General features: G+C 65.6%; 53 protein-coding genes (1 of these 53 running past the window's edge). 33 read left to right on the top strand and 20 right to left on the bottom strand.

The window, feature by feature from the left end:
* The 14 genes from DBY63_RS07800 to DBY63_RS24720 form a co-directional block, all read left to right on the top strand.
* A protein-coding gene (locus DBY63_RS07800) for a sigma 54-interacting transcriptional regulator (protein ID WP_256326391.1) crosses the window boundary here: on the top strand, window positions 1–763 show its 3' portion. Its footprint begins 707 nt before the window's first position; 763 of the gene's 1,470 nt are visible here — the last part of the coding sequence; the start codon falls outside the window, past its left edge; its stop codon occupies window positions 761–763.
* A gap of 11 nt (window positions 764–774) precedes the next feature.
* A complete protein-coding gene (locus DBY63_RS07805) occupies window positions 775–903 on the top strand; it encodes a type VI secretion protein (protein WP_108582749.1) in 129 nt (42 codons plus the stop codon).
* 14 nt (window positions 904–917) lie between these two features.
* Entirely contained in the window at window positions 918–2,108 is a 1,191-nt protein-coding gene (tagH, locus tag DBY63_RS07810; protein ID WP_108582748.1) for a type VI secretion system-associated FHA domain protein TagH, read from the top strand.
* 1 nt (window position 2,109) lies between these two features.
* Complete coding sequence (gene tssJ, locus DBY63_RS07815) at window positions 2,110–2,580, top strand: type VI secretion system lipoprotein TssJ (protein WP_108582747.1); 471 nt, start codon at window positions 2,110–2,112, stop codon at window positions 2,578–2,580.
* Between the two features lie 3 nt (window positions 2,581–2,583).
* Window positions 2,584–3,915, top strand: a complete 1,332-nt coding sequence (tssK, locus tag DBY63_RS07820; RefSeq protein WP_108582746.1) for a type VI secretion system baseplate subunit TssK — start codon at window positions 2,584–2,586, stop codon at window positions 3,913–3,915.
* A gap of 2 nt (window positions 3,916–3,917) precedes the next feature.
* Window positions 3,918–4,805, top strand: coding sequence for a type IVB secretion system protein IcmH/DotU (icmH, locus tag DBY63_RS07825; protein ID WP_108582745.1), 888 nt, complete (start codon window positions 3,918–3,920; stop codon window positions 4,803–4,805).
* Window positions 4,806–4,820: 15 nt separating this feature from the next.
* Window positions 4,821–8,252: a type VI secretion system membrane subunit TssM gene (gene tssM, locus DBY63_RS07830; protein WP_108582744.1), complete on the top strand. Its 3,432-nt coding sequence runs from the start codon at window positions 4,821–4,823 to the stop codon at window positions 8,250–8,252.
* Complete coding sequence (locus DBY63_RS07835; protein WP_108582743.1) at window positions 8,252–8,983, top strand: PP2C family serine/threonine-protein phosphatase; 732 nt, start codon at window positions 8,252–8,254, stop codon at window positions 8,981–8,983. The genes tssM and DBY63_RS07835 overlap by 1 nt, the downstream gene beginning before the upstream one ends.
* Window positions 8,980–9,945 carry a serine/threonine-protein kinase gene (locus DBY63_RS07840; RefSeq protein ID WP_108582742.1) on the top strand — a complete coding sequence of 322 codons (966 nt, stop codon included), beginning with the start codon at window positions 8,980–8,982 and terminating at the stop codon, window positions 9,943–9,945. Before DBY63_RS07835 ends, DBY63_RS07840 begins: the two co-directional genes overlap by 4 nt.
* Before the next feature lie 27 nt (window positions 9,946–9,972).
* Window positions 9,973–12,012 carry a type VI secretion system tip protein TssI/VgrG gene (gene tssI, locus DBY63_RS07845; RefSeq protein WP_108582741.1) on the top strand — a complete coding sequence of 680 codons (2,040 nt, stop codon included), beginning with the start codon at window positions 9,973–9,975 and terminating at the stop codon, window positions 12,010–12,012.
* Window positions 12,013–12,067: 55 nt separating this feature from the next.
* Window positions 12,068–14,278: an SH3 domain-containing protein gene (locus DBY63_RS07850; protein WP_108582740.1), complete on the top strand. Its 2,211-nt coding sequence runs from the start codon at window positions 12,068–12,070 to the stop codon at window positions 14,276–14,278.
* Complete coding sequence (locus DBY63_RS24710; protein ID WP_146750241.1) at window positions 14,275–14,730, top strand: hypothetical protein; 456 nt, start codon at window positions 14,275–14,277, stop codon at window positions 14,728–14,730. The genes DBY63_RS07850 and DBY63_RS24710 overlap by 4 nt, the downstream gene beginning before the upstream one ends.
* A 355-nt stretch (window positions 14,731–15,085) precedes the next feature.
* A complete protein-coding gene (locus DBY63_RS24715; protein WP_146750242.1) occupies window positions 15,086–15,391 on the top strand; it encodes a hypothetical protein in 306 nt (101 codons plus the stop codon).
* A 53-nt stretch (window positions 15,392–15,444) separates the two neighbouring features.
* On the top strand, window positions 15,445–15,801 hold the full coding sequence (locus DBY63_RS24720; protein ID WP_146750243.1) for a hypothetical protein: 357 nt from the start codon (window positions 15,445–15,447) through the stop codon (window positions 15,799–15,801).
* 2 nt (window positions 15,802–15,803) lie between these two features.
* On the opposite strand, the gene DBY63_RS07860 is transcribed toward DBY63_RS24720, so the two are convergent.
* Window positions 15,804–16,475: a uracil-DNA glycosylase family protein gene (locus DBY63_RS07860; protein ID WP_108582739.1), complete on the bottom strand. Its 672-nt coding sequence runs from the start codon at window positions 16,473–16,475 to the stop codon at window positions 15,804–15,806.
* 140 nt (window positions 16,476–16,615) lie between these two features.
* Between DBY63_RS07860 and DBY63_RS07865 the strand changes: the two genes are divergently transcribed.
* Complete coding sequence (locus DBY63_RS07865; protein ID WP_042134870.1) at window positions 16,616–16,993, top strand: glutathione S-transferase N-terminal domain-containing protein; 378 nt, start codon at window positions 16,616–16,618, stop codon at window positions 16,991–16,993.
* 167 nt (window positions 16,994–17,160) lie between these two features.
* On the opposite strand, the gene DBY63_RS07870 is transcribed toward DBY63_RS07865, so the two are convergent.
* Window positions 17,161–18,258: a hybrid-cluster NAD(P)-dependent oxidoreductase gene (locus DBY63_RS07870; protein WP_027598761.1), complete on the bottom strand. Its 1,098-nt coding sequence runs from the start codon at window positions 18,256–18,258 to the stop codon at window positions 17,161–17,163.
* A 327-nt stretch (window positions 18,259–18,585) separates the two neighbouring features.
* On the opposite strand from DBY63_RS07870, the gene gbcA reads away from it, so the two are divergent.
* The 5 genes from gbcA (at window position 18,586) to DBY63_RS07895 (ending at window position 24,598) form a co-directional block, all read left to right on the top strand.
* Window positions 18,586–19,878 (top strand): glycine-betaine demethylase subunit GbcA, encoded by a 1,293-nt coding sequence (gene gbcA / locus DBY63_RS07875; RefSeq protein WP_027598760.1) that lies wholly within the window; start codon window positions 18,586–18,588, stop codon window positions 19,876–19,878.
* Window positions 19,879–20,053: 175 nt separating this feature from the next.
* Window positions 20,054–21,679, top strand: coding sequence for a methyl-accepting chemotaxis protein (locus DBY63_RS07880; protein WP_108582738.1), 1,626 nt, complete (start codon window positions 20,054–20,056; stop codon window positions 21,677–21,679).
* Between the two features lie 142 nt (window positions 21,680–21,821).
* Window positions 21,822–23,447: a methyl-accepting chemotaxis protein gene (locus DBY63_RS07885; RefSeq protein WP_027598758.1), complete on the top strand. Its 1,626-nt coding sequence runs from the start codon at window positions 21,822–21,824 to the stop codon at window positions 23,445–23,447.
* 97 nt (window positions 23,448–23,544) lie between these two features.
* Window positions 23,545–24,177 (top strand): HAD hydrolase-like protein, encoded by a 633-nt coding sequence (locus tag DBY63_RS07890; RefSeq protein ID WP_027600528.1) that lies wholly within the window; start codon window positions 23,545–23,547, stop codon window positions 24,175–24,177.
* A 10-nt stretch (window positions 24,178–24,187) separates the two neighbouring features.
* Window positions 24,188–24,598 (top strand): DUF2141 domain-containing protein, encoded by a 411-nt coding sequence (locus DBY63_RS07895; protein WP_108582737.1) that lies wholly within the window; start codon window positions 24,188–24,190, stop codon window positions 24,596–24,598.
* A 732-nt stretch (window positions 24,599–25,330) separates the two neighbouring features.
* Here DBY63_RS07895 and trpA read toward each other — a convergent pair.
* Both trpA and trpB read right to left on the bottom strand, forming a co-directional pair.
* Window positions 25,331–26,137 (bottom strand): tryptophan synthase subunit alpha, encoded by an 807-nt coding sequence (gene trpA / locus DBY63_RS07900; RefSeq protein ID WP_007160173.1) that lies wholly within the window; start codon window positions 26,135–26,137, stop codon window positions 25,331–25,333.
* Complete coding sequence (gene trpB, locus DBY63_RS07905) at window positions 26,134–27,342, bottom strand: tryptophan synthase subunit beta (protein WP_027600526.1); 1,209 nt, start codon at window positions 27,340–27,342, stop codon at window positions 26,134–26,136. Before trpB ends, trpA begins: the two co-directional genes overlap by 4 nt.
* Before the next feature lie 92 nt (window positions 27,343–27,434).
* On the opposite strand from trpB, the gene DBY63_RS07910 reads away from it, so the two are divergent.
* Entirely contained in the window at window positions 27,435–28,331 is an 897-nt protein-coding gene (locus tag DBY63_RS07910) for a LysR family transcriptional regulator (protein ID WP_108582736.1), read from the top strand.
* Between the two features lie 40 nt (window positions 28,332–28,371).
* Here DBY63_RS07910 and DBY63_RS07915 read toward each other — a convergent pair whose 3' ends face one another.
* Window positions 28,372–28,695, bottom strand: a complete 324-nt coding sequence (locus DBY63_RS07915) for a DUF883 family protein (protein WP_007160170.1) — start codon at window positions 28,693–28,695, stop codon at window positions 28,372–28,374.
* A gap of 218 nt (window positions 28,696–28,913) precedes the next feature.
* Here DBY63_RS07915 and DBY63_RS07920 point away from each other — a divergent pair, with 218 nt between their 5' ends.
* The gene (locus tag DBY63_RS07920) at window positions 28,914–29,129 is read left to right on the top strand and encodes a dodecin (protein ID WP_007160169.1); all 216 of its coding nucleotides are present in this window, start codon (window positions 28,914–28,916) and stop codon (window positions 29,127–29,129) included.
* A gap of 43 nt (window positions 29,130–29,172) precedes the next feature.
* Window positions 29,173–29,400, top strand: coding sequence for a DUF1161 domain-containing protein (locus DBY63_RS07925; RefSeq protein ID WP_108582735.1), 228 nt, complete (start codon window positions 29,173–29,175; stop codon window positions 29,398–29,400).
* Between the two features lie 88 nt (window positions 29,401–29,488).
* Here the strand turns inward: DBY63_RS07925 and hmpA are convergent, their stop codons facing one another.
* Complete coding sequence (gene hmpA, locus DBY63_RS07930) at window positions 29,489–30,658, bottom strand: NO-inducible flavohemoprotein (protein ID WP_108582734.1); 1,170 nt, start codon at window positions 30,656–30,658, stop codon at window positions 29,489–29,491.
* Between the two features lie 131 nt (window positions 30,659–30,789).
* On the opposite strand from hmpA, the gene norR reads away from it, so the two are divergent.
* On the top strand, window positions 30,790–32,328 hold the full coding sequence (gene norR / locus DBY63_RS07935) for a nitric oxide reductase transcriptional regulator NorR (RefSeq protein WP_108582733.1): 1,539 nt from the start codon (window positions 30,790–30,792) through the stop codon (window positions 32,326–32,328).
* A gap of 17 nt (window positions 32,329–32,345) precedes the next feature.
* On the opposite strand, the gene DBY63_RS07940 is transcribed toward norR, so the two are convergent.
* The gene (locus tag DBY63_RS07940; protein WP_108582732.1) at window positions 32,346–33,263 is read right to left on the bottom strand and encodes a choline ABC transporter substrate-binding protein; all 918 of its coding nucleotides are present in this window, start codon (window positions 33,261–33,263) and stop codon (window positions 32,346–32,348) included.
* A gap of 21 nt (window positions 33,264–33,284) precedes the next feature.
* On the bottom strand, window positions 33,285–34,784 hold the full coding sequence (gene betC / locus DBY63_RS07945) for a choline-sulfatase (protein WP_108582773.1): 1,500 nt from the start codon (window positions 34,782–34,784) through the stop codon (window positions 33,285–33,287).
* 117 nt (window positions 34,785–34,901) lie between these two features.
* Between betC and DBY63_RS07950 the strand changes: the two genes are divergently transcribed.
* A complete protein-coding gene (locus tag DBY63_RS07950) occupies window positions 34,902–35,885 on the top strand; it encodes a LysR substrate-binding domain-containing protein (RefSeq protein ID WP_074583316.1) in 984 nt (327 codons plus the stop codon).
* Between the two features lie 8 nt (window positions 35,886–35,893).
* On the opposite strand, the gene DBY63_RS07955 is transcribed toward DBY63_RS07950, so the two are convergent.
* From DBY63_RS07955 to prlC, 5 genes are all read right to left on the bottom strand, one after another.
* Window positions 35,894–36,283, bottom strand: a complete 390-nt coding sequence (locus DBY63_RS07955) for a VOC family protein (protein ID WP_077171242.1) — start codon at window positions 36,281–36,283, stop codon at window positions 35,894–35,896.
* Entirely contained in the window at window positions 36,283–37,449 is a 1,167-nt protein-coding gene (locus DBY63_RS07960) for a lactonase family protein (RefSeq protein ID WP_027600520.1), read from the bottom strand. The genes DBY63_RS07955 and DBY63_RS07960 overlap by 1 nt, the downstream gene beginning before the upstream one ends.
* Window positions 37,450–37,710: 261 nt before the next feature.
* Window positions 37,711–38,169: an anti-virulence regulator CigR family protein gene (locus DBY63_RS07965; protein WP_108582731.1), complete on the bottom strand. Its 459-nt coding sequence runs from the start codon at window positions 38,167–38,169 to the stop codon at window positions 37,711–37,713.
* Window positions 38,170–38,536: 367 nt separating this feature from the next.
* Window positions 38,537–38,809, bottom strand: a complete 273-nt coding sequence (locus DBY63_RS07970; RefSeq protein WP_027598745.1) for a YheV family putative zinc ribbon protein — start codon at window positions 38,807–38,809, stop codon at window positions 38,537–38,539.
* The gene (prlC, locus tag DBY63_RS07975) at window positions 38,806–40,902 is read right to left on the bottom strand and encodes an oligopeptidase A (protein ID WP_108582730.1); all 2,097 of its coding nucleotides are present in this window, start codon (window positions 40,900–40,902) and stop codon (window positions 38,806–38,808) included. The genes DBY63_RS07970 and prlC overlap by 4 nt, the downstream gene beginning before the upstream one ends.
* A 44-nt stretch (window positions 40,903–40,946) precedes the next feature.
* Here prlC and DBY63_RS07980 point away from each other — a divergent pair, with 44 nt between their 5' ends.
* Window positions 40,947–41,498, top strand: a complete 552-nt coding sequence (locus tag DBY63_RS07980) for a gamma carbonic anhydrase family protein (RefSeq protein ID WP_027598743.1) — start codon at window positions 40,947–40,949, stop codon at window positions 41,496–41,498.
* Between the two features lie 567 nt (window positions 41,499–42,065).
* Here the strand turns inward: DBY63_RS07980 and DBY63_RS07985 are convergent.
* Window positions 42,066–42,416, bottom strand: a complete 351-nt coding sequence (locus DBY63_RS07985; protein ID WP_108582196.1) for a MerR family transcriptional regulator — start codon at window positions 42,414–42,416, stop codon at window positions 42,066–42,068.
* Window positions 42,417–42,487: 71 nt separating this feature from the next.
* On the opposite strand from DBY63_RS07985, the gene DBY63_RS07990 reads away from it, so the two are divergent.
* A complete protein-coding gene (locus DBY63_RS07990) occupies window positions 42,488–42,913 on the top strand; it encodes a hypothetical protein (RefSeq protein WP_108582197.1) in 426 nt (141 codons plus the stop codon).
* Between the two features lie 243 nt (window positions 42,914–43,156).
* Here DBY63_RS07990 and aroE read toward each other — a convergent pair whose 3' ends face one another.
* Window positions 43,157–43,972 carry a shikimate dehydrogenase gene (gene aroE, locus DBY63_RS07995; protein ID WP_108582198.1) on the bottom strand — a complete coding sequence of 272 codons (816 nt, stop codon included), beginning with the start codon at window positions 43,970–43,972 and terminating at the stop codon, window positions 43,157–43,159.
* A 4-nt stretch (window positions 43,973–43,976) separates the two neighbouring features.
* Window positions 43,977–44,906: an oxygen-dependent coproporphyrinogen oxidase gene (gene hemF, locus DBY63_RS08000; protein WP_108582199.1), complete on the bottom strand. Its 930-nt coding sequence runs from the start codon at window positions 44,904–44,906 to the stop codon at window positions 43,977–43,979.
* A 143-nt stretch (window positions 44,907–45,049) separates the two neighbouring features.
* Here hemF and DBY63_RS08005 point away from each other — a divergent pair, with 143 nt between their 5' ends.
* Together DBY63_RS08005 and DBY63_RS08010 are read left to right on the top strand one after the other, a co-directional pair.
* Window positions 45,050–46,027 carry an NADPH:quinone reductase gene (locus DBY63_RS08005; RefSeq protein WP_027598738.1) on the top strand — a complete coding sequence of 326 codons (978 nt, stop codon included), beginning with the start codon at window positions 45,050–45,052 and terminating at the stop codon, window positions 46,025–46,027.
* Window positions 46,028–46,184: 157 nt separating this feature from the next.
* Window positions 46,185–49,568 (top strand): PAS domain S-box protein, encoded by a 3,384-nt coding sequence (locus DBY63_RS08010; protein ID WP_108582200.1) that lies wholly within the window; start codon window positions 46,185–46,187, stop codon window positions 49,566–49,568.
* A 1-nt stretch (window position 49,569) separates the two neighbouring features.
* Here DBY63_RS08010 and DBY63_RS08015 read toward each other — a convergent pair whose 3' ends face one another.
* The 3 genes from DBY63_RS08015 to DBY63_RS08025 form a co-directional block, all read right to left on the bottom strand.
* Window positions 49,570–50,124: a Sua5/YciO/YrdC/YwlC family protein gene (locus tag DBY63_RS08015; protein ID WP_027600512.1), complete on the bottom strand. Its 555-nt coding sequence runs from the start codon at window positions 50,122–50,124 to the stop codon at window positions 49,570–49,572.
* 64 nt (window positions 50,125–50,188) lie between these two features.
* Complete coding sequence (gene dprA, locus DBY63_RS08020) at window positions 50,189–51,274, bottom strand: DNA-processing protein DprA (RefSeq protein WP_108582201.1); 1,086 nt, start codon at window positions 51,272–51,274, stop codon at window positions 50,189–50,191.
* 50 nt (window positions 51,275–51,324) lie between these two features.
* Window positions 51,325–52,356 carry a LysM peptidoglycan-binding domain-containing protein gene (locus tag DBY63_RS08025; protein ID WP_044341237.1) on the bottom strand — a complete coding sequence of 344 codons (1,032 nt, stop codon included), beginning with the start codon at window positions 52,354–52,356 and terminating at the stop codon, window positions 51,325–51,327.
* A 231-nt stretch (window positions 52,357–52,587) separates the two neighbouring features.
* On the opposite strand from DBY63_RS08025, the gene def reads away from it, so the two are divergent.
* The 4 genes from def to DBY63_RS08045 are packed head-to-tail and all read left to right on the top strand — an operon-like array spanning window position 52,588 to window position 55,724.
* Window positions 52,588–53,094: a peptide deformylase gene (gene def, locus DBY63_RS08030; protein ID WP_007160149.1), complete on the top strand. Its 507-nt coding sequence runs from the start codon at window positions 52,588–52,590 to the stop codon at window positions 53,092–53,094.
* A gap of 58 nt (window positions 53,095–53,152) precedes the next feature.
* Window positions 53,153–54,097, top strand: a complete 945-nt coding sequence (gene fmt, locus DBY63_RS08035; protein ID WP_108582202.1) for a methionyl-tRNA formyltransferase — start codon at window positions 53,153–53,155, stop codon at window positions 54,095–54,097.
* Window positions 54,094–55,395 carry a 16S rRNA (cytosine(967)-C(5))-methyltransferase RsmB gene (gene rsmB, locus DBY63_RS08040; RefSeq protein ID WP_108582203.1) on the top strand — a complete coding sequence of 434 codons (1,302 nt, stop codon included), beginning with the start codon at window positions 54,094–54,096 and terminating at the stop codon, window positions 55,393–55,395. The genes fmt and rsmB overlap by 4 nt, the downstream gene beginning before the upstream one ends.
* A gap of 11 nt (window positions 55,396–55,406) precedes the next feature.
* Window positions 55,407–55,724: a tetratricopeptide repeat protein gene (locus DBY63_RS08045; protein WP_027600509.1), complete on the top strand. Its 318-nt coding sequence runs from the start codon at window positions 55,407–55,409 to the stop codon at window positions 55,722–55,724.
* On the opposite strand, the gene DBY63_RS08050 is transcribed toward DBY63_RS08045, so the two are convergent.
* Window positions 55,715–55,987 (bottom strand): PilZ domain-containing protein, encoded by a 273-nt coding sequence (locus tag DBY63_RS08050; protein WP_007160145.1) that lies wholly within the window; start codon window positions 55,985–55,987, stop codon window positions 55,715–55,717. The genes DBY63_RS08045 and DBY63_RS08050 overlap by 10 nt on opposite strands.
* Window positions 55,988–56,078 lie beyond the last annotated feature (91 nt).

The raw sequence follows: 56,078 nt of genomic DNA on the forward strand, positions 1-56,078 counted from the left end.
GGCGCTGCCCGAGCACCTGCTGGAAAGCGAGCTCTTCGGCTATCGCAAGGGCGCCTTTACCGGTGCCGAGCGCGATCGCGCCGGTCTGTTCGATGCGGCCAATGGCGGCACCCTGTTTCTCGACGAGATCGGTGATATGCCGCTGACCTTACAGGCCAAGCTGCTGCGCGTGCTGCAGGAAGGCGAGGTCCGCCCGCTGGGTAGTGCCGAAACCCACAGGGTCGACGTACGCATCGTTGCGGCGACCCATCGTCAACTGGTGCGGCTGGTCGAGCAGGGCACCTTTCGTGAGGATCTCTACTATCGCCTCACTCACTTTCCCATTCAGCTGCCGCCCCTGCGCGAGCGCGGCGAGGACCTGCCGCTGCTGGCCCGGCACTTCGCCGACCAGGCCTGCGCATGCCTGCAGCGGTCACGTTGTCGCTGGTCCAGCGCCGCCCTGGACCTGCTGGCGGGCTATGCCTTTCCCGGCAATGTCCGCGAACTCAAGGGGCTGGTGGAGCGCGCCGTCCTGTTGTGCGACGGCAACGAGCTGTTGCCCGAACACTTTGCCATCCGCTCCGCCGCCCTGACCGGCAATGCCGGCAGCCTGACCTTGCGTGAGCGCCTGGATCAGCTCGAACGCGGCCTGCTGATGGACTGCCTGCGCAAGAACCGCGGCAACCAGACCCAAACTGCCCAGGAATTGGGACTGCCGCGCCGCACCCTGCTCTATCGCCTGCAGCGACTGAGCATCCGCAGCGCCGATCTGCAACTTTCCTAGAGGAACGCCCCATGCCTGCGCTACTTCGCTCCCTGTTGCTGCTGACGTTGCTCGCCATGGCCGCCTGCACCTCGTCGCCCGGGGATCTGCAGGACTATCGCCCCCTGGGCGAACCCCAGACACCCCACCGCCTCACCTAGGACAGGACAAGACCATGGAACTGGTATTCGATCTGGTCGGCAGTCGAGCGCACGCCCCCGGAATGCTCACCCAAAAGACCTTTCGCCACGTTGGCGGACTCATCGGCCGCAGCGAAGACTGCGACTGGTACCTGCCCGATCCGCAGCGGGTGCTGTCCAGTCAGCACGCCCGCATCAGCTACAGCGAAGGCGACTATTTTCTCACCGACCTGAGCAGCAATGGCGTCCAGCTTGCCGATGGTCAGCGTCTGACCAAGGGCGAGCCTTGGCGGATCCAGCATGGCCAGACCTTCGCCCTAGGCACCTTCGCCCTCGCTGCCCGCCTGGTCCGCGATCCGTCCGGGTTCGCCGACGATTTCCAGGTCCCAACCAGTGCCCCTGGACTGATCCCGGACGACGCCTTTCTCGAACTGGATCCGTTGCAGGCGCTGGAGCGTCGCGATCCTCACGGCATCGACGAGCTCGAGGGTCTGGATCCCTTCGCCACTGACATTACTCGCAGCGACTATGCCCGGGTCGATCTGGACAGCCTAGGCATTCCTGCTCTGGTAGAGCACAGCGCTCCGGCTCCGGTCGAGCGCCCGGCGGCGGCTCCGCAGCGCCAGACACCAACGTTCTGGAAGGCCTTCGGGGTGGCCCTGGGTCTGGAGCTTGCCGACCTCGACCAGGAGGCGCGTGAAACCCTGGCACTCGAGGTCGCGCGCCTGCTGCGCCTGGCGACCCAGGGCCTGCACGGCTGCCTGCGGACCCGCAACGAAACGCGCAATGAACTGCGGCTGCCGCTTACCACGGTACAGAGCAGCGGCAACAACCCCTTGGCCTTCGCGGCCGACGGCGACGCGGCCTTGAGTCAGTTGTTGCGCCCCAGCGCTTCCGGCCAGCTCACCGCGGACCAGGCTCTGCTTCGTGCCTGCCGCGAACTTCAGGCCCATCAGGTCGGCCTGGTCGCGGCCAGTCGCCAGGCGGTGCTGGCCACCCTTGAACAGCTGGCACCGGCCCAGTGCGAAGCCCGCCTTGAGCGTGACGGTCGACGCCCGCGCTGGGGGCGCGATGCCAGACTCTGGCGTGCCTGGCAGCGCCAGTATCGCGAACTGCACCAGGACGACGACTGGCGCGAACGGCTGTTCGCCAAGGACTTCGCCCAGGCCTACACCGAGCAGGTCCGCCTCATCGCCACCCTCAACCCCACCCAGCAAGGACGCTGATATGAACACCCTATTACGCCTCGGCGCGCTCGGCCTGGCCCTGCTGCTAGGTGCCTGCACCAGCCCCAGGGCACCTGATCCGACCCGCCTCGACCTGACCCTGAAGGGCGGTGAGGACCTCAATCCCGACCTCAACGGCCGGCCCTCGCCACTGGTGGTGCGCCTGATCGAACTGAAGAATCCGGTCGGCTTCGAAAATGCCGAATTCTTTTCCCTCTATGAAAACGCCAAGCAGACCCTGGCTCCCGACTGGGTCGCCGAGGAAGAAGTCGAGCTACGGCCCGGTGAGTCACGCGAACTCAAGCTGAGGGTGCAGGACGCCAGCCGCTACGTCGGCATCTATGGCGCCTACCGCAACCTGGGCGGCAGCCAGTGGCGGCAGGTCGTCCAGCTCAGGCCCGCGGCGCTGGCGCAGATCCGCCTGGATTTCACGGCGGATGGCATCCAGGCCGCTCCGCCGATCAAGGAGTAGGCCATGCAGCAACTCAAGGTGATCTGGCAGGAAGGCATGCTGCTGCGGCCGCAGCACTTCCAGCAGAACGACCGCTATCACGCCCAGCAGCTGCAGATTCGTACCCGTCGCCTGGGCGAGCCGGCATGGGGCTTTTTCGAGCTGACTCTCGATCGCCAATTCTTCGCCATGGGCAAGGTAGTGGTCAGCCAGGCCAGTGGCATCCTGCCCGATGGCACCCTCTTCGAACTGGGTGCCGACGGCGAGCCCCTGGCTCTCGATGTACCAACCAATACCCGCGACAGTGCGGTCTGGCTGGCGCTCCCCCTGACCAGCGGCCAGCGCCTGGAGAGCCGTCCAGTCGACCAGGACGACGTCATCGCCCGTTACCTGAGCGTCGACAGCGAGATCGCCGACTCCCATGCCGGTTTCGGCGAGCGGGGGGCGGTCACCTGCGGACGTCCCGATTTCCGGCTGCTGCTCGATAGCCATCCGCGACTGGACGCCTATGTCCGCCTGCAGGTCTGTCAGCTACTGGAAACGGCGCCAGACGGCAGCCTGGAGCTGGATACCGCCTTTACCCCCAGCGTCATCCAGGTGCGGGCGGCCGAGCCTCTGCTGGCGGGTCTCAAGGAGGTCGCCTCCCTGCTCGCCCATCGCGGCGAGGTACTTTCTCAACGCCTGCGCCAGGCTGGCAGCCTGGGCACCGCGGAGATCGGTGACTTCCTGCTGCTGCAACTGGTCAATCGCCATGAAGCGGTTCTGCGTCACTGCCTGGATTATGAACAACTGCATCCACGCAGCCTCTTTCGCGAACTGCTCGCCCTGCACGGGGAGCTAGCTACCTTCGCGGCTGCCGACCGGCGTCCTGCACTGGACCTTCACTATCGCCACGCCGATCAGTCCGGCAGCTTCGCACCGCTGTTCCAGGCCCTGCGCCAGGCATTGTCCATGGTGCTCGAACAGCATGCCCTGCCACTGCCCCTGCAACAGCGTCAGTACGGCATCCAGGTCGCGCCCCTGCAGGACCACGGTCTGCTAGCCAGCGCCAGCTTCGTGCTCATCGCCGGGGCCGAGTGCAGCACCGAGGAATTGCGTCAGCGCCTGCCGGCGCACCTCAAGGTGGGACCGGTGGAGCGCATCCGCCAGCTGGTGAATCTGCACCTGCCAGGGCTCACCCTCAAACCGCTGCCGGTCGCGCCGCGTCAGCTGCCCTTCCATACCGACAAGGCCTATTTCGCCCTCGAACTCAGCGCCACCGACATCGCCCAGCTCGAGCAATCCGGTGGCTTCGCCTTTCATGTCTCCGGCGCCTTTCCGGGCCTCGACCTCGCCTTCTGGGCGATCAGGAGCTAAGCATGCAGACCGCAACCGACGCAGGCCGGGACGACAGGACCGTGGTGCTGAGTCGCCACGCCCAGGGGCCGGACACACCCCGCAGCCCGCTCACCGACTTTGCCGAGCCACCACGCTACGCCCAGCTGGAGGAACGCATGGTCCAGGCGGCACGCCTGCGACCGGGCGAGACCCTGAATCTGAGCATCAATCCCATGATAGGCGCTGCCGCGCCACTGCTCTCCGAGGTGGTGCGCCTGCGCCAGAGTTACGCCGCGGAAGACCTGCATGTACTCAAGGAGCGCCTGGCCGCCGGCCTGCGGCTGTTCGAACAGCGCGCCCTGGCCAGCGGGCTGGACAGCGGTGAGGTCATGGCCGCTCGCTATGCCCTTTGCACCACGGTCGACGAGGCGGTGGTCACCACCCCCTGGGGCAATGCCGGTGACTGGTCGCAACTCAGCCTGCTGAGCAGCTTTCACAACGAGACCTTTGGCGGCGAAAAGTTCTTTCTGCTGCTCGAACGCCTCAGTCGCAATCCAGCCAAGCACCTGGCTCTGCTGGAGCTGCTCTACCTCTGCCTGGCGCTGGGCTTCGAAGGCAAGTATCGGGTGCTGCCGCGCGGCATGCTCGAACTCGAAGCCATCCGCGACAGCCTCTATCGGCAACTTCGCCAGCTGCGTGGGGATGTGCCGCGCGAGTTGTCGCCGCACTGGCAGGGACTGGATGCCCGGCCACGACGGCTGGTCCGCCTGGTGCCCTGGTGGCTCGTCGCGCTGTTCACCCTGATCTGCCTTGCCACCCTCTATGGCGGTTTCAGGCTGGCGCTGGAACAGCAGCGCGACGGCCTGCTGCAAGGCTATCCCGGTGGTCCTGCGGTCACCGCGCCAGTGGCCGCCCCGCCCCACGCCTGATACGGAAGCGCACCCATGAAAGGATTCATCATTGCACTCGGGCGCATGCTGCGCCGTCCCTGGACCTGGACGCTGCTCGTGACCCTGGGCCTGGGCGGCATGGTCTGGACCCTTGGTCCTCTGCTGGCCTTTGCCGGCCACAGCCCCTGGGCCTCGGTCACCCACCGCCTGGCCACCCTCTGCGGTCTGTTCCTGGCCTGGGGCCTGGTCATGGCGCTGCTGCAGGGCTGGCAGCAGCGCAAGCAACGGCAGCGTCTCGCCACCGAAGCGGGCCAGCACGATCAGCTGCGCGCCGAGCGCATCGACGACGAGGCCCACGAACTGGAGTCCCGCGCCCGGGACGCCTACCGCACCCTGCATGGCGCCGGCCTCTATCGGGGACGCAGCCAGCGTTGGCGGCGCGAACTGCCGCATTACCTGCTACTGGGACCGGAGGGTGCCGGCAAGACCTCGTTGCTGGATTTCTCCGGTCTGGAATTCCCGCTCAATACAGAGCGTTCCCGGTTGACCCGCGATGTCAGCGGCACCCGTCACTGCGACTGGTACTTCGCCGAACAGGGGGTGCTCCTGGACACCGCCGGCCGCTACCTGACCCAGGGCGACGCTCCGGTGGACAGCAGTGCCTGGCAGACCCTGCTGCAACTGCTACGGCGCCAGCGGCGAACGCGCCCGCTCAATGGCATTCTCATTGCTATCCCGGTAGTTCAGTTGGCCAGTGGCAACGAAGTCGCCCTGGAAACCCTGGCACGTCAGGTACGCGCCCGCCTGCACGAGGTGGCTCGCCAGCTCAAGGTCGAAGTCCCCGTCTATCTGGTGCTGACCCAGGCGGATCACCTGCCTGGCTTCGACGCCTTCTTCGACGGTCTTTCTCGCGAGGAAAATGAGCAGGTCCTGGGCACCACCTTTCGTGAAGCCCAGAACGGTACCGATCCCGGAGTGCTGCGCCAGGAATTCGAGGAACTGCTGCGCCGCCTCAACAGCCAGGTCATCCCGCGTATCCATCAGGAGCGCGACGGCCAGCGCCGCGGCCAGATCCTCGACTTCCCACATCAGCTCGATCGTCTGGGCGATGGCCTCGCCCTCTTCGTCGAATTGGCCTTCGCGGGCAATCGCTACCAGCGCGCGGCCCAGTTACGCGGGTTCTACCTGACCAGCACCCCGGCGCTGAGCCAGCCACTCGACGCCCAGACCCAGGGCATCGGCGATCAGCTCGGTCTGCCCAGCAGCCTGCTGCCCCAATACCGTAGCGGCCAGCCACGCTTCATCCGCCAGTTGTTCAGTCGCGTGATCTTTCCCGAGGCGGCTCTGGCTGGCCTGGACCAGCGCGAGCTGCGCCGCCTGAGCTGGGGGCAGCGGGGTCTCTATGCCGCAGCCCTGGCCGGCCTGGCCTTGGGTGCGGCGCTCTGGACCAGCAGCTTCGCCGGCAATCACGCGCGACTGGAGCGCCTGCGCGACCTGGTGCAGCACGGTGTGCAAGCGCGCAGTCAGCTCAAGGCCGACGCCGATGCCCGTGCCGTGCTGCCGATACTGGACAACGCCTATGCCGGCACCCAGGTCTTTCCAGCCGCAGACGCTACGCCGCTGCGCGAACGCACCGGGCTCTATCAAGGAGAGGCCGTACGCCCAGTCACCGAGGCCGCCTATCACCAGGCCCTCGACAACTATCTGCTGCCGCGGCTCAAGGCGCAGCTGGAAGAGCGCATCCGTGGCAGCCTCGGCGACCGGGAGCGGCTGATCGGTCACCTGCGGGCTTACCTGATGCTGCAACTGCCCGAACGCCGCGACGCCCGCACCCTGCGCGATTGGGCCGCCGCCGACTGGTCCCAGCGCTATCCGGGTGACGCCCTCACCCAGAACAGTCTGGATACCCATCTGGCGCGCTTGCTGGAGCAGGGCTTTGGCGCCTATCCGGTGGATACCCAGCTGGTGACCCAGGCGCGCCAGGTACTGCGCAGCGAATCCCTGGCCGCGGTGGTCTATCGCATCCTGCGCGACCAGGCCAGCGGCCTGCCGATCTATCGGCTGAGCCAGCAGCTGGGCGCCCAGGCGCTGGCCTTCGAAGGCGCCGACTACCCCATCCCCGGGTTCTATACCCGTCAGGGCTATGCGCAGACCTTTTCCACCCAGGGCCTGGCCGTGATCCAAGAGCTGGCCGCCGACAACTGGGTGCTGGGCGATGGCGACGGCATCACCGGCATGGACCTGCGCCACCTGCAAGGGGAACTCGAGCAACTCTATTTCCGCGACTACGCCAATCAGTGGAGCGATGCGCTCGCCCGGATCACGCTGCAACCCGTGGGCGACGCCAACCAGGGCGCCACCCTGCTGGCCGGACTCACCTCGGCCAACTCGCCGCTCTTGCAGCTCCTGACCGAAGTCCGCAACAACACCCGCCTCGCCGCGGCGGCCAGCCAGGGTGAAGCCCTGCCGGACACCGCGCGCCGCAGCCTGCAGAGCCGCTTCGAGAATCTGCATCGGCTGCTCGACGACCAGGGCGCTGCAGTGGCCGACCTTGCTCCGGCCATGGCGGCACTCAATGACCTCCAGCAACAACTGGCAGGCCTGGCCCACGCCAGCGCTCCGGAGCAGGCCGCCTTCGAACTGGCCAAGGCGCGCATGGCCGGCAACCGCGACGCACTCAACAGCCTGCGTAATGCCGCCGGCCGGCTGCCCACCCCGGTCAACGGCTGGCTCGGTCTGCTGGTCGACGACAGCTGGAATCTGATCCTGGCCGGCGCCTACGACTACATCAATGGGCGTTACCAGAGTGAACTGCTGGCGAGCTATCGCAACGGCCTGGACAGGCGTTACCCGTTCAAGGCCGACAGCGAAAGCGATGTCTCTCTGGTCGATTTCCGCGAATTCTTCAAGGCCCAGGGTATCGCCGACAGCTTCTTCGAGACCTATCTGAAGCCCTTCGTGGTTCGCGGCGAGAGCGACGCCTATCGCGCGCGCAGCATTGATGGCCACAGCCTGCCGCTGTCTCGGGACTTCCTCGCCCAGATGAGCCGCACCCAGCAGATCAGGCGCGGCTTCTTTGCCGAGAATCCGGCCGAGCCCGGCATCGTCTTCAAGCTCGAGCCCTATTCGCTGGATCCAAGCCTGACCCGCGCCGACCTCAATATCGGCAAGGAGCGTCTGGAATACCGCCATGGCCCCATCGTCGCCGCCACCTTTCGCTGGCCGCAGAACGATGCCTTGAGGACGACCCTGGTCCTGGAGGAGCTGGGTGGGCGCCGCGTGGGCCTGGAGCAGGACGGTAGCGCCTGGTCGCTGTTCCGCCTGCTGGATCGCATGAAGCTACAACAGCACAGCGCCCGCGACGTGCTGCTGGTGCAGGCCGACCTGGAGGGCCGCCATGCCGGCTATCTGCTGTCCAGTCAGCGTTCGCCCAACCCCTTCGACGTGGCCACCCTGCGCGGCTTCAGGCTGCCGGAGCGACTCTGATGGCGACGGCCCTGAGCATTGCCCGTACCCATCCGGGCAAGGTACGTGCCCATAACGAAGATGCGCTGCTAGAGCGCCCCAGCGACGGCCTTTGGGCGGTGGCCGACGGCATGGGCGGCCATCAGGACGGTGCGCGCGCCAGTCGCCTGGCTATCGAGCGCCTGGCCGAGACGCCCTTAAGCGGTGGGCTCGACCAGCGTCTGGAACAGGTGCGCCGAGTGCTTCACGACATCAATCGACGACTCACCCAGGATCTCACGGTACTGGCCGAAGGTACCGAGCGCCTGATCGGCACCACGGTCGTGGCGCTGGTGGTCAGTGGAGGCGAGGCGGCCTGCATCTGGGCGGGTGACAGTCGCGCCTATCTCTGGCGTGGCGAACGGCTCTACCAGCTGACCCGCGACCATCGCCTGCTGGAGCGCCTGATCGATGTCGAAGGCCTCAGTCCCCGCCAGGCAGCCCGCCATCCGGGCGCCCGCGCCCTGACCAAGGCGCTGGGTGCCCGGGAGGCCTTGGCCCTGGACATCGTCCGCTTCGAGTTGCAGCCCAGGGACCGCCTGCTGTTGAGCAGCGACGGCCTGCACGATGCCCTGGAAGAGCGCGCCCTGGGCGCCGCACTCTCGCTGCCCTCGCCCGCCCTGGCCCTGGAGCGCCTGCTCGATGGCGTGCTCAAAGGCCCCGCGCGCGACAACCTCACCGCCATCGTCATCCATCTTCGGGAGGCTGCATGAACCTTCAGGATCCAGCCGTCGATGACGGTCTCACCCACTTCGCCTTCGCTTCTCCCAGCACGACGGCTGCTACCCGCCAGCTGGCTCCACTGTCCGATGTGCTGGGCAGCCGCTATCGACTGGAAAGCCTGCTGGGCGTTGGCGGGATGGGCGCCGTCTACCGCGCCCGCGACCTGTTGCGCGAGCAGTATGGTGATCCCGCACCCCAGGTCGCGATCAAGGTGCTCAACGACGACTTCGCCGAGTACGGCGATGCCAACGCCCTGCTCTATGGGGAGTTCGCCCTGACCGTACGGCTGCGCCATCCGCATATCGTTCGCCTGCATGGTTTCGAGATCGACCCTGGCAGCGAGCGCGCCTTCATCACCCTTGAGCTGTTGCGCGGCCCAACGCTCGATGCCCTGCTCTGTGACCGTCCCGAGGGACTCGACTGGACCGAACTGCAGGAGATCGCCCTGCCGCTGCTGGATGCCCTGCAGTTCGCTCACGCCAACGGCGTCCTGCATGGCGATCTCAAGCCCAGCAACGTGATCCTCACGGAGAGCGGTCTGCGCCTGTTCGATTTCGGTCTTGGTCAGCCCTGCGAAGACCTGCTGCCCGGCCTGCCGCGGTTGAGTCGTGCACGCTTCAATGCCTGGACGGTGCGCTACGCCGCGTTCGAACTGCTCGAAGACGGACGGCTGACCCCAGCGGGCGATCTCTATGCCTGCGCCTGCGTGCTCTATGAACTGGCAACCGGCAAGCATCCCTATCGCCGCCTTAGCGCCAAGCAGGCACGCAGCCTGCAAATCGAACCCGAACGGCCAGCGGCCATGCCTACCGACGCCTGGCAGGTGCTTCGCCAAGCCCTGGAAATCGATCCCGCCCGCCGCCAACAGGACCTCGGCGAGTGGCGCACCGCGTGGCAGGCGCCGGCGCCTCCGCAGCCATGGTGGCAGCGTCTGCTCTCGCGTTCCACGTGAAACCTCTCACTGTCAGGAAGACACCCCATGTTCAGCCCCGCCAATGCGCCGCGCTTCACCCTGACCCTGCCGGGCCTGCCCCATGACTTTCAGGTGCTGGCGTTCCATGGGCAGGAAGCCCTCAACGAACCCTATCGTCTGCAGGTGGAAGTCGTCAGCGAAAAGCCCGACTGGGCCCTGGAAGACCTGCTCAACCGTCCCGCCTGGCTTGGCCTGGGTCCTATGGACGTGGGCCTTCACGGACTGCTGGGCGCCATCGTTCAGGGTGACTCAGGACGACGCCTGACCCGCTATCGGCTCGAACTGGTTCCCCGTCTGACCTATCTGGCCCAGCGTACCAACTCGCGGATCTTCCAGAACCTCGCGGTGCCCCAGATCCTCGCCAGGTTGCTCGAAGAGCATGGGATCCTGGAGGGTGCCTATCGCCTGGCACTCGGCCCAACGCCCTATCCTGCGCGCGACTACTGCGTGCAGTATGGCGAGAGCGATCTGCACTTCCTCAATCGCCTGTGCGAGGAAGAAGGCATCCACTACCACTTCGAGCACCGGCCTGACGGCGCCGTGCTGGTGTTCGGTGATGACGCCACCAGTTTTCCCCGTCTCGCCGCCACGCCCTATCATCCAGGCAGCGGTCAGGTCGCCGATCATCCCGTCGTGCGCGGACTCGAAGTCGGAGTCCAGACCCGCAGCACCCAGCTGATCCTGCGCGATCAGGATCCCCTGCAGCCCCGGCTGCGCCTGGAAAGCCGCACCGACCTCGAGCAGCAGCCGACCTTGGAAAGCTACCGTTTTCCTGCCGGCTTTCGCGATCGGAATCGCGGCAAGCAGCTCAGTGCCCGCGGCCTCGAGGCGTTGCGCGTCGACAGCCAGACAGCCCAGGGCCACGGCGATCAGCCGCGTCTGGCCAGCGGCCATTTCCTACCCCTGACCGAGCATCCCCGCGCAAGCTGGAACCAGTTGTGGTTGCTCACCCGTATCGAGCATCAGGGCCACCAACCCCAGGTGCTGGAAGAAGGCCTGGGTACCCCGGCACTGCTGGGGCTGCCAGACTACGATGGCTGGAGTCAGGGCTACCGCAATCGTTTCCACGCCATTCCCTGGCAACTGCCCTTTCGCCCCCTGCCCCGTCATCCCAAGCCACGCCTGCTCGGCCAGCAGAGCGCCGTGGTCACCGGCCCGGCTGGGGAAGAGATCCATTGCGATGCCCTGGGTCGGGTCAAGGTCCAGTTTCATTGGGATCGTGAAGGGCAGGCAGACGAACGCACCAGTTGCTGGCTACGGGTAGCCAGCAACTGGGCCGGTAATCGCCAGGGTGCCCTGGCCATCCCGCGGGTCGGCATGGAAGTTCTGGTGGGCTTTCTCGAAGGGGATCCCGACCAGCCCCTGATCCTTGGCTGCCTGTACCACGCCGAGCATCAGCCACCGGTACAACTACCCAGGGACAAGACCCGGAGCACCTTCAAGAGCCTGAGTAGCCCAGGCGGCCAGGGCTACAACGAACTGCGCATCGAGGATCGCCAGGGGCAGGAGGAAATCCACGTCCATGCCCAGCGCGACTGGGATGAACACATCCGCCACGACCACCGTAGCGAGATCGGCCACGAGCGCTACCAGCGTATCCATGGCAACAGCCACAGCGAGCTGCACGCCGAAGAGCACCGCCTCGTCCATAGCCTGCGCAAGGTCGAGGTCAAGGCCAGCGATCACTTGCTGATCGGCGGCAGTCAGCATCTCAAGCTGGGCAGCGGCCAGTTCGTCGAGGCCGGCCAGGAAATCCATATCAAGGCGGGTGATCGTGTCGTCATCGAGGCCGGCACCGAACTTACCCTGACTGCCGGTGGCAGTTTCATCAAGCTCGAACCCAGCGGTATCACCTTGGTCGGTCCCCTGGCTCGCCTGAATGCCGGCGGCGCACCCGGCAAAGGCTCGGGCATCGCCCTGCAGCGACCGCGAGCACCAGGTACCACCCAGCCGGGCACGGCTGGCGATTCAAACCAGCTGGCGCTTGCCAACGAACCGCAGCACCAGGACGCAAGGCCCCAGCGAATGCTCCATTTTTCCGTCTGACCCGACCACTCGAGGGACCTGCCGCGACGACGCGGCCTCTGCAAAGGACAGCAGCATGACCAGCAACCACACAGTACCCCAGCCCAAAGTGGAAAACTGGGCCTATCCCTTCAAGGCGAAAGGCGGCCAGGACGTCACCGATCCCCAGCTCTATCAGCAGGCACTCGCCCATGCCCAGGGTGGTACCTATCTGTTGGGTAGTAATGGCCTCTGGCACGGCGGTATCCACTTCGACGAAGGCACCTCAGCCTTTCTGGATCAGTCTCGCATTCACTGCATCGCGGACGGCGAGGTGGTCGCCTATCGTATCGACGACAGGGTTCATCGCTTCGCGACCGAGGCGGATTCGGAGGGCAAGACCTACTCCACCAGCTTCGTCCTGATACGTCACCGCCTGGAAGCTCCGCAGTTGCCCAACGGCACCGAAACGCCTCCCTCGCTGGTCTTCTTCAGCCTCTACATGCACCTGCTGGACTGGGCCGGCTACGAAGCCAAGCCCACCCTGCCCCGACCGGCCTTCTGGGGTAACGATCGCTATCGTGTACGGACCCAGGGGGGCAAACTCAATGTTCGCCAAGAGCCACGGGCTAATGCGCCAGTCCAGGCCGAACTCGCCAACGGTAGCCGGATACGGATTGCCGGAGATGGCGAGTGGTGCCAGATCATCGAGATCCTCGATAACGGCTTGACCCTTCGCCCCAGGCGTACCCAAACCGGCCTGGGCTACGTCGCGCGCGGCTACCTCGAACCGGAAGCCGCGCCCAAGGCACAGAACACCGTAGTTGTCCTGGACCAGCCCTTTCCCATCAAGGCCGGCGCTCTGCTCGGCCACCCAGGCCTATACGAAGGTCGGCAGCAGATCCACCTCGAGACCTTCAGCTGCGACGACGTTCCCGCCTTCATTGAGCGCAGCCGGGCCTGGGCTGCTCGTTTGCCGGAAAGCGAAAGAACCCTGCTGAAAATCCATGCTGGCGCCAGCAAGCTGATCACCCACCGCTCCAATATCGATGCCAACCATCCGCCGCGGATTAGTGATCCAGGCGTACAGGTGGGCGTGGACCTCATCCTCAGCCAGGCTCAACTGGAGACCTTGCCCGCTACCGACAAGGTCGTCGTACCCGCACGAAACGAAGGTGGCATTTGCACGCCGGAAGTGCGCTGGTGGCATCTGAAGGATCGACTGGCGGATGGTGAAGGGAAACCCATTGATGGATGGATTTGCGAGCAGGAGTTGATTACTAGCAGACATAGTCCGTGGGAGTGGGTTGACTATAAGACTTTAGTAGACAATGTTACTCCAGCAGCAAAACTTGCGCGCCACTTAAATACAGCTGAATCCTTTTCTTATGAAGAAAAAAGAGAATTTGAAAATTTAATTAGCGAAGCCTCCTTAGATCCAACCAGAAAAGAAATTGAAAGTATCCTAAGAAAACAGGACACAGAGAGCAACTCACATTCTTATAAACCCACAAGCTATAAAAAACTCTCACCATACCAAGCTATTTGCAGATTAGCTGTAAGACATAGAACAGAGTGGATCTACGAACCAAATTATTGGGATGATCTAGATAAGCTAGTCGGGAACTTTAAAGAAAATCCGAATTTTGCATGGCAGCAGGAGAAGAGCAAAATAGAAACGATTAGCTGGTGGAGCCAAGTAGCCAGCACAATTCGAACACATATAAAAGATCCGTGGCATTTTCATCCTATAATCCTAATAGAAGCCACACAAAGCGATATGAGAGAACTGAGAGTTCGCGCCTTTATCAGAATGATCAGAGTTGGCGAGGGGACCTCTGGAAAGTCTGGTTACGAAAAACTTTTCGGCGGACAGTCCTTTATAAAGGATTATTCGAAAAACTTCGACAACCATCCAAATATAAAAATAAGGAGACAGGGTTATACATCTTCAGCGGCAGGCGCCTATCAAGTGATGGCGTATACTTGGAACGACAAAGCCATGATAAGAATCCGCGAGAAACTACAGATCAAGGATTTTACACCCGAATCTCAGGACCGGTTTTGCATTGCTCTATTAAGATACAAAATACGATCAAATCCACTTCTAACGATTTGCGATGGAAAAATCGAAGAAGCCATAAAGAAATGCAGTACTGAATGGGCAAGCTTGCCGACTAGCCCTTATGGCCAGCCTGTGAAAACTATGGAAGAGTCTCTCAAGAGCTATGAAATTTTTCTAAAAGAAGAAATTGAAGGCCGAACAGAACTCTATTTAAGGAAAGGTTTTTTGAGTACCTACTTATGAAAAAAATCATCACCAAAAGCATCAAATTACTATTTCTCACTATACTTTTTAGTGCTTATCCTCTATCAAATGCAGATGAGAAAAATGAGTTTACGGGTCATTGGTCACCTGACTGCGAGGCCCTGCAAGGATTTCAGATAGTTAGCCATAAAGCTGCTGAACTGGAAGTCAACTCCAATCAAATTTATATAAAGGCCAAGCTTGTCACTGAAAAAAACGATACAGCTGTTTATTTTGACGAAGTATTGGATCTGGGTTCAGGGGGAATGCAGCTTGACTGGGAAAATTTCTCAAAAGACAAAGCTATCGGCAAAATAAAAAGCTGGTCAGATGAAGAATTTATCTTTGAGTGGGTCGGTTTTTACAATAAAAGAAGCAGCACAACATACTGGAAAGAAAATCCTGATTTTTTCCAAAAGAAAAAAATCGTGTTTTATAAATGCCCACGCTAACCATAAGTGACAACCCCGATTGATAGCTCGTTATGCGCATTCATCTATAGCGAAAGAAAGCTTCAAAGGACTTATCTAATTACTTAGAGTTAATTCAAAGTGACGGCAAACCAAATGCACTCCATCCTACTCGCAGGAAAGCCAAGAAATCGCGAAAAATAAAGCCATCAAGTCAATTATTAACGCTTCCTCAAACACATATACCTGAGCATATTTTAACTTTTCTTGCTTTCACATACGCAGGCGCTGCAACTCAAGAAGCAGCTGCTCGCACAGACAATGGACTTTACCTACACGAGGAAGATACAATTGTTTGGTTCAAAACAGAAGCAAGCAGAAAACCGCATCTATATGTGTGAACCCTAAAGACAACTATCTTTTTTATAGATATGGAGCTCGAAGCCATATACAGCTGACCTACCCTGCTGAAGCCAGCTCCAGCCCATGGAAAAACTTCTCCTTCAACAGTTATGTAATAGCAAGAAGTGAGACAAATGATCCCAAAGGAGAGTATGGCATCTCCTTTACAAATAACGACTATGAGGCAGGCATTATCATCACTCACAAAGGCGGCGATTACAAAATATTAGCGATGCCCCAAACCCAGAAAGGCTCACTCGCTCGTTTGGAAAAATTTAAAAGCATCTTAAACTATCAGTAGCGCAAAAATTACGGACTCGAACTATAAGCATGCGCAGTACAACGTACAGAACCATGGCACTATTTGCCTTTATGTCAGTCGTAGATAGTACAAGTGCTAATTTAGAAATAGAACTCAAGCAGCAAAAAGCAGATGAAAACGTTCTAAAATCTCAGTTAGAGATGGCAAGGCGAGACGCTACCACAGCCTACAACAACGCAAAAAAATTCTATGGAGATGATCCAATAATGCAAGCAGAAAAGATTAAAAACCTTGGGGAATCCAGCATCGCCTGGGACAATTTCATTGAAAAAACGTGTCTATTCGAAAGCATTGAGAGCTTGGGAACGCGAGCCGAAGAAACCTCCAAGCTAAATTGCTTGATTAAAAAATACAAATCTAAAGCCGAGTACTACCTAAACTCCTTATAATTCTATGCGAGAAGCTCTTCTACTCTACTCGCCAGCAACCCAGGAAACCTCGTATACCACGTCTGATTTAAAGGCGACGGATGCGGCAGCGGATAGAGCGTTAGCGTCTTGCGGATGCCCTCCTCCGTTTCCAGGGTGACCTCGATGCTGTTTTCGAAGCGCTCTTCGCTCTTCCAGAAGGCTTCCAGGCGGGCGCGTTCCTCCCTGGATTGGCCGATGCCGAACCAGAGGAAGGCTTCGCGGCCGAGGGTGATGAGTTGGGTGCCGTGCCAGTGCTCTATCAGCAGGCGGCGCATCAGGGGGTGGAAGGTCTTTTTCACCCGTTCCGACCAGGCTTTGTTACCAAGCGGCTTGTAGGGCACGGTGTTGGTCCAGAAGAATTGCTGGCTCAGGCTGCGGGTGGCTTCGAAATCGGCCGGGGGCTGGCCGTGCAGGTGGGTATAGAGGACCTTGCGGGCGATCTGGCCGCCGCTGCCGATGAAGGGTTCGCCGTATTTCACCTCGTCCCGCCCCGGATCGCGACCAAAGAAGCCTAGCGGCGCATCGGGATCGCCCAGACCGATGATGGGGTCCAGCGGGTCTTTGGCGAACTGTTCATAGACCGGAAGATCGACACCCGGAAGATCGGCAGCGAGCTGGCGAAAGGCTTCGCGCTCTGCGGAAGACAGCGGCATGCAACAGGTCTCCATAGAGGAATTAATCCCTCTAGTAGAGCCCTGCCCTGCGGGTGACGTTCCGTAACGACTGGCGGAGCGGCAGTCCTGGGGCGATAGGGTAAACTGCCCGGCTCGAACGACCCTCAAGGTGAATCGCGTTGATCAATCTGCTACGCAACGGCCTCGGCCAGGTGATCGTCGGCCTGGATCTGGTGACCCGGCCACGCAAGCTTAAGCGCACTGAGCAGGCTCAGGCTGCCATCGAGGCGGAGCTGGCGAATCTGTCGCTCTATCAGTTCCAGGCCTGCCCCTTCTGTGTGAAGACGCGCCGGGCGCTGCATCGGCTGAACCTGCCGATCCGCCTCAAGGACATCAAGAAGGACCCGCAGCTGCGCGCCGAACTGGAACAGGGCGGTGGCCGGGTGAAGGTGCCTTGCCTGCGGATCGACGAAGGCAGCCAGAGCGTGTGGATGTACGAGTCGGACGACATCATCGCCTATCTGGAGCAGCGCTACGGCGAGCGGCAGCCGGCCTAGGGTCTGCGTGTGATCGTTGGTGGACAAGGCCGCGCCGTTGTCCACGCTACGGCCTGGCCCAGCGTCCGTAGGTTGGGTTGAGCGCAGCGAAGCCCAACGCTGCCAGGGATGAGTCCGCGCGGCTGGGCTTCGGCGATGGAGCCGCCCCAGCCCAACCGCCCTCCTCCTCAGAACTCGATCTGCACATCCCCTTGCGGGATGCTGCAGCAGGACAGGATGTAGCCTTCGGCTTCGTCTTCCTCGGTGATGCCGCCGTTGTGGTCCATGACCACCTCGCCGCTCTTCTTGAGCACTTTGCAGGTGCCGCAGATGCCCATGCCGCAGGCTTTGGGGATGTGCAGGCCGAGCTTGGCCGCGGCGCCGTGGATGGTTTCGCCGGGGCCGATGTTGACGCTCTTGCCACTCTCGGTGAAGGCGACGTTGCACTGGGCTTCCAGGGGAATCGGCGGCAGTTCGGCCGCGGCTTCGGCCTGCTCGGCCGCCTCCACCTTGGCTTCCGGCGGCGTCGCGCCGAAGGATTCCTCGTGGTAGTGGGTCATGTCGAAGTCCAGCTCGCGGAGCATGGCCTTGACGGCGTTCATGTAGGGCGTGGGGCCGCAGCAGAAGATCTCGCGCTCCCGGAAGTCCGGCGCCATCAGCTCCAGCATGCGGCGGTCGAAGTAGCCGCGATAGCCGGCCCAGGACTCGCCGTGCTCGGTGCGCTCGCACACCAGGTTCAGGGCGAAGTTGTCGATCCGCGCCGCCATGTGCTCCAGCTCGCCCTGGTAGATGATGTCGCGCGGGGTGCGTGCGCTGTGCACGAAGACCATGTCGACGCTGGCGTTGGTGTCGTAGAACCAGCGCGCCATGGACATCACCGGGGTGATACCGACGCCGCCGGAGAGGTAGAGCACCTTGTCGGCGGGATAGTCGATGGCGTTGAACAGGCCGACCGGCCCGTGCACGGCCAGGTTGTCGCCGACCTTCATGTTGTCGTGCAGCCAGTTGGACACCTGGCCGCCCGGCACGCGCTTGACGGTGATGGAGAAGCTGTAGGGCACCGAGGGCGAACTGGAGATGGTGTAGGAGCGCATCACCTGGCGGCCGTCGATCTCCAGCTCCAGGGTCACGAACTGACCCGGCTTGAAGAAGTACATCAGCGGGATTTCGGCCGTGAAGCAGAAGGTGCGCACGTCCCAGGTTTCCTGGATGACCTTGACGCAGCGCACGGGGTGGCGGCCATTGGTCCAGGTCTGGGTGGTTACGGGGTTGAGGAAGGTATTCATGACGCACCTCGACTGCCACTGGGGCTATTGGCGGCGATTCTGGGAGGGCCCCACGACCGCCACTTTCCCAATCGCGACATCCACATGCCGATGGCGACCGGCCCAGCAATGGCAAGGGCTGGGGCGTCGTGAACAGCGTCGGCCATGTCGCCCATGAGCAAGGCCCCCTCCCGGTTCCGGCCCCACACTCCGCCCCAAGCCGAACCTGAACAGCGCGCGACGGGCGACACCGGGGTCATTCGGCGGCCCTGCCCCGTCGGCCAATAGCCTTGCAATACCGTGACCAACCACTTTCGCCACCCGCCGCGGTGGCCACGAGGATGTACGATGGACGTCAGCACCTTGAGTTTGGGCGACCCTCTCGATCCGGCCCGCAAGGCCACGGCCGAGATGCTGCGCACCCGCGAGCGCACCTACTCCCTGCCCCAGCCGTTCTACAACGACGAGCGCCTGTTCCAGATCGACATGCAGGAGATCTTCGGCAAGGAATGGCTGATCGCCGGCATGACCTGCGAGATCCCCACCAAGGGCAACTTCATCACCCTGCAGCTGGGCGACAACCCCATCCTGGTGGTCCGCGGTGCCGAGGGCAAGGTGCACGCCTTCCACAACGTCTGCCGTCACCGGGGTTCGCGCCTCTGCGTCAGCGACAAGGGCAAGGTCGCCAAGCTGGTCTGCCCCTACCACCAGTGGACCTACGAGCTGGATGGCCGCCTGCTGTTCGCCGGCACCGAGATGGGCGCCGACTTCAACATGGCCGACTTCAACCTCAAGCCGGTTCACGTCAAGACCGCTGGCGGCTACATCTTCATCTCCCTGGCCGACGAACCGCCGGCCATCGACGACTTCCTGCGTACGCTCGAGCACTACATGGAGCCGTACGACATGGAAAACACCAAGGTCGCGGTGCGCACCGATCTGGTCGAGCAGGCCAACTGGAAGCTGGTGCTGGAAAACAACCGCGAGTGCTACCACTGCAGCGGCTCCCACCCCGAATTGCTGAACACCCTGCTGGAGTGGGACGACGTCACCGATCCGCGCGCCTCCCAGGCGTTCAAGGATCAGGTCGCCGCCTGCACCAGCCGCTGGGACGCCGACAACATCCCCTACGCCCATGCCAGCTTCGGCCTGCGCAACCGCATCGTGCGCATGCCGCTGCTCGCCGGCACCGTGTCCATGACCATGGACGGCAAGCCCGGCTGCAAGAAGCTCATGGGGCGCATCAAGGACCCGGACCTGGGCTCCATGCGCATCCTGCACCTGCCGCATTCCTGGAACCACTGCATGGGCGATCACATGATCGTCTTCACCGTCTGGCCGCTGGGTCCGACTGAGACCGTGGTGACCACCAAGTGGCTGGTGCACAAGGATGCTGTGGAAGGCGTCGACTACGATCCGGTCAATCTGCGCAAGGTCTGGGATGCCACCAACGACCAGGACCGCCGGCTGGCCGAGGAAAACCAGCGCGGCATCAATTCCAAGGCCTATCAGCCGGGTCCCTATTCCAAGACTTACGAATTCGGCGTGATCAACTTCATCGACTGGTACAGCGAGCGGCTGCTCAACAACCTCGGTGAAGAGGCGCCGGCGGCGCACCTGCGCCAGGTCAGCGGCGACTGACCGCGTACCGGACCCTCCTTCCGTGGGGTCGCTAGGACTCCACGGAAGCCTACAAACGTCTGACCTTTCTGATGCTGCGAGCTTTTGCCGCACCCGTCCTAGAGCCTTTTCGCCAAATCATCACCTAAAGTTGTGACCCTGTTCGCACTCCGAACCCTCCTCCTAGCAGGCCGTCATGACTCTTCGCTCCCTGTCCATCGCTACCCGCAACCTGCTGTGTTTCGGCATCCTGGCGGTCCTCGTCGCGGCGCTCGGCCTCTTCGGCTGGTACCAGCTGTCGGAGATCCGTCAATTGGGTCATCAGGTGGAGCAGCGCTACATCCCGACTCTGATCGCGGCCGACAACCTGAGCCTGCTGGTGGCCCGCACCCGCATCGAGACCTTGCGCCTGCTGGCCATGCCCGATGCCCAGACCCTGGCCAACACCCGCCAGAAGCTGGACGGTCTGAGCACCGAGGTGCAGGCCATCTTCGCCCGCTATCAGCACGAGCTGCTGTCGACGAAGAGCCGCACTGCGCTGGATGAATTGCGCCAGGTGCACCAGAGCTACATGCAGGGCGTGCAGCAGATCGCCGACCTGGCCGGTGCCGGTCAGCTCGACCAGGCCCGTAAAGTCGTGCAGCAGAGCATGGGCCCGCTGGGTACGCGGATGAACGCCTGCATAGAAACGCTCCGCCAGGCCGTCGAGCAGGACATCCACACCGCCAGCGCGGATGCGGATGCAGCCTATGCACGCTCCAACAGCGTGACCTGGCTGGCCATCCTGGTGACCCTCACCCTTACCGGCCTGCTGGCCTGGCGCCTGACGCGCAGCGTGGCCAACCCCATCGCCCAGGCGGTAGCGGCGGCCCGTACCATCGCCGCGGGAGACCTGACCCAGGCGCTGGACAGCCGTGGCCACGACGAAGCGGCGCAGCTGCTGCAGGCCATGCAGCAGATGCAGGGTCAGTTGCGCGAGACCCTGGGACATATCGGCGATTCGGCCAGCCAGCTGGCGTCCGCCGCCGAGGAGATGACCTCGGTCATGCAGGAAAGCGCCACCGGCCTGCAGCAGCAGAACAACGAGATCGAATCGGCGGCGACCGCCGTCACCGAAATGAGCCAGGCGATCGAGGAAGTCGCCGGCAACGCCTCCTCCACCTCCAATGATTCGCGCCAGGCCGCCGATACCGCCGTTCAGGGCCAGCGTCAGCTGGGCGAGACGCTCACGGCCATCGAGACCCTCACCGAGCAGGTCCTGGGTGCCAGTGCCCGGGCTCGCGAGCTGGAAACCCAGACCCGCAACATCAGCCAGGTGCTGGACGTGATCCGCTCGGTCGCGGAACAGACCAACCTGCTGGCCCTGAACGCTGCCATCGAGGCGGCGCGCGCGGGCGAGGCCGGTCGCGGCTTTGCCGTGGTGGCCGACGAGGTGCGCGCCCTGGCCCATCGCACCGGTGAGTCCACCCGCGAGATCGAGGGCATGATCGGCGACATCCAGCAGGGTACCGGCCAGACCGTCGATGCCTTGCTGACCAGCGCCGACCAGGCGCGCCAGACGCGCGAGCAGGCGCAATCGGCCAATGCCGCCCTGGCCGTCATCGCCCAGTCGGTCGCGGGCATCGACGAGCGCAACCTGGTGATCGCCAGCGCCGCCGAAGAACAGGCCCAGGTGGCGCGCGAAGTCGACCGCAACCTGGTACGCATCCGCGACGTGTCGGTGCAGACCGCGGCGGGTGCCGAGCAGACCCGCGCCTCCAGCCAGCAACTGGCGGCGCTGGCCGCGACCCTCAGCGGGCAGGTGCAGCGCTTCCAGTTCTAGCCGTGATCGCGGCTGACGACTGGCCAGTGCTGACCACCGGCCGCCCCTGGTCATACTTCCGTCAGATTTGGGACGAATGACCATCAAGTCACGGCGACCCTAGCCGTTAAAGGGGGCCTCACTCTTCACCGGGGCTGCCGCCGTGACCTTTCGTTCCTTCTCCCTCGCCATTCGCAGTGTGTTGTGTTTCGGCCTGCTGGCCATCCTCGTGGCCAGTCTGGGTCTGTTCGGACTGCTGCAACTGTCGCAGATCCGTACCCAGGGCCAGGTCATCGAGACCAACAACGTGCCCAGCATCGTCGAAGCCGACAACCTCGCCCTGCAACTGGCCCGCACCCGGGTCGAGGTGCTGCGTCTGCTGGCCATTCCGGATGCCGCCACCGTCGCCAACACACGCAAGAAGATCGACAGCATCAATGCCGATATCGGTGCCGGTTTCGGTCGCTATGAAAAACTCGTCAGCAGCGATCGCGAACGCCAGGCCTTCGATGCCCTGCGCCAGATCCACGGCGACTATGTCCGCTACACCGCGCAACTGGCCGACCTGATCGGCGCCGGCAAGCTCGACGAAGCCCGCAGCCTGATCCAGACCAGCATGGCCCAGCTCGGCGTGCAGATGAACGAGCGCACCGAAGCCCTGCGCAAGATCAACCAGGAAGACATCAAGGCCGCCTCCCAGCACTCCGGCGAGACCTATGCCCAGGCCACCTCCATCACCTGGATCGTGATCGCCCTGGCCCTGGGTCTGACCGTGCTGCTGGCCTGGCGCCTGACCCTGAGCATGACCCGGCCCATCGCCGAGGCCGTCGCCGCCGCCCGGACCATCGCCAATGGCGATCTGACCCAGACCCTGGATACCCGCGGTCACGACGAAGCCGCCCAGCTGCTGCAGGCCATGCAGCAGATGCAGACCAATCTGCGCGACACCCTGGGCCACCTGGGCCACTCCGCTACCCAGCTGGCTTCGGCCGCCGAGGAGATGACCGCGGTCATGCAGGAGAGCGCTCACGGCCTGCAGCAGCAGAACAGCGAGATCGAGATGGCGGCCACCGCCGTCACCGAGATGAGCCAGGCGGTGGACGAGGTGGCTGGCAACGCCACCTCCACCTCGTCCGAATCGCGCCAGGCCGCCGATACCGCGCGTCAGGGCCAGCGGCAGCTGGGCGATACCCTGGGCGCCATCGAGGTGCTTACCGAAAACGTGCTGGGTGCCAGCGAGCAGGCCCGCCAGCTGGCCGAGCAGACCCGCAACATCAGCCAGGTGCTGGACGTGATCCGCTCGGTCGCCGAGCAGACCAACCTGCTGGCGCTCAACGCCGCCATCGAAGCGGCGCGTGCCGGTGATGCCGGTCGTGGCTTCGCCGTGGTCGCCGACGAGGTCCGCGCCCTGGCCCATCGCACCGGCGAATCCACCCGCGAGATCGAAGGCATGATCGGTAGCATCCAGCAGGGCACCGGCCAGACCGTCGATGCACTGCTGACCAGTGCCGACCAGGCCCGCCAGACCCGCGAGCAGGCGCAGTCGGCCAACGCCGCCCTGGCCGCCATCGCCCAGTCGGTGTCGGGCATCGACGAGCGCAACCTGGTGATCGCCAGCGCTGCCGAAGAGCAGGCCCAGGTGGCCCGCGAGGTGGATCGCAACCTGGTGCGCATCCGCGATCTGTCGGTGCAGACCGCCGCCGGTGCCGAGCAGACCCGCGCCGCCAGCCAGCAGCTCTCCGAACTGGCAGTGGAGCTCAACGGCCAGATCCGCCGCTTCCGCGTGTGACCTGACCGGCAGGGACGCCCCTGCCGGATCCCGTCGCGGTGGCAAAACCGGGAGGCGACCGCTACGCTGGCGCCTTCGCCCACCGCGCCTCTCTCGCATGAGCTATCGCTACGTCATCTTCGACTTCGACGGCACCCTGGCGGACAGCCTGCCCTTTCTGCTGAGCTGTCTCGGCGAGCTGGCGCAGACCCATGGCTTTCGCCAGCCAGCCGCCGACGAGTGGCCACGATTGCGCGCCTCCTCCCTGACCGGTCTGCTCGACAGCCTGGGCATCCCGCTCTGGCAGGTGCCCCGCATCGCCCGGCACTATCGCCGCCTGCTGGTCCAGCGTGGCGCTCAGGTCCTGCCCTTCGCCGAGATTCCCGCCACCCTCGACCGCTTGCAGGCCAGTGGTCTGCAGCTGGGCCTGGCGACCTCCAACTCCGCCGCGGCCGTGCACCAGGTGCTACCCCAGGCCGGACGCCTGTTCACCGCTGGCGAATTCGACATCCCCCTGCTGGGCAAGACGCGGCGTCTGAAGCGCCTGCTCCACCGCCAGGGGATCACGCCGGCCGAGGCCCTCTATGTCGGTGACGAACTGCGCGATCTGCAGGCCGCTCGCCGCGCCGGACTGGGCTGCGCCGCCGTGGCCTGGGGCTATGGCTGCCCCACGACGCTGCGCGCGCAGCAACCCGATCTCTTCTTCGAACAACCGGCCGAGTTGCTGCGGCTGCTGCCCTCCCCCTGCTGAAGGAATGCCCATGAAGTCTCTGTTGCTGGTCGCTGGTCTCGGTCTGAGCGGTCTCTTGCAGGCCGCCGAACTGCAGGTACGGGTGGAGACGGTCGATGCCTCGGGGGGCCAGTTGCTGCTGGCGGTATTCGATAGCGAAGCGGCCTGGAAGGAGCACAAGACGCCCGTGGCCCAGGCCCATCTCGCCGCGCAGGCGGGTACCCAGGAGCAGCGCTTCGAGCTGCCGCCCGGGCGCTATGCCGTGTCGGTCATCCACGACAGCAACGGCAACAGCTCGCTGGACACCAATTTCATCGGCATGCCCACCGAACAATACGGCTACAGCAACAATCCGCCACTGCGCATGCGCATGGCCACCTTCGAGGAATGCGCCTTCACCCTGCCGGCCGCAGGCCTGCTCCAGCAGGTGACGCTGCGCTAGACCAATGCTGTCGTACACAGGCTTCCAAACAGAAAATCAACAGACTTATCCACAGGGCTTTTAGTGGCGATCGCTGAGTACGGCGCTGAACAGACGTGGATAACTCCTTGGGCTGGCAGCAGAAATCCCTTGACTCGGGAATAACCCGGAAAACTGGTCATTATTTGATCGATTCTCTGGAAGCCGCGCCAGCGCTGGCCTCTGGCACTAGACGAACAACCTATCCACAGCCCTATGCAGCTCTATTGTGGGTTGTGGAAAACACCTAAAAGAGGATTGATCATTTTTTGTACGATCCTCTACAGGCCTTGCCAGCCATGGCGTACAGGCCAGGTCCCACATCTTTTCCACAGGCACGCACACAGCAGATGTGGGAAAACCGGACCACGGAGTGCGCCTTCGGCCGCCTGAGCGACCTGAACGAAATTGGCTATTTAATGAACAATTTTGTCCGGACAACCGCCTGATCGGTTGCTGACAACTTGCCCAAGGCTTATCCACAGCCTTTACCTGTCGGGCAATGACGGCAAGGCGGTCCGGCGTTCGCAGCCTGACTCACCGAGTGAGGTCGTAGCGGATTCGATCAACAGGGACAATACCTGCCCAGCCCTTCTGGCACGCGGCTTTGCGCCGATAGCGAACAGAATGCCCACAAAGTTATGCACAGCTTGCAGGCTGTCCGGGCATAAAAAAAGACCGCCTGATGCGGTCTTTTTCGAGGCTGGCGAGGGCCTAGCGCGCGGTGCGCACGCTGTCCGACAGCTGCTTGCAGAGGCCGAGCACGCCGTCGATGGCAGCGCCCGAGGACTCGGCCTTGGCGATCTGATCGACAAAGGCCGAGCCCACCACCACACCATCGGCGATGCGAGCGATCACCCGCGCCTGCTCGGGGGTACGGATGCCGAAGCCGACGGCCAGGGGCAGGTCGGTGAAGCGACGCAGACGCGCCACGGCGGCCTCGACGTGTTCGGTGGTGGCCGAGCCGGCACCGGTGACGCCAGCGACGGACACGTAGTAGACGAAGCCGGAGCTGGTGTTGAGCACCCGCGGCAAGCGGGCGTCGTCGGTGGTCGGGGTGGTCAGGCGAATGAAGTCGATGCCGGCGGCCTGGGCTGGCAGCGCCAGCTCGGCGTCGTGCTCGGGCGGCAGGTCGACCACGATCAGGCCATCCACCCCCGCTTCGGCGGCTTCCGCCAGAAAGCGCTCCACGCCATAGCGATGGATGGGGTTGTAGTAACCCATCAGCACCAGCGGCGTCTCGCCTTCCCCACGCCGGAAGTCGCGCACCATCTCCAGGGTCTTGGCCAGATTCTGACCTGCCTGCAGGGCGCGCAGGGCAGCGGCCTGGATGGCCGGGCCGTCGGCCATGGGATCGGTGAAGGGCATGCCCAGCTCGATGACGTCGGCACCGGCCGCCGGCAGGCCCTTGAGGATGGCCAGGGCGGTGTCATAGTCCGGATCGCCGGCGGTGGTGTAGGTGACCAGGGCCGCACGGCCCTCGGCCTTCAGCGCGGCGAAGCGGGTTTCCAGGCGGCTCATAGCTTGTCTCCCAGGTGACTCATCACGGTCTGCATGTCCTTGTCGCCGCGGCCCGAGAGGCAGATGACCATCAGGTGGTCCTTGGGCAGGTGCGGCGCGCGCTTGAAGGCCTCGGCCAAGGCGTGAGCCGTTTCCAGCGCCGGGATGATGCCTTCCAGGCGGCAGGTCTGGTGGAAGGCCTTGAGCGCCTCGTCGTCGTTGATCGGCACGTATTCCACGCGCTTCACGTCGTGCAGGTGGGCGTGCTCCGGGCCGATGCCGGGGTAGTCCAGGCCGGCGGAAATCGAGTGGGCGTCGATGATCTGGCCATCGTCGTCCTGCAGCAGGAAGGTGCGGTTGCCGTGCAGCACCCCGGGCATCCCGCCGTTGAGGCTGGAGGCGTGCTTGCTGGTGTCGACACCGTGGCCGCCGGCTTCGACGCCGATGATGGCGACGTCAGTGTCATCGAGGAATTCGTGGAACAGGCCCATGGCGTTGGAGCCACCACCGACGCAGGCGATCAGGCTGTCGGGCAGGCGTCCTTCCTTCTCCAGGATCTGGGCGCGGGTCTCCCGACCGATCACGGCCTGGAAATCGCGGACCATGGCCGGATAGGGATGCGGACCGGCCACGGTACCGATCAGATAGAAGGTGTCGGCGACATTGGTCACCCAGTCGCGCAGCGCCTCGTTCATGGCGTCCTTGAGGGTGCCGGTACCGGAGGTGACCGGAATTACCTCGGCGCCCAGCAGCTTCATGCGGAAGACGTTGGCCTGCTGGCGGTCGATGTCGGTGCTGCCCATGTAGATGACGCAGGGCAGGCCGAACCGCGCGGCCACGGTGGCGGTGGCCACGCCGTGCATGCCGGCGCCGGTCTCGGCGATGATGCGGGTCTTGCCCATGCGCTTGGCCAGCAGGATCTGGCCGATGCAGTTGTTGATCTTGTGCGCGCCGGTGTGATTCAGCTCTTCGCGCTTGAGATAGATCTTGGCGCCGCCGAAGTGCTCGGTCAGGCGCTCGGCGAAGTACAGCGGATTGGGCCGACCGACGTAGTCGCGCTGGAAGTAGGCCAGCTGCTCGAGAAACGCCGGATCCTCCATGGCGGTCTCGTATTCGCGCTGCAGATCGAGGATCAGCGGCATCAGGGTTTCGGCGACATAGCGGCCACCGAACTGGCCGAACATGCCTTGAGCGTCGGGGCCCTGGCGATAAGCGGTCTGGGTCATGGGATTCTCCTGCGAAGATGGATCTACCTTACCTGCTTGAGTGCCGCTGATAAATCGATAAGATCGCGATGACCCGTCAGGAAATCTCACAGATGAGCGATCCCCGCGACCTGCCTCCCCTGAATGCCCTGCGCGCCTTCGAAGCCACTGCTCGTCTAGGTGGCATGAGCCGCGCAGGGAACGAGCTGCACGTGACCCATGGCGCCGTGAGTCGCCAGATCCGTGCGCTGGAGGAACAACTGGGGGTGGCGCTGTTTCGCCGCGAAGGCCGTGGTCTGGCGTTGACCGAAGCCGGTCTGCGGCTGCGCGAGGTGAGTGGCGAGGTCTTCGAGCGCTTGCGTGAGGTGTGCGCCGAACTCAAGGCCGGCAGTCGCCAGGGGCCCTTCGTGCTGGGCTGCCCGGGCAGTCTGGTGGCGCGCTGGTTCATTCCGCGGCTGGATCGCCTCAATCGCGATCTGCCGGAGTTGCGCCTGCACCTTTCGACCCGTACCGACGACACCCCGCTGGCCGCCGCCGGCCTGGATGCCAGTCTGCTGTTCACCGAGACGGCGCCGCCACAGGACGTGATGCCCTATCACCTGGCGCCTGAGCGCATCGGTCCGGTGCTGAGCCCCTATTGCCCGGCCTATCTGAGATTGCGGGACGGCGACCTGCAGGCCTTGCTGGCGGAACGCCTGCTGCACACCCTGTCACGGCCCCAGGCCTGGCCACAGTGGTTCGCCACCCAGGGCCTTGAGGCACCGGAGCTGGAGTACGGGCAGGGCTTCGAGCACCTCTATTACCTGCTGGAGGCGGCGCTGTCGGGATTGGGCGTGGCGATCGCGCCGGAGCCACTGGTGGCGGCGGATCTGAAGGCGGGCCGGCTGGTGGCGCCCTGGGGTTTTGCGGCGACCGGTGCGGAGTTGGCGCTATGGGCGCCGGGTCGGCTGGCGGATGAACGGGTGGAGCGATTGGCGACCTGGCTCAGAACCGAGCTGGCCGAGCGCTAGCGCCCGAGGCACCCCTTGAGGATGCCTCGAACCGCCACGATCAGTGGTCGCCGCGCAGCAGCGCCCAGCCGACCAGGACGGTCACGCCGGCGGCGATGCCGACGGTGGCCCAGGGATGTTCGCGCGCCACGCCGCTGGCGGCGCGCCCGTACTGACGGGTCAGGCGACGCACGTCGTCATAGACCTCTTCCAGCGAATCGCCCGAATGGTGCAGGGCTTCGCGAGCGGTGCTCTTGAAGGAATTCAGACTGCTGCGGGATTCGCGTGCAGCGTTCTTCTTCAGCGATGCCAGCGAGTCGAGCAGGCTGTTGATTTCGTTCTCGATGCTGGCGATGGACGCCTGGTAATCGGTGTTACGGGCCATGACAACCTCCTGGGATGGACGGATTCAGGAAATGTGACTACCGAGCCGTTGGAAAGTGCTGCAAAGCCGTGGGCGAGAGCCTGGGCAGTGAACTTATCGGGGCCTTTCGCGGCCTCAAATGGCAGAGGCACCCTTCCCGGCGAGTCGACCGCGACACCGGTCAACGCGTTGCCGGCTAACCGCTGCAGCGCCCGTCATTGCTGACCCAGGAGAGTTTCATGTCCGATCATCACACCTACAAGAAGCTGGAAATCGTTGGCTCTTCCACCACCAGTGTCGAGGACGCCATCAACAACGCCCTCGCCGAGACCGCCAAGTCGGTCAAGAACCTGGAATGGTTCGAGGTGGGTGAAATCCGCGGTCATATCCAGGACGCCAAGGTGGCTCATTATCAGGTCACCCTGAAGATCGGCTTCCGTATCGAAGCCAGCTGAGCAGCATTCCAGACCTCCCTCCCCCCGCAAAAGGACAGGCAAGATGCGTAGAATCGTGATCACCCTCGGTTTGTTGGCCCTGAGCGGCGGCGCCTTTGCCGCCGGCACCTCGTGCGACACGGTCAAGGCCGATATCGATGCCAAGCTGCAGGCCAAGCAGGTGGCGCACTACAGCCTCGAGGTGGTGGACAAGGGCAGTGCCAGCGCCTCCGCCAAGGTGGTGGGCAGCTGCGAAGGCGGTAGCAAGGACATCGTCTACCAGCGTCGCTAGGTCCAGGACCGCAGGGCGCTACCCACAGGTGGCGCCTGGATTCTCGCGAAGAGACACCCACTGCCCAACGGCAGTGGGCGTCTTTTTTTCAGAGGTCGGTGGCGGGTCCGAAGAACTCGTGGCGGATCTGCTTTTCCGGCACGCCCAGCTCCAGCAGATCACGGCGCACCTGGGCCATGAACGGCTGCGGGCCGAGAAGATAGACGTCCAGGTCGCGATCCTTGGGCAGCCAACGCTGCAGGCGCGCCCGATCCAGGCGCGAGGCATAGGCCTCTTCCGCCACCGGCTCGCTGTAGCAGAAATACAGCTGCAGTTGCGGATGGTGGGCGGCCTGCTCTTCCAGCCAGTGCCCGAAGGCCTGGACCCCGACATGGCGGGTGCAGTGGATCAGCTGGATCGGCCGCCCGCTCGGCAGCGCCGCCGACACCATGGGCAGCAGCGGCGTGATGCCGACGCCACCGGCGATCAGCAGCAGCGGCTTGGTCGATTCCTGCAGGACGAATTCGCCGGCCGGTGCGAAGACCTGCAGCACGGTGCCCTCATGGGCGTCGGTATGCAGGTAGCGCGAGACCACCCCACCCGGCTGATGCTTGACGCTGATGCGATAGCCTCGGCCTTCGCTGGCGGCCGAGATCGAGTAGTTGCGGCGGTATTCGACCCCGTCCAGCGTCAGGCTAAGCCCCAGGTACTGGCCGGGCTGGGCGATGCTGGTTGGCAGACCGTCCACCGGCTCAAGGTAGAAGGAGCTGATCTCTTCGCTTTCCGGCTCGATCCGCGCGATGCGGAACGCCCGCCCGCCACGCCAGCCACCGGGCGCCTCGGCCTGGGCGGCGTAGCGCTGCTCCTCGGCACCAATCAGCAGATTGGCCAGCTGGCCATAGGCGGCGGCCCAGGCGTCGATCACCGCATCGGTGGCCACCTCGGCGCCCAGCACCTCGCGGATGCTCTGCAGCAGGGCGATGCCCACCAGCGGATAGTGATCCGGCTGCACCTGCAGCGAGACGTGCTTGTTGACGATCTGCTCCACCAGCGGCCCCAGGGTATCCAGGCGATCGATGTAGCGGGCGTACATCAGCACCGCGCGCGCCAGCGCCCGGGCCTGGGCACCGCTGGCCTGGTGGGCACCGTTGAACAGCGGGCGGATCTCGGGGTTGTCGCCGAGCAATCTGTCGTAGAAATGCCGGGTCAGGATTTCCCCGCCGGTTTCCAGCAGGGGGACGGTGGCCTTGATGATGGCCTTTTGGTCAGATGACAGCATGGCAGGGATCTCCAAACAGGACTGCCCTGGCCGTATCACGAGTCGTGCCAACCAAAAAACTGCGCCAGATCAGGCTTTTATCCAGGGAGCTTGTCATAATGACCAGGTCCCTATGACTCGCCGAGGTCAAATTGACCCGTACCACCCTGCTCGAAGCCATGGTGCCCCTGGTGGCGGATCTGGCCCGCGACCTGCCCGATCAGCAGCGCTACGCCAGCCTGCTCGATGCCCTGCGCAAGGTCCTGCCCTTCGATGCGGTGGCCCTGTTGCGCCTGGATGGCGATGTCCTGGTGCCCTTGGCGGTAAGGGGTCTCGCGGCCGATACCCTGGGCCGCCGCTTCAAGGTCGGCGAGCACCCGCGCCTGGCGCTGCTGCTGGCAAGTCGCGCGCCGACCCGCTTCGCCGTCGATTGCGACCTGCCCGATCCCTACGATGGCCTGGTGGAAGGCGTGCAGGGGCATCTGGAGGTCCACGACTGCCTGGGCTGTCCGCTCTATGTGCAGGACCAGCTCTGGGGCCTGCTGACCCTGGATTCGCTGCAGGCGCAGAATGCCCAGTCCGAGGATCTCACCATCCTCGCCGCCTTCGCCGGGCTGGCGGCCGCCACCGTGGCCGCCGCCGAGCGCATCGGTCAGCTCTCCGCGCGCATCGTCAGCGAGCACGAGCTGACCGTGGCCTATCAGCAGTCGGTGGGGCACCAGCGACCCCGTGAACTCATCGGCCAGAGTCCGGCCAGCCTGCGCCTGCGGCAGGAGATCGAGACCGTGGCGGCCAGCGACCTGACGGTGCTCATCACCGGCGAGACCGGCGTCGGCAAGGAGCTGGTGGCCGAAGCCGTGCACGCGCGCTCCCTGCGCCAGCAGCGGCCGCTGATCAGCCTCAACTGCGCGGCCCTGCCCGAGGCCCTGGTGGAAAGCGAACTCTTTGGCCATGTGCGCGGGGCCTTTTCCGGCGCGGTGAGCGACCGCCGCGGGCGCTTCGAGCTGGCCGACGGCGGCACCCTGTTTCTCGACGAGGTCGGCGAATTGCCGCTGACGGTGCAGGCCAAGCTGCTGCGGGTGCTGCAGAGTGGCCAGTTGCAGCGGCTGGGCTCGGATCGCGATCTCAAGGTGGACGTGCGCATCATCGCCGCCACCAATCGCGACCTGGCCGAGTGCGTGCGCGCCGGGCGCTTTCGCGCCGACCTCTACCATCGCCTGAGCGTCTATCCGCTGGCCGTACCGGCCATGCGTGAGCGCGGCCGCGACGTCCTGCTGCTGGCCGGTTTCTACCTGGAGCAGAATCGTGCCCGCCTGGGCCTGCGTGGCCTCCGGCTGACGCCCGCGGCGCAGCGCACCCTGCTGGCCTACGACTGGCCGGGCAATGTGCGCGAACTCTCCCACCTCATCAGCCGGGCGGCGCTCAAGGCCCATGCCGGCAGCGAGGAACGCGGCGGCATCCTGACCCTGGACAGCGATCAGCTCGGCCTGCCACCGGGCACCGCGCCCCTGCCCGAGGAGGATGCCGCCCTGCCCTCTGCCTCCCTGCGCGAGGCCACGGACGCCTTCCAGCGCCAGACCATCACCCTGGCGCTGGAACAGCACGGCCAGAACTGGACCCTGGCCGCCGCCGCCCTGGGCCTGGACCGCGCCAACCTCGCGCGCCTGGCGCGGCGGCTCGGTCTCAGGTAGCCCTCAGGCCGTAGCGTTCACAGGGCTTTCTGTACCGCCGGCAAGCCCGGCTGGCCATCGCGGGTGGTGACGCCCTGCAGCCAGGGCTCGAGCACCTGGGGATGGGCCTTGAGCCAGGCCTTGGCGGCGGTGTCGTAGCTGCCGCCCTTGTCCCGCGCGGCGCTCATGACGGCGTTTTCCATGTCCAGGGTGAATTTCATGTTGCTCAGCAGGCGGGCCGGATTGGGGCACTGCTCGGCGTAGCCCTTGCGCGTCAGGGTGTTGACCGTGCCCGCGGTGCCGAAGTACTTGTCGCCGCCGGTCAGGTACTTGATGGGGTAGTCGACGTTCATGGGGTGCGGGGTCCAGCCGAGAAAGACCACCCACTTGTCGCGCTTCACCGCGCGCCCGACCTGGGACAGCATGGCCTGCTCGCTGGACTCCACCAGTTGCCAGCCACCCAGACCGAACTCGTTGTCCTGGATGATCTTCTGCAGCGACTGGTTGGCCGGCGCGCCGGCGCCGATGCCGTAGATCTTCTTGCCGAACTGGTCGGCATGCTTGGCCAGATCGTCGAAGCTCTTCACCCCGCCTTCCCAGACATAGGTGGGCACCGCCAGGGTGAATTCGGTCCCGACCAGATTCTGCGCCAGCTCGGTGACCTGCCCGGTCTTCACGAACTGATCATAGTGCGCCTGCTGCGCCGGCATCCAGTTGCCGAGGAAGGCATCCACCTGCCCGTTGCGCATGCCGCCGTAGATGATCGGCACCGCCAGGGTCTCGACCTTGCCGGTGTAGCCCAGCGCACCCAGGATCGCGCCGGTGAGGGCGTTGGTGGCGGCGATGTCGCTCCAGCCCGGATCGGCCAGGCGAACCGTTGCGCAGGCCTGGTCCTCGGCCTGGGCCGACAGGCTGACCAGGGCCAGCGTCAAGGTAGCGATGATTCCGTGTTTCATGGCCGTGCTCCTGTTAGCGGTTCAGGGTTGAGGGTAGCGGGCGCGACGCTCCAGGTCGTCGAGGTCGATGTGATTGCGCATGTACTGCTGGCTGGCATCGACGAAGGGCTGGTGATCCCAGCTGGTCCGCTCGCCCTGCTCCAGGGCCGCCGCGACGAAGCGCCGCCGCCGCTGGCTGGCCAGCACCTCGGCGTGCAGGCGCGGCAGGTCCCAGCGCTGGCGGACCTCGGCCTGGAAGCTGGCGAGCAACTCGGCGTAGTCGGCGCTGGCGGCCAGATTCTCGCGCTCCAGCGGATCGTTCTGCAGATCGAACAGCAGCGGCGGATCCAGTTCGCAGTGGATGTACTTGTAGGCGCCGCGGCGGATCATCAGCAGCGGGCTGACGGTACCCTCGGCCAGGTATTCGCCGATCACCTCGTCGTGCCCGGTCCGGCCTTCCAGGTGCGGCAGCAGCGAGCGACCATCCAGCGGCAGCTCGTCCGGCAGCTGGCCGCCGGCCAGCTCGACGAAGGTCGGCAGCAGGTCCAGGGTCGACACCGAGGCCTGCACCCGCGCCGGGGCGAAGCGACCGGGCGCATGGATCAGCAGCGGGACCCGCGCGGCCATCTCGAACCAGTGCATCTTGTACCAGAGTCCGCGCTCACCGAGCATGTCGCCGTGGTCGCCGGAAAAGACGATCACGGTGTCGTCGGCCAGACCGCATTCCTCCAGCGTCTTGAGCAGATGGCCGACCTGGGCGTCGACGTAGCTGCAGGCACCGTAGTAGGCCTGGCGGGCGTCGCGGATCTTGGCCTCGGGCAGCGGCTTGTCCCAGAGGTCGATCACCTTGAGCAGGCGCTGGCTGTGGGGATCCTGCTCGGCCTGGGGGATGGCGCCTTGCGGCAGCGGGATGTCGACCTCGTCGTACAGGTCCCAGAATTCGCGGGGGATGGTGTAGGGATCGTGCGGATGGGTCAGGGACACGGTCAGGCAGAACGGCTGGTCATCGCCGCGACGCACGTGATCGTAGAGGTACTGGCGCGCCTTGAAGACCACCTCTTCGTCGAAATCCAGCTGGTTGGTGCGCACGCAGGGCCCGGCCTGCAGCACCGAGGACATGTTGTGGTACCAGCTCGGGCGCTCGTCCGCCGCGTCCCAGTTCACCGCCCAGCCATAGTCGGCGGGATAGATGTCGCTGGTCAGGCGCTCTTCGTAGCCGTGCAGCTGATCCGGTCCGCAAAAGTGCATCTTGCCCGACAGCGCCGTGCGATAGCCGAGGCGGCGCAGGTGGTGGGCATAGGTGGGAATGTCGGCGGCGAAATCGGCGGCGTTGTCGTAGGCGCCGATCTTCGACGGCAGCTGGCCGCTCACCAGGGTGAAGCGCGAGGGTGCGCACAGCGGACTGTTGCAGTAGGCAGAGTCGAACACCACGGCCTGTTCGGCCAGGCGTTGCAGGTTCGGCAGCTTGATCGGCGAGGCGGCGTCGTACAGCGGCAGGATGGGCGCCGCCATCTGGTCGGCCATGAGAAAGAGGATGTTCATCGGCTTGGACAAGAGCGCCTCCGCTAGGATCAGGGTTGCTTATGGGTGGCCCATCATCCAATGCTGAAAAATCTGCGTGAAGGCCACTGGGGATGATGTTTCGGATAAGCTGGGCTTATGACTCGTCGCCATGGAAACATACTCTTGGACGCCGCCCCTGCCGACCGCCCTGCCCTGGCGCTGGACAGCCTGCGCACCTTCGAGGTGGTGGCGCGCCGCCTGAGCTTTACCGCGGCGGCGGGCGAACTGGGGACCACCCAGCCGGCCATCAGCCAGCAGATCAAGCGCCTGGAAGCCCAGTTGCAGGTGCGGCTGTTCGATCGCGTCCATCGCGGCATCCTGCTCACCGAAGCCGGACGGCTGCTGCAGGAATACGTCGAGGCCGGTCTCGCCACCCTGGACGAGGGGGTGCGGCTGGTCACCGCCCGCCCCGCCCACGAGGTGCTGCAGGTGGCCACCGATTTCGCCTTTGCCGCCTACTGGCTGTTGCCGCGCCTGCCACGTTTCCATGCCCGCCATCCGGAGCTGGACGTCAGCCTGGTGACCAGCGACAGGGTGCCCCTGCCCGGTCCGGAGATCGACATCACCCTGGGCTTTGGCGACGGCCGCTTCAAGCATGGCGAAGCCTGGCCACTGTTTCGCGAAGAGGTTTTTCCGGTGTGCAGTCCGCGGCTGCTCCAGGGTCGGCAGCCGCCGCTACCCGTCCTGGAGCTGGGTCAGTGGCCGTTGCTGCACCTCAAGGCGGCGCCCAACAGCCGCTGGTATGACTGGAAGACGCTGTTGCCGGCGCTGGACCTGGCACCCCTGCCCGCGGCGCCGTCCGGTGCGGTGCTGAGCTTCGACAACTACACCCTGGTGATCCAGGCGGCCATCGCCGGCCAGGGCCTGGCGATCGGCTGGCGCCACCTGGTGGACGATCTGCTGCAGCAGGAGCTGCTCTGTCGCCCCTTCGCCGGGCTGGCCACCTCGCGCTATGGCTATTACGCCATCCTGCCCGAGCGCAAGCGGCGCCAGCGACTGGTGCAGCGCTTTCTCGACTGGCTGTTGGAAGAACTGGAACTGCCGCGCGAGTCCCTGGCCGGCGCGCGGCTGGCGACCTGAGCGGCGCGCTAGCGCTCGTAGACTTCCAGCGGCAGATCGTCCGGATCGGCAAAGAAGGTGAATCTCTTGCCGGTCAGTTCGTCGGTGCGGATCGGCTCGGTGACCACGCCATGGCCCTGCAGGTGGACGACGGTGGCGTCCAGGTCGGCCACGGCAAACGCCAGGTGACGCAGGCCCTGGGCTTCCGGGCGCGAGGGCCGCGGCGGCGCATCGGGAAAGGAAAACAGCTCCAGCTGGGCATGCGCGCCCACCGCCAGATCCAGCTTCCAGGAACGCCGGGCCTCGCGATAGGTCTCGGCGATCACCGGCAGCCCGAGGATCTCGGTGTAGAAGTGCCGGGAGCGTTGGTAGTCGGCGCAGATCAGCGCCACGTGGTGCAGACGATCGAAGTGGGTCATCAGGGTACCGCGACGAATTTGAGGTCGGCTGGCGCGCCAACGTCCAGGCTCTGGAGTTCGTCGCCGAGCTTGCCACTGTCGGGATCCCGGGCGAAGACCTTGAGCTGATTGGATTTCTGGTTGGCCACCAGCAGGAAGCGCCCGGACGGATCGATGGCGAATTCCCGTGGCGACAGGCCGTTGACCGGATGGCGCTCGACAAAGGTCAGGGTGCCGTCGGGATTCACCGCGAATACCGCCAGCTGGTTGTCGGTGCCGCGACTGGCGACGTAGAGGAAACGCCCGTCACCGGACAGGTGCAGGGCGCCGGCATCCCGCTCGCCGGTGAATTCCTGGGGCGTCAGGCTGTAGCTCTGCAACTGCCGCAGCATGCCGTCCTGGTGGGCGAAGGCCATCACCTGCCCGGCCAGTTCCAGGGTCAGGTAGGCGTAGCGGCCATCGGCGCTGAACACCAGGTGACGCGGCCCGCTGCCTTCCGGCACCGGCACGAAGGGCGTCTCGGCGGCCACCAGCGGCCGCTCCGGCTGCTGCGGCAGATAGCGATAGACGAAGACCTTGTCGGCGCCCAGATCCGGGGCGAAGACGAAGCGGCCGTCCGGGGTGGTCACCGCCGCGTGCACATGGCTCGACTGCTGGCGCGGGTGCTGTTCGCTGGGCTGGTGGAATTCGATCTGCGCCACCGGACTGAGCACGCCGCCGTCCTGGATCGGCAGCACCGCCAGAGAGCCTTCCGGCAGGCTGGAGTAGTTGGCCACGAACAGGAACTTGCCGTCGGTGCTGAGGCTGGAATGGGTCGGCTCGTCGCCCAGGCTCTTGACCTGGCTGACCTGCTGCAGGCGGCCATTGCCCGGTTCGAAGCGATAGGAGGTGACCCGGCCAATGCTGTCGCCGCTAGAGCCCCGGCCATTCTCGTTGACGGCGAACAGGGTCCGGCCATCGCGAGACAGGGTCAGAAACGAGGGATTGGACGCCTTGACGATGCGCAGCGGGCCATCGATCTGACCATTGCGACTGTTGAAGCGATAGACATACAACCCCTGGCTGCTACCCGCGGTGTAGCTGCCGACCAGCAGATTGAACAGACCGGGTTCGGCGCGGGCCGGGGCATTGTGCCCCACGAGCAGGGCGAACAGGGCCAGCGGCAGCAGACGGGGCAGAGCTCTCATGGGAAATCCTTGGCGAGCGATGGGCGTTGAGACCGATGCGAAGCGGCCCGGTTTCCCTACCGTCTGGAGGCGGAGGCGGCCGCGCGCGGCGGCTATTCTACTGAAATCCGGGCTGGCACTGTGCCAGAGGGATTTCGCCATTTATCGCCTGCGCCGGCGCACCGGCGGCCCACGCCCGAGCGGCCGGCCCCGGGAGCCCGTGCCAGAGCCTGCGGTGAACTCGGCGGTGCCCGCGGGCTGCCGACAAAAGAATTGCCCGGACTAGTCCAGCACGCCCTGCAGGATGGCGTAGACGAGCCCGGTGCCCACGGCGACCAGCACCATGTCGGTACCCAGGCGCCGCCATTCGTAGCCGGGATAGTCAGGCAACTGGCGGGCGATGCCCGGGGGCAGGGGGCGGCCGTAGCCGGCTGGCAGAGGACGCCCACGCTCCAGACGCAGACCTGGCGGCAGATCACCCCCACGGCCGATCTGCCCTCGCAGCGCCTTGATGCGCTCCCGCGCCGGTCCCAGATCGGGCGGCCCGCCGGCGGCCGGTCCGGCACCCGGACGACCCTGATCATGCGCCTTGGGACCATTTCCCTGGCCCTTGGGATCACCCTGTTCCTGCCAGCCCGGCCCGTGCGGCCCCTTGGGCCCGCCAGGTTCGTGATCCGGCGGCGCGGCCAGGGCCAGGTTACCGGTCAGACAGAAGGCTGCAGCAGCGAGGAGGGTACGCATGGAGGGCTTTCCTCATGGGGGACGAGGGTGTCGGTTATCCCCTTGGAGTCCGATCACGGAAAAAGACTCCCGGGTCATTCACGGACGCGCAGCCTGTGGATAAATCGGGGATAAAATCGGTATAACTTCGTGAGAAATCCCTAATCTCAGCCAAGGGCGAAATAAAAAGCCTTTAGTATCAATGGATTAAAAAGATGATCGGCTGGCTATCGAATCCGCTTTTTGTGGATAAAGCTTGGGACCCCCTGCGCTGAAGCCTGTTTTCATCGCTACAGAAGCCCTATACGGATCGATTTCACTCGACCCAAAAACAACAAGACCGCGCCCGGGTGATCCCGGGCGCGGTCTTGTCGAAGGTCACCGCTGCCTAATCCGGCTTCTTCAGCTTGGGATTGGGAAAGAACTGCACGGCCTGCACCTTGGGATCGGGCTTCTTGGGCTTGAGCGCACTGATATTGACTCGCGTCGGCAATTCCTTGGGGACCGAATTGCCGCGCTCGTCCAGGGTGTCGCTGTAGCCGCAGGAGACGCACTCGCGATGAGGCGTGCCCTCCTGGGTCCACATCTTCAGGGTGTCCTGCGCCTGGCACGCCGGGCAGACCGCCCCGGCGATGAACCTCTTGCGGATCGGCTCGCTCACGCCGCCTCCTCGCTCAGCCCGGAATGGCGGAGCAGGGCGTCGATGCTGGGCTCGCGACCGCGGAAGTCGACGAACAGCACCATGGGGGCCTGGGAGCCGCCGCGGGCCAGGATGGCTTCGCGGAAGGCCCGCCCGGTTTCGGGGTTGAAGACGCCTTCTTCCTCGAACTTGGCGAAGGCATCGGCGGACAGCACCTCGGCCCACTTGTAGCTGTAGTAACCCGCCGCATAACCACCGGCAAAGATGTGCGCGAAGCTGTTGGGGAAGCGGTTGTAGGCCGGCGGACGCACCACCGAGATCTCGTCGCGGATGCCTTCCAGCACCTCGCGCACGCTGCGACCGTCGCCGTGGCTGGCGTGCAGCTCGAAGTCGAACAGCGAGAATTCCAGCTGGCGCAGCATCATCAGGCCGGACTGGAAGTTCTTGGCCGCCAGCATCTTGTCCAGCAGCTCCTGGGGCAGCGGCTCGCCGGTCTCGTAGTGACCGGAGATCAGCGCCAGGCCTTCGGGCTCCCAGCACCAGTTCTCCATGAACTGGCTGGGCAGCTCCACCGCATCCCAGGCCACGCCGTTGATGCCGGAGACGCTGGCATGCTCGACGCGGGTCAGCAGGTGGTGCAGGCCATGGCCGAATTCGTGGAAGAGGGTGGTCACCTCGTCATGGGTCAGCAGCGCCGGCTTGCCGGGGCTGGCAGGGGTGAAGTTGCAGACCAGGTAGGCCACCGGATCGATCAGCCGACCCTGGGCATCGCGGCGCTTGTCACGGGCGCCGTCCATCCAGGCGCCGCCACGCTTGTTGGCGCGGGCATAGAGATCGAAATAGAAGCGGCCGATGGAGGTGCCGTTTTCCTTGATCTCGAACAGGCGCACGTCCGGATGCCACTTCTCGAAGTCGCGCAACTCGGCGATCTCGATGCCATAGAGCTTCTGCACCGTGGCGAACAGGCCGGACAGCACCTTGTCCACCGGGAACCAGGCACGGACCTCTTCCTGGGACAGCGAATAGCGCTGCTGCCGCAGCTTCTCGGCGAAGTAGCCGGTGTCCCAGCTCTGCAGGTCCTGCACGCCCTGTTCGGCGGCGAAGGCGCGCAGTTCTTCCAGGTCGCGCTGGGCGAAGGGCTTGGAGCGCACGGCGAGGTCGCGCAGGAAGCCCAGCACCTGGTCGCTGCTCTCGGCCATCTTGGTGGCCAGCGACAGCTCGGCGTAGTTGGCGTAGCCCAGCAGGCGCGCCAGTTCCTGGCGCAGGTCGAGCAATTCCTCCATCACCGGGCCGTTGTCGAACTGGCCGGCGTTGGGACCCTGCTCGGAGGCGCGGGTGGCATAGGCGGCGTAGACCTCTTCACGCAGGGCGCGGTCGTCGGCGTAGGTCATCACCGCGTAGTAGCTGGGGAATTCCAGGGTCACCAGCCAGCCGTCCAGCTCCTTGGCCTGGGCGGCGGCCTGCAGCTGAGCCTTGGCCGACTCGGGCAGGCCGGCGAGGGCGGCTTCGTCGGTGAGGTGCTTGGTCCAGGCCTGCGTCGCGTCGAGCAGCTGGTTGGAGAACTTGCTGCCCAGCTCGGACTTGCGCGCCTGGATGGCGGCATAGCGCTGCTGCTCGGCTGGCGGCAGGTCGATGCCGGACAGGCGGAAGTCGCGCAGGGCGTGTTCCAGGGTGGTCTTCTGACCAACGTCGAAGCCCTTGGCTTCCTCGCTCTCGGCCAGGCGGCTATAGGCCTGGAAGAGGTCCTTGTTCTGACCGATCTCGGTGGAATAGGCCGACAGCTTGGGCAGGCAGGCCTCGTAGGCGGCGCGCAACTCGGCGCTGTTGCATACGGCGTTGAGGTGGCCGATGGGGCTCCAGGCCTGGCCCAGCCGATCGTTCAGCTCGTCCATCGCCAGCACCAGGCCGGCCCAGGTGGGGTGTTCCTTCTGGGTCTCCAGCAGCTTGGCCAGGGCGGCACGGTTCTCGGCCAGGATGGTGTCGATGGCCGGCTCGACGTGCTCGGGCTTGATGGCGGAAAAGGGCGGCAGGTCATGGGACTGAAGCAGCGGATTGCTGGCGCTCACGGCGTTCCCCTCGGGGCGATGGCTTTGACAGTTATATATGGAGCCCATCCTAATAGGTCTCAAGACCCTTCCGACGAGAAAAGGTATCTATCGTGACCATAAGGACCTTCCAGGGTAAGACCCCGCAACTGGGCGAACGCGCCTTCGTCGACGCCACCGCGGTGGTGATCGGCGACGTGACCCTCGGTGCAGACAGCTCGATCTGGCCGTTGACGGTGATCCGTGGCGACATGCACCTCATCCGCATCGGCGCCCGCACCAGTATCCAGGACGGCAGCGTGCTGCACATCACCCACGCCGGCCCCTTCAACCCGGACGGCTATCCCCTGCTGATCGGCAACGACGTCACCGTCGGCCATCAGGTGACCCTGCACGGCTGCACGATCGGCGACCGGGTGCTGGTGGGCATGGGCAGCATCGTCATGGACGGCGCGGTGGTGGAGGATGACGTGGTGATCGGCGCCGGCAGCCTGGTCCCGCCGGGCAAGCGGCTGGAAGGCGGCCATCTCTACGTCGGTCGCCCGGTCAAGCAGGTGCGACCGCTGGAGGAAAAGGAACGCGCCTTCTTCACCTACAGCGCCGGCAACTACGTGAAGCTCAAGGACCAGCACCTGGCCGAGGGGTATGGGGAGGAGGGGGCGTAAGCGTTGCGATAACTGGTCGGGTTGGGTTGAGCGCAGCACCGTAGCGTGGAAAACGGCGCAGCCTTTTCCACAGGTGCCTTCGTGGCGTGCAGCGCGCCCTCACCCCAATCCTCTCCCAAGGGGAGAGGGGGCTATCAGAGCAGGCGGCCATCTCCAGCATCTCCGGCCCGATTACGATCAGCCGTTATACCCAGCCCGTAGGAACGGCACCTGGCGCAATAGCACCGTAGCGTGGAAAACGGCGCAGCCTTTTCCACAGGTGCCTTCGTGGCGTGCAGCGCGCCCTCACCCCAATCCTCTCCCAAGGGGAGAGGGGGCTATCAGAGCAGGCGGCCATCTCCAGCATCTCCGGCCCGATTACGATCAGCCGTTATACCCAGCCCGTAGGAACGGCACCTGGCGCAATAGCACCGTAGCGTGGAAAACGGCGCAGCCTTTTCCACGGGTGACTTCATTGCGCGGGTACGCCCTCACCCAACCCTTTCCCAAGGGGAGAGGGGGCTGTCAGAGCAGGCGGCCATCTCCAGTTGGTAGGTTGGCTTGAGCGCAGCGAAGCCCAACGCTCGGCTACCCCAGTAGCGGACAGGCTTCACCCAAGCGCGAATACAGCACCCCACGCAACGCCTGCAATTCGTCGATGCGCGCCTCTATGACCCTGAGCTTGTCGCGCAGCAGTTCTTGCAGATAGGCATCCGGATCGGCGGCGCGCTCGACGTCCTCAAGGTTCGCAGCGATTTCCTGCAGGCTGAAACCCAGTCGCTGGGCGATGCGGATATAGCCCAGCCACTCCACGGCTTCGGGCGGATAGTCGCGATAGCCGTTGGCCCGCCGCCGCGCCTGGAGCAGTCCCTGGCGCTCGTAGAATCTCAGGGTGTCGCGACTCAGGCCGGTGGCCTGGGCGAGGGTGCCGATCCGCATCCGTTCTCCTTGACCCTGGACCTTGCTCCAGGGTCGACACTGGACTTCCTCTCGTTCAAGGAAGTCCGTCCATGTGGAAGCTTGCGCCCTATCTGCGACTGGTCCGTGCCAGCGCCCTCTATGATCTGCTGGTCACCGCGCCCTTCGCCACCCCCTGGAGTCTCGCCTGGCTGCTACGACAGCTCGACGAGCTCGGCCAGGCATTGGGCCTGGCGCCCCTGGCGGCATTCCCGCCGGAAGCCCTGCTGCTGGGCAATCTGCTTGGCTCTCTGGTGTGCGTCTGGGCCGTGCTGCGCCTGGCCAAGCCTTCGCTGCTGCTGGGACGCTACGATTCCGTCGCCAGGGGCCTGTTCGCCCTCTGGCAGGCCTGGGCGCTGTACCAGGGCGCCAGTCCCTTGCTGGCGGGGTTCCTGGTCTTCGAAATCGGCTTCGGTATAGCCCAAGCTTGGCCGGTGTCTCCTGTATCCCGCGGCGTTCAACCTCAGGTATTGGGCTGACGTCTGTCCGTCGGGCTTCGCCATACCCCACACAGCAAGACTCTCAATCGCGGCCATGGCTGTCCGCCGATACGGCTGCTCCTAACTGCGTGCGCTGCTGTGCTGTCTCATCGCGGCCATGGGCCGCTCCTACAGCGGTTATATATCCCGTAGGAGCGGCCCATGGCCGCGATTTGAGCCCCTAGCAACGGCGGCCTTGGCATGTCCAGTATGGCCCTCGCCCAACAAGCCACGCCTTGCCCCTCACCCCAGCTGCCGCCTTAAGTCCGCCAGCACCGGCGCGCTGTCGGGGCGCACGCCGCGCCAGAGTTCGAAGGCCTCGGCGGCCTGTTCCACCAGCATTCCCAGGCCGTCCAGGGTGTGGAAGGCACCCTCGTCCAGGGCCCAGCGGTTGAAGGGGGTGAGGTCCTTGCCGTACATCATGTCGTAGGTCACCGTCTGCGGGCCGATCACCGCTTCCGACAGCGGTGGGCGACCGCCCCCGAGACTGGCCGAGGTGCCGTTGATGATGACGTCGAAGGGCGCTCTCAGGGTGGAGAAAGCCGCCACCTCGATCGTCCCCAGTTCGGCGAATTCCCGCGCCAGTTGCACCGCCTTGAGTTCGGTGCGATTGGCCAGTACCAGTTGCCCGGGATTGCAGGCCAGCAAGGGCTCCAGCACGCCGCGTACGGCGCCGCCGGCGCCCAGCACCAGGACGCGCTGACCGGCCAGCTGCAGACCGGCGTTGACCGTGAGATCCCGCACCAGCCCGGCGCCGTCGGTGTTGTCGCCGAGCAGGCGACCGTTGGCCTGGCGCTTGAGGGTGTTCACCGCCCCGGCGCGGCGCGCACGCGGGGTGAGTTCATCGCACAGCTGGTAGGCCTCTTCCTTGAAGGGCACCGTGACATTGGCGCCCAGGCCGCTCTGGAAGAAGCTGCGGGCGCTTTCGCTGAAGCCGTCCAGCGGCGCCAGCAGCGTCCCGTAGTGCAGGCGCTGGCCGGTCTGGTCGGCGAACAGGCTGTGGATCAGCGGCGACTTGCTGTGGGCGATGGGATTGCCGAAGACGGCGTAGCGATCCATGGGTCTATCCTGCGGGCGTCGAGGCGAGCGCGAGCCAGTCGCGGTCGGTGAGAAAGAAGTCGGTCAGGCGCGCTTCCGGCGAGCCGGGCACGGGTTTCCAGTCATAGCCCCAGCGCACCTCGGGCGGCAGCGACATGAGGATGGACTCGGTGCGCCCGCCGGATTGCAGGCCGAATAGGGTACCGCGGTCATAGACCAGGTTGAATTCCACGTAGCGGCCGCGGCGATAGGCCTGGAATTCCCGCTCGGCCTCGCTGTACGGCTGGTGCCGGCGACGCTGGACGATGGGCAGGTAGGCGTCGACGAAGGCATCGCCGATGGCGCGCTGGAAGGCGAAGCAGGTGTCGAAGTCCCAGTCGTTCAGGTCATCGAAGAACAGGCCGCCGATGCCGCGCGGCTCGCCACGGTGCTTGAGGTGGAAATAGCGGTCGCACCAGGCCTTGTAGCGCGGATAGACGTCGGCGCCGAAGGGCGCGCAGGCGTCATGACAGACCTGGTGCCAGTGCACGCAATCGGCCTCGTTGCCGTAGTAGGGGGTGAGGTCGAGACCGCCGCCGAACCACCAGACCGGCGCCTCGCCGGGCTTTTCGGCCAGGAAGAAGCGCACATTGGCATGGGCGGTGGGGATATGGGGATTGCGCGGGTGCATCACCAGGGAGACGCCCATGGCCTCGAAGCTGCGCCCGGCCAGTTCCGGGCGATGGGCGCTGGCCGAGGGCGGCAGGCTGTCGCCATGCACATGGGAGAAATTCACGCCGCCCTTTTCCAGCAGGGCGCCCTCGGCGATCACCCGGGTGCGGCCACCACCGCCGGTCGGCCGGGTCCAGGCGTCTTCGACGAAAGCGGCGGCGCCATCCTCGGCTTCCAGTGCGGCGCAGACGCGCTCCTGCAGATCGAGCAGATAGGCCTTGACGGCCTCCAGGGAGGGATTCATCGCAAGGATTTCCACAACAGGCGGGGAGGGCGGAGAGCATAACACCCGTATCCGACCGGTTGACGCGGCCCGCGGTTGCGGCTTGGATGAAGGCTCACCCCAAGAGAGCCCGGCCAAGGGCTCCAACCAGGAGATACTCAAGCATGGCCCAGCGCATCCAGTTCAGTCGCACCGGTGGTCCCGAAGTACTCGAACTTGTGGATTTCGAACCCGCCGCGCCCGGCCCCGATGAGGTGCAGGTGCGCAACCATGCCATCGGCCTCAACTTCATCGAGACCTACTACCGCAGCGGCCTCTATCCGCCGCCGTCGCTGCCCTCCGGCCTGGGCACCGAGGGCGCCGGGGTAGTGGAAGCGGTCGGCAGTGCGGTCACCCGCTTCAAGGCCGGCGACCGCGTGGCCTATGCCACCGGCCCGCTGGGCGCCTATGCCGAGGTCCATGTGCTGCCCGAGCGGCATCTGGTGCACCTGCCGGAAGCGGTGTCCTTCGAGCAGGGCGCCGCGGTCATGCTCAAGGGGCTGACGGTGCAGTACCTGCTGCGCCAGACCTATCCGCTGCAGGCCGGCGACACCGTGCTGTTCCATGCCGCGGCCGGCGGTGTCGGCTCCCTGGCCTGCCAGTGGGCCAAGGCCCTGGGCGTGCGCCTGATCGGTACCGCCGGCTCGCCGGAAAAGCTGGAAAAGGCCAAGGCGCTGGGCGCCTGGGCGGTGATCGACTATCGCCAGGAAGACGTTCCGGCGCGGGTCCGCGAATTGACCGACGGGGCCAAGGTGCCGGTGGTCTACGACGGCGTCGGCAAGGACACCTGGGAGATGTCGCTGGACTGTCTGGCGCCCCGCGGCCTGATGGTCAGCTTCGGCAACGCCTCCGGCGCGGTCACCGGGGTCAACCTGGGGATCCTCTCGCAGAAAGGCTCGCTCTATGTCACCCGGCCGACCCTGGCCACCTACGCCGCCTCGCCCGAGGCCCTGCAGGACATGGCCGATCAGCTGTTCGAGCTGATCACCGATGGCCGCATCCAGGTGGACATCGGTCGGCGCTATCCACTGGCTGAGGTGCAGGAGGCGCATCGGGCGCTGTCGGGTCGTGAGACCAGCGGCTCGACCATCCTGCTGCCCTGAGGCAAAACGCCCGCACGCCTGGCCGGGAAATCGTGACGGCCATTAAGTTTCCCGCAGCCAGGCGGCACGACGGGGGTAAACGCCGGTCTATGTCGGACAGTCAGGTCGTCACGGCCTTGACGTTCTTTCAAGAATCGGCCGGATCGCTGCCCTTGTCATGCCTATCTCCAGCCCCCTCGCCAGCCTGCTCGACACCGCCACGGACACGGCGCTGATCACCCTGACCGCCGACGGGCGGATCGGGCAGTGGTGCCCGGCCGTCGCCCGGCTGCTGGGCTGGACGGCGCAGGACTGGCTCGGTGAATCCATCGTCGGCCTGCTGCTCCCCGAGCCGCCGGCCGACGGCTGGCTGACTGCCCTCGAACGCTGCCAGACCCAGGGCCTGCGCCACCGCGACGGTCACCTGGTACGCCTCGACCTGCACCTGGTGCCGCTGCGCCGGGCGGATGTCCCCGTGGGCTGGCTGCTGCACGTCTGGCAGGCCCCGGCGAGCCGGGCCCGGTTCGCCGCCCGGCGCAGCGCCGAGCGCGACCTGCCGCAACGCCTGCAGGCGCTCGGCGAATGGTCACGGCGTCTCAGCGGCACCACGGATCTCGCCGCCCTGCGGCTGTGCGCCACCCAGGCCCTGCGCGACCTGACCGACGATCCCCAGGCGCGGCTGCTGTCCGTGGCCGAGGCCGGCAGTCCGCCGGCGGGTCAGTTGCTCATCCCATTCGGCCCGGCCACTCAGCCCCTGGGCTATCTGCAGCTGGGCAGCGCCGTCGAGGCGGACACCCGACTGCTGCTGGATCAGTTGGCCCTGCTGCTGGGTGCCCTGCTGGTGCGGCAGCAGACCCAGGATCAGGCCCGACACCTCGAACGGCGCCTGTCGCTGGAACAGGGCCTGTTGGCCAGCGTGCTGCAGCAGGCACCCCTGGGCATCTCCATCACCGAGGCCGGCAGCGAAGAAGCGGTGATGCTCAACGACCGGGTCGACATCCTCCTCGGCAAGCGTCCGGCCGGCGAGACGCTGGACGAGCGCTATGCCGCTATCGGCGCCCTGCACGCCAATGGTCAGCCCTATGCGGTGGACGACTATCCCACGGTACGGGTGCTGCGCAGCGGCCAGGCAGTGGCGCCCGAGTTGATGCGCTATCGGCGACCCGACGGCAGCATCCGGCTGCTGGAAGTATCCAGCGCACCGGTCCGCTCGGCCACCGGCGAGGTGATCGCCTCGGTCACCCTGTTCGATGACGTCCAGCAGCGGGTCGATGCGGAAACCGCCCTGCGCGAACACAGCGCGCGCCTGGCCAGCCTGATCAACCAGGCGGCGGTCGGCATCTGCCAGACCGACGCCCGCGGGCGCATCCTGCTCGCCAATCGACGCTATTGCGAATTGCTCGATCGCAACGAGGTGGGGGTGCTGGAACAGACCCTGCAGGCCCAGACCCATCCCGAGGATCGGGCCGTCCTGGAGCGCCATCTCGACACCCTGCGCGAGCGCGGCGACAGCTTCAAGCTGGACCAGCGTTTCCTGCGCCCCGACGGTTCGGTGGTCTGGGTCAGTCTGCATGGCTCGCCGCTGCAATCGGAAATCGGCCAGGAACTGTCGGTAAGCCTGGTGGTGGTCGATCTCACCCAGCGCAAGCAGGCCGAAGCCGCGCTGCACCTGTCCAACCAGCGCTTCCGCAATGCCGTGGAGGCGGTGCAGGGGGTGGTCTGGACCACCAATGCCCAGGGCCATCTGCTTGGCGAACAACTCGCCTGGAGCACCCTGACCGGGCAGAGCTATGCCCAGTATCAGCAGGACGGCTGGGCCGATGCCCTGCATCCCGAAGACTCATCCCGCACCCTGCGTCGCTGGCGCCTGGCGGTGCAGCAGCAGGTGGACTTCCACGACGAACACCGCCTGCGCTGTCGCGACGGCCAGTGGCGCACCTTCAGCGTGCGCGCCCTGCCGGTGCGGGAGAACGGCGTGGTCTGCGAATGGGTGGGCGTGCACACCGACGTCAGCGAGATCCGCATGGCCGAGCACCGCCTGCGACGCCTGGCCGAATTGCTTGAACAGCGGGTCCACGAGCGCACCGTCGAGCGTGACCGCATGTGGCGCGTGGCCGACGACCTGCTCGGCGTCATCCAGGGACAGCGCTGGCTCAGCCGCAATCCCGCCTGGGGCCGCACCCTGGGCTGGGACGACGAAGAATTGCGCCACCAGCCGCCGACCTCGCTGGAGCATCCGGACGATCCACCGGTGTTTCCGCGTCTGGCCGCCCTGCGCCACGGCGAGGTGCTCAGCGATCTGCCCGGGCGCCTGCGCACTCGCGACGGCGCCTGGCGCCACATGATGTGGAAGGCCACCGCCGATCACGACGGACGCATCTATGTCTTCGGCCGCGACGTCACCGTCGAGCACGATGCCGCCCTGGCCCTGCAGAACGCCGAAGCCGCCCTGCGCCAGGCGCAGAAGATGGAAGCCATCGGCCATCTCACCGGTGGCATCGCCCACGACTTCAACAACCTGCTCACCGGTATCAGCGGTTCCCTGGAGTTGCTGCGCCGGCGCCTCGACCAGGGTCGCCACGATAACCTGCAGCGCTACCTGGACACCGCCGAGCAATCCGCCACCCGCGCCGCGGCCCTGACCCATCGCCTGCTGGCCTTCGCGCGCCGGCAGACCCTCGACCCGCGGCCGGTGGACGTCAACGACCTGATCCTGTCCCTGGAAGAACTCTTCCAGCGCACCCTGGGCGAGCGCATCAGCCTGCGCAGCAGCCTCGCGCTGCAACTACCGCCGGCGCGCACCGACACCAACCAGCTGGAAAACGCCCTGCTGAATCTGGTGATCAACGCCCGCGACGCCATGCCCGAGGGCGGCCAGCTGACCCTGGAAACCGCCCTCGATCACCTCACCGACCTGGCCGCCGAACACGACCTGCCGCCGGGCGACTATGTGCGCCTGACCATCGCCGACACCGGCAGCGGCATGCCCGCCGAGGTGGTGGACCGCGCCTTCGATCCCTTCTTCACCACCAAGCCCATCGGCCAGGGCACCGGCCTGGGCCTGTCGATGCTCTATGGCTTCATCAAGCAGTCCGGTGGCCACGTGACCCTGGAGAGCGAATTGGGCAGTGGCACCCGGGTCAGTCTCTGGCTGCCCTGTGCCCAGCCCGAGCGGCCGGCGGCGAGCGCGACGCCCCAGGCGGCCATCGCCCAGAGCCGGGGCGAACGCCTGCTGCTGGTGGAAGACGATGTCTCGGTGCGGCTGCTGCTGCGCGAGATGCTCACCGAGCTGGGCTATCGCGTGCGCACCGCGGCCAGTGCCTCGGCGGCGCTCACCCTGGTCGACGGCGACCTGCCCTGTGACCTGCTGATCACCGATCTCGGCCTGCCGGATCTCGACGGCGCCGAGCTGGCAGGGCGCCTGCGCGAGCGCTGGCCGGAGCTGCCGGTGCTGTTCGTCAGCGGTCACGCCGAGCGCCCGACGCCGAACGGCGAGCCCTCGCTGGCCAAGCCGTTCCAGATCGATGCCCTGGCGCGATTGCTGCGCCAGCTGCTGGACTGACCTAGGGCCGGAAGACCTTGCCGGTCACCAGATCGCGAATCACGCTGGGATTCTTGCGCCCGCCCAGTTCACCCGTGAGGATGCCGTCGAGGCCCTTGGGAAAGTATTGCTGAACCCGCAACCGCGTGCGGGCGGCCGGGCGACCGGCGGGATTGGCCGAGGTGGAGATCAGCGGCCCGGTCAGGGCGCAGAGTTCGCCCACCAGGGGATGCTCGGAGACTCGCAATGCCACGGTGGCGTGGGCGCCGGTCACCCAGCCGGGCAGGCGATTGTGGTGCGGCACCAGCCAGGTGTTGGGCCCCGGCCAGGTGCTGGCCAGCTTGGCCAGGGACTCTTCCGGCAGATCGTGCAGCAGGAAGTCGAACTGGCGGATGTTGTCGGCCACCAGGATCAGACCCTTTTCCATGGGCCGATGCTTGAGCATCAGCAGGCGATAGACCGCGGCCTGATCCCAGGGATCGCAGCCCAGGCCCCAGACGGCCTCGGTGGGGTAGGCCAGGACGCCCCCCTCGCGCACGATTCGCGCCGCCTGCCGCACTCGCCAGCTGTTGTGCATCGCCTTGCCTCCGCCAAATCCCTGAAGTCTACCCGAGCGCGCCGCCGATGCCAGTCATCCCCCGCTAGCCGAGGCGACACCAGCTGCCCTGCTGCGCCACGATCCGGCCTTCCAGCTCCAGTTCGGTCAGCTGGACCAGCACCTCCGGCAGCGACAGCTCGCAGAGCCGCGCCAGTTCTTCGCTGTTGAGCGGTCCGGCGGCCAGCTGGCGCAACAGGGGATGCTCCTCGACCGCCGCGGTGGTAGCGAGCGGGGCCAGGCTGCGCCAGCCCTGCAGGGCTTCGAGGATGTGTTCCACGCCTTCCACCAGCTGCGCGCCCTCGCGGATCAGCTGGTGACAGCCGCGGGCCCCGGGATGATGGATGGAGCCGGGCAGGGCGAACACCTCGCGGCCCTGCTCGGCGGCCAGTCGCGCGGTGATCAGCGAACCGCTGGAAGGACTGGCCTCCACCACCAGGGTACCCAGGCTGAGACCGCTGATGATCCGGTTGCGCCGTGGAAAGTTGCCGGCCTGGGGCGTGCAGTCCAGCGGCAATTCCGAGACCAGCGCGCCACCCTCGGCCAGCAGGCGCCGGGCGAGCCCCAGGTGCCGGCGCGGATAGAGCTGCCGCAGGCCGGTGCCGAGCACGGCGACCGTGCCGCCGCCGGCGTCCAGGGCGCCCTGGTGCGCCGCGCCATCGATGCCCAGCGCCAGGCCACTGGTGATGCAGAAGCCGGCCGCGGCCAGGCTGTGGGCGAAGCGCCGGGCATTGTCCAGTCCCTGGGCGCTGGCCTGGCGACTGCCGACCAGGGCCAGTTGCGGCCGTTCGAGCAACTCGATCCGTCCTTCGACGAACAGCAGCGGGGGTGGATCGGCGATCTCGGCGAGCAGCGCCGGATAGCGCTCGTCGCCCAGGCAGAGCAGGTGGCGTTCGGGGCCGTCCAGCCAGGCCAGGGCCTGGTCGACCCGTTCGCGGGTGGCGGGGCTGCGGCGGGCCTCCGCGGCCACCGCCGGCAGGCGCAGGGCGCGCCAGGCGGAGGCCGGGGCACTGAGGGCGGCGCTGGCGCTGCCAAAGGCGTCCAGCAGCAGGCGCTGGCGCACGGCGCCAAGCTCCGGGAGTGCATGCAGGCGCAGCCGAGCGTCCAGCTCGGCAGGGGAGAAGCTGGCCATGGTGTCATCCTTGAGGGTGGCCGGTCGCCGTCCTGGCGACCCGCGAGGGGTTAGGGGTTGCGCACCTTGTCCATGATCGCCAGCTGGCGGGTGGCGGTCAGGACCAGGCCGTAGCTGATCTTGTCGTAGGTGCGAAAGACCATCAGCAGGCCGGCGCGCTCGTCGGGGATCTTCACCAGCTCGCCGGTGATGCGATCACGCACCGTCTCGCCGGTCTTGTAGACCGCCAGCACGTTGCCCTCGGCCAGGCCGTCACGAGCGCCCTTGTTGAGGGTCACCACATCGAACTGGCCGACCTGGGTGACGCCACGCGGCACATCAAGGATCAGGCCGTTGATGTCGCGGGCCGGGGCGCTGGGCATGAAGGTGGAGTTCACCAGCCGCTCCTCGGTGGGGAACAGCCGGTCGCCCAGGCGCACTTCCTGGGTGGTGCGCGTCAGGCGCAGGGTGGCGATGTCGCCCTCCTGGGCGACCAGATCGGCGCTGCCGATGAAGTCGCCGTTGATGCCGAGGAAGGCACCGGTCTTGGGATCGACATAGGTCTTGCCCTGGCGGTAGATGCCATAGGCCGAGACCCCCGGCTGCAGCTTGCCGCGCACATAGATGCGATCGCCGGCGCCGCTCACCACCCGCTCGGCGTTGCCGGCCACCACATAGGGCGCCGCCTGGAACTGTTCGGCCGAATCGATGGCGCGATTCTGCAGGAGGAAGCTGTTGACCGCTTCCAGCGGAATGGCCGGGATGGCTTCGGCGATGGGCGTGCTGCGCACCGTGGGCGACAGCTTGACCGTACCGCGGGAGGCGCCGCGGTTGAGCTGCAGGCGCGGCTGACCGTCGACATAGCTCAGCACCAGGGTGTCGCCGGGATAGATGAGATGGGGATTCTTGATCTGCGGATTGGCCTGCCAGATCTCCGGCCATTCCCAGGGTTTGCTGAGGAATCTGGCGGAGATGTCCCAGAGGGTGTCGCCGCGAACCACGGTGTAGCTTTCCGGGTGATCCTGACGCAGGGTGACCGCTGCGTACGCCGACTGCAGGGCGCCCCCTGCAACCAGCAGCAGGGCGAACAAAGATTTCCTCATGCGTCGAATCCCTTTACACTCTTGGCCTTGAAGAACCGTCTTCACGCAAACGTCGGGGAATCGCCCCAGTCGTGCCCTGATCGCCACCTTTGTCGGCACCGGGCAGCGCAGGCGCTCATCCCCGTCGACCGACGTCATCCACCACTCGGGACCAGCCCGAGCCGGGTGGAAACAACGCTGCGGCATCTTAGCAGCGCCCCTTGACTGTATTCCACAAGTGCCCTCAACGCCATGGCGATCCTAGACATCCTCGAATTCCCCGATCCCCGCCTGCGCACCGTCGCCAAGCCCATCGACACGGTGGACGACGCCCTGCGCCAGACCATCGACGACATGTTCGAGACCATGTACGAAGCGCCCGGCATCGGTCTGGCCGCCACCCAGGTCAACGTGCATCGCCGCCTGGTGGTGATCGACGTCAGCGAAGACAAGAGCGAGCCGCTGGTCTTCATCAATCCCGAGGCCGAGCCGCTCACCCAGGAACTGGGCGAGTATCAGGAAGGCTGCCTGTCGATTCCCGGCTTCTACGAAAAGGTCTGCCGCCCCGAGCGCGTCCGGGTCAAGGCCCTGGATCGCGACGGCAAGCCCTTCGAGCTGGAATGCGACGGCCTGCTGGCGGTGTGCATCCAGCACGAGATCGATCACCTCGACGGCAAGCTGTTCGTCGACTACCTGTCGCCGCTCAAGCGCGATCGCATCAAGAAGAAGCTCGAAAAGCAGCAGCGCCACAAGGCCTGATCGCCCTGGCGGACGGCGTCTTCGGCGTCCGCCGCTCGCCCTTTCCGCCAGGTCCGCCATGTCCAGATCCCTTCGCCTCGTCTTCGCCGGAACCCCGGAATTCGCCGCCGTGCACCTGCAGGCGCTGATCGATGCCGGTTATCCCATCGCCGCCGTCTATACCCAGCCGGATCGCCCCGCCGGGCGTGGCCAGAAACTGGCCATGAGTCCGGTCAAGCAGCTGGCGCTGAGCCACGGCATTCCCGTGCAGCAGCCGCCGACCCTGCGCGATCCCGCGGCCCAGGCCACCCTGGCGGCGCTGGAACCCGATCTGCTGGTGGTGGTGGCCTACGGCCTGATCCTGCCCCAGGCGGTGCTCGACATCCCGCGCCTGGGCTGCATCAACAGCCATGCCTCGCTGCTGCCGCGCTGGCGCGGCGCGGCGCCCATCCAGCGCGCCCTGGAGGCCGGCGATGCCGAATCCGGGGTCACCGTGATGCGCATGGAAGCCGGTCTGGATACCGGTCCCATGCTGAGCAAGGTGAGCACACCGCTGACCGCCGGCGATACCGGCGGCAGCCTGCACGATCGCCTGGCCAGCCTGGGCGCCGCCGCCGTGGTCCAGGCGCTGCCGGGTCTGGCCGACGGCAGCCTGGCGGGCGAGGTGCAGGACGATGACCTGGCCACCTATGCGCACAAGCTCAACAAGGACGAGGCCCGGCTGGACTGGGGCCGTCCGGCGGTGGAACTGGAGCGCCGTATCCGCGCCTTCGATCCCTGGCCGCTGTGCCACACCGCCCTGGCCGGCGAACCCCTCAAGGTCTGGGCCGCGGAGCTGGCCGCAGGGCAGGGCGTTCCCGGCATGGTGCTGGATGCCGATCGCTCCGGCCTGCTGGTCGCCTGCGGCGAAGGCGCCCTGCGCCTGACCCGGCTGCAGCTGCCCGGGGGCAAGCCGCTGGGCTTCGCCGATCTCTACAACGCCCGTCGTGAGCGCTTCGCCCCCGGTCAGGTGCTGGGTCTATGAATCCGCGGCTGGCAGCTACCCGCGCCCTGGCGGCGGTCCTCGCCGGCCGCGCCTCCCTGGGCAGCAGCCTGCCCGAGCAACTGGCCAAGGTCGATCCGCGTGACCGCGCCCTGGCCCAGGATCTGGCCTTCGGCACCGCCCGCTGGCAGCCGCGCCTGTCGCTGCTGGCGGAAAAGCTCATGGATAAACCCTTCAAGGCCGGCGACCGCGATCTAGAAGCCCTGCTGCTGATCGGGCTCTACCAGCTGTTCCACACGCGCATCCCCGCCCACGCCGCCATCGGCGAGACGGTGGGCTGCGTCGACAAGCTGAAGAAATCCTCGGCCAAGGGCCTGCTCAACGCCGTGCTGCGCCGCGCCCAGCGTGAATACGACAGCCTGCTGCCGGCCCTGGAGCATGACCCGGCGGCGCGCCTGGCCCATCCGCGCTGGTTGCAGAAAGCCCTCAAGGCGCGCTGGCCCGAGCACTGGGAGGCCATCGCCACGGCCAACAACCTGCACCCGCCGCTGATCCTCAGGGTCAATCGCCGCCAGGGCAGTCGCGATGCCTATCTGGCCGAGCTGGCCGCCGCCGGTATCGAGGCCGTGCCCTGCGCCTTCAGCGCCGACGGCATCCGCCTGCTGCAGCCCCAGGACGTCACCGCCTTGCCGGGTTTTGCCGCGGGTCGCTTGAGCGTGCAGGACGAAGCCGCGCAGCTGGCGGCCGAACTGCTGGAGCTGGCGCCCGGCCAGCGGGTGCTGGACGCCTGCGCCGCGCCCGGAGGCAAGACCTGCCATCTGCTGGAACGTGAGTCGGGGCTGGCCGAGGTGGTGGCGCTGGACGCCGATGCCGGCCGCCTGCAGCGGGTCGAGCAGAATCTGGCGCGTCTGGGCCTCACCGCGCGCACCCTGGCTGCCGATGGCCGTGCCGTGGCCGACTGGTGGGACGGCACGCCCTTCCAGCGCATCCTGCTGGACGCCCCCTGCAGCGCTACCGGGGTGATCCGCCGCCATCCGGACATCAAGCTGACCCGCCAGGCCAGCGACATAGCGCCCCTGGTGCAGCTGCAGGGCGAATTGCTGGACGCCCTCTGGCCGACGCTGGAGGTGGGCGGCATCCTGGTCTATGCCACCTGTTCGGTGCTACCGGAAGAAAACAGCAGCAACCTCGCCGCCTTTCTCGCCCGCACCCCCGGCGCCCGCGAACTGGACATCCCCGCTACCTGGGGCCTTGCCCAGCCCCATGGTCGCCAGCTCCTGCCGCAGCCCGACGGCCATGACGGCTTCTATTACTGCAAGCTGATCAAGATAGCCAAGTAGGAGACCTCGCCATGCTCGAATCCCTGGAAAAGATGCTCGCCCGCGGCCAGGACAACGCCCTGCTCAGATTCGGTCTGGGCAAGGGCTATCTGGATGCCGGAGAGCCCGTCCGGGCGATCGAGCACCTGGCGCGCTGCGTCGAATTCGATCCGGCCTATTCGGCGGCCTGGAAACTGCTGGGCAAGGCCCATGAGGGGAGTGGCGACCTGGCCAGCGCCGAGGCGGCCTGGACCCAGGGCCTGCAGGCGGCGCAGGCCAAGGGCGACAAGCAGGCGGAAAAGGAGATGACGGTGTTTCTCAAGCGCCTGGCGCGCCGCGCTCAGTCCTGATCGCGCAGGAATCTGAGGCCCGCGCCGTCACCATCGGTGCGCATGACTTCCATAGTCACCTTGGGCGCTTCGATCGGCAGGTCGAGCACCTGGCCGACCACGCGGGTGCCCTGCGGCAGTCGGGTCAGCTCGGGGTGCACCACATAGACGCCGCCATCGGACAGGTCGCGGGTCTCGCCGACGATCTCGCCATCCGGATAGGCGATCCACAGCCGGCACTTGAGCGGGGTACGGGTATGCTGGCGCTGATCGCGCGAATTCATCGCCTGACTCCCTGGCTTAGGCGCTCCCTTGAGGTCCTGGCAGCTTCCGGCAAAGCCCGGCGCCTGTCAGCCGCGCACCGACCGAACGGTG

Origin of the sequence: Pseudomonas sp. RIT411, assembly GCF_003057735.2 — a bacterium.
Taxonomy (GTDB): Bacteria; Pseudomonadota; Gammaproteobacteria; order Pseudomonadales; family Pseudomonadaceae; genus Chryseomonas; species Chryseomonas oryzihabitans.

Bases quoted from the DNA above. Each gene is read 5' to 3' on its own strand.
- DBY63_RS07805 (WP_108582749.1), top strand. From the start codon at position 775: ATGCCTGCGCTACTTCGCTCCCTGTTGCTGCTGACGTTGCTCGCCATG.
- tagH (WP_108582748.1), top strand. From the start codon at position 918: ATGGAACTGGTATTCGATCTGGTCGGCAGTCGAGCGCACGCCCCCGGA.
- tssJ (WP_108582747.1), top strand. From the start codon at position 2,110: ATGAACACCCTATTACGCCTCGGCGCGCTCGGCCTGGCCCTGCTGCTA.
- tssK (WP_108582746.1), top strand. From the start codon at position 2,584: ATGCAGCAACTCAAGGTGATCTGGCAGGAAGGCATGCTGCTGCGGCCG.
- icmH (WP_108582745.1), top strand. From the start codon at position 3,918: ATGCAGACCGCAACCGACGCAGGCCGGGACGACAGGACCGTGGTGCTG.
- tssM (WP_108582744.1), top strand. From the start codon at position 4,821: ATGAAAGGATTCATCATTGCACTCGGGCGCATGCTGCGCCGTCCCTGG.
- DBY63_RS07835 (WP_108582743.1), top strand. From the start codon at position 8,252: ATGGCGACGGCCCTGAGCATTGCCCGTACCCATCCGGGCAAGGTACGT.
- DBY63_RS07840 (WP_108582742.1), top strand. From the start codon at position 8,980: ATGAACCTTCAGGATCCAGCCGTCGATGACGGTCTCACCCACTTCGCC.
- tssI (WP_108582741.1), top strand. From the start codon at position 9,973: ATGTTCAGCCCCGCCAATGCGCCGCGCTTCACCCTGACCCTGCCGGGC.
- DBY63_RS07850 (WP_108582740.1), top strand. From the start codon at position 12,068: ATGACCAGCAACCACACAGTACCCCAGCCCAAAGTGGAAAACTGGGCC.
- DBY63_RS24710 (WP_146750241.1), top strand. From the start codon at position 14,275: ATGAAAAAAATCATCACCAAAAGCATCAAATTACTATTTCTCACTATA.
- DBY63_RS24720 (WP_146750243.1), top strand. From the start codon at position 15,445: ATGGCACTATTTGCCTTTATGTCAGTCGTAGATAGTACAAGTGCTAAT.
- DBY63_RS07860 (WP_108582739.1), bottom strand. From the start codon at position 16,475: ATGCCGCTGTCTTCCGCAGAGCGCGAAGCCTTTCGCCAGCTCGCTGCC.
- DBY63_RS07870 (WP_027598761.1), bottom strand. From the start codon at position 18,258: ATGAATACCTTCCTCAACCCCGTAACCACCCAGACCTGGACCAATGGC.
- gbcA (WP_027598760.1), top strand. From the start codon at position 18,586: ATGGACGTCAGCACCTTGAGTTTGGGCGACCCTCTCGATCCGGCCCGC.
- DBY63_RS07880 (WP_108582738.1), top strand. From the start codon at position 20,054: ATGACTCTTCGCTCCCTGTCCATCGCTACCCGCAACCTGCTGTGTTTC.
- DBY63_RS07890 (WP_027600528.1), top strand. From the start codon at position 23,545: ATGAGCTATCGCTACGTCATCTTCGACTTCGACGGCACCCTGGCGGAC.
- DBY63_RS07895 (WP_108582737.1), top strand. From the start codon at position 24,188: ATGAAGTCTCTGTTGCTGGTCGCTGGTCTCGGTCTGAGCGGTCTCTTG.
- trpA (WP_007160173.1), bottom strand. From the start codon at position 26,137: ATGAGCCGCCTGGAAACCCGCTTCGCCGCGCTGAAGGCCGAGGGCCGT.
- trpB (WP_027600526.1), bottom strand. From the start codon at position 27,342: ATGACCCAGACCGCTTATCGCCAGGGCCCCGACGCTCAAGGCATGTTC.
- DBY63_RS07910 (WP_108582736.1), top strand. From the start codon at position 27,435: ATGAGCGATCCCCGCGACCTGCCTCCCCTGAATGCCCTGCGCGCCTTC.
- DBY63_RS07915 (WP_007160170.1), bottom strand. From the start codon at position 28,695: ATGGCCCGTAACACCGATTACCAGGCGTCCATCGCCAGCATCGAGAAC.
- DBY63_RS07920 (WP_007160169.1), top strand. From the start codon at position 28,914: ATGTCCGATCATCACACCTACAAGAAGCTGGAAATCGTTGGCTCTTCC.
- DBY63_RS07925 (WP_108582735.1), top strand. From the start codon at position 29,173: ATGCGTAGAATCGTGATCACCCTCGGTTTGTTGGCCCTGAGCGGCGGC.
- hmpA (WP_108582734.1), bottom strand. From the start codon at position 30,658: ATGCTGTCATCTGACCAAAAGGCCATCATCAAGGCCACCGTCCCCCTG.
- DBY63_RS07940 (WP_108582732.1), bottom strand. From the start codon at position 33,263: ATGAAACACGGAATCATCGCTACCTTGACGCTGGCCCTGGTCAGCCTG.
- betC (WP_108582773.1), bottom strand. From the start codon at position 34,784: ATGAACATCCTCTTTCTCATGGCCGACCAGATGGCGGCGCCCATCCTG.
- DBY63_RS07950 (WP_074583316.1), top strand. From the start codon at position 34,902: ATGACTCGTCGCCATGGAAACATACTCTTGGACGCCGCCCCTGCCGAC.
- DBY63_RS07955 (WP_077171242.1), bottom strand. From the start codon at position 36,283: ATGACCCACTTCGATCGTCTGCACCACGTGGCGCTGATCTGCGCCGAC.
- DBY63_RS07960 (WP_027600520.1), bottom strand. From the start codon at position 37,449: ATGAGAGCTCTGCCCCGTCTGCTGCCGCTGGCCCTGTTCGCCCTGCTC.
- DBY63_RS07965 (WP_108582731.1), bottom strand. From the start codon at position 38,169: ATGCGTACCCTCCTCGCTGCTGCAGCCTTCTGTCTGACCGGTAACCTG.
- prlC (WP_108582730.1), bottom strand. From the start codon at position 40,902: ATGGGCTCCATATATAACTGTCAAAGCCATCGCCCCGAGGGGAACGCC.
- DBY63_RS07985 (WP_108582196.1), bottom strand. From the start codon at position 42,416: ATGCGGATCGGCACCCTCGCCCAGGCCACCGGCCTGAGTCGCGACACC.
- DBY63_RS07990 (WP_108582197.1), top strand. From the start codon at position 42,488: ATGTGGAAGCTTGCGCCCTATCTGCGACTGGTCCGTGCCAGCGCCCTC.
- aroE (WP_108582198.1), bottom strand. From the start codon at position 43,972: ATGGATCGCTACGCCGTCTTCGGCAATCCCATCGCCCACAGCAAGTCG.
- hemF (WP_108582199.1), bottom strand. From the start codon at position 44,906: ATGAATCCCTCCCTGGAGGCCGTCAAGGCCTATCTGCTCGATCTGCAG.
- DBY63_RS08005 (WP_027598738.1), top strand. From the start codon at position 45,050: ATGGCCCAGCGCATCCAGTTCAGTCGCACCGGTGGTCCCGAAGTACTC.
- DBY63_RS08010 (WP_108582200.1), top strand. From the start codon at position 46,185: ATGCCTATCTCCAGCCCCCTCGCCAGCCTGCTCGACACCGCCACGGAC.
- DBY63_RS08015 (WP_027600512.1), bottom strand. From the start codon at position 50,124: ATGCACAACAGCTGGCGAGTGCGGCAGGCGGCGCGAATCGTGCGCGAG.
- dprA (WP_108582201.1), bottom strand. From the start codon at position 51,274: ATGGCCAGCTTCTCCCCTGCCGAGCTGGACGCTCGGCTGCGCCTGCAT.
- DBY63_RS08025 (WP_044341237.1), bottom strand. From the start codon at position 52,356: ATGAGGAAATCTTTGTTCGCCCTGCTGCTGGTTGCAGGGGGCGCCCTG.
- def (WP_007160149.1), top strand. From the start codon at position 52,588: ATGGCGATCCTAGACATCCTCGAATTCCCCGATCCCCGCCTGCGCACC.
- fmt (WP_108582202.1), top strand. From the start codon at position 53,153: ATGTCCAGATCCCTTCGCCTCGTCTTCGCCGGAACCCCGGAATTCGCC.
- rsmB (WP_108582203.1), top strand. From the start codon at position 54,094: ATGAATCCGCGGCTGGCAGCTACCCGCGCCCTGGCGGCGGTCCTCGCC.
- DBY63_RS08045 (WP_027600509.1), top strand. From the start codon at position 55,407: ATGCTCGAATCCCTGGAAAAGATGCTCGCCCGCGGCCAGGACAACGCC.
- DBY63_RS08050 (WP_007160145.1), bottom strand. From the start codon at position 55,987: ATGAATTCGCGCGATCAGCGCCAGCATACCCGTACCCCGCTCAAGTGC.